A 57,671-nucleotide genomic window follows, 5' to 3' on the forward strand; every position below is an offset into this window, starting at 1 on the left:
TCGCTGACCGGCGGAGCCGGGTCGGCGAGAACGGGCATCGAGCTGAGGCTGAGGGCGAGAGGCAGGGCGAGTATGACCGCGGCGCGGCCGACTCTCCTGCCGGTGAGGGGGCTCCTCATGAAAGATTCCTCCAGTTGGCGCACGTCTCAGGTAGGGGGGCACCTGGAAATAAGTGCGCTATCGGCAAGAATCTTCGCTAGATGGCCGATATCCGTCAAGGAGTAAAATAGCGGCGTAACCTATCCGAATTACGCAAGCAAGACCGAGGGAAAACCACAGCCGTACGACGCGGGTCCGGCCGGCGCGCCCTCGCGGCGCCGCGGACCGGGAGCGGCAGCCCCCACCTCGGACGAAAGTCGCCGAGCGCCCTCGGGATCCGGCCCTGGAAGGTTGGCCCCCGCCGCTCGAAATTCGGACTAAAAGCTACAAACGGCACAATATACACCAAAAGGGCAATACGCCTTTGGACCCGCCGGGACACTCATCGATCGCTACTCTTCGCAAGGAAAAGTCAACGGTGAGTAAAGAGGGCGTTCATGGGGCGAAGACTGATGGTGATGGCGGTCGCGGGGGCGGGGGTGGCCGTCGTCGCCGGGGCGGCACTGTTCGTCCCCGGCGAGCAGGGGTCGCAGGCCGCGAGGTCCACCCTGCGGGTGCCCGCGCGAGAGGACCCGCTGACCGGCCAGGAGGTCGCCCAGGCCACCACGATCGCGTCGGCGGGGTCCAGATCGCACATGGCCGCCGGGCGGATCAAGCTGCTCTACGTGGAGCGCGACGACGACAAGGACTCCTCCCCCGACCACCGCCGCGCCGACGCGTACCTCTACGACTACGGCAGCGACAGGCTCATCGTTCGGACCGTCGACCTCGGCCGGGGCGAGGTCGTGCGGGAGACCGTGGCGCGGGGGGTGCAGCCACCGCCCTCGAAGGAGGAGGAGACGACGGCCGCCGCGCTCCTGCTGTCCCACCCTGGGTACGGCAAGACCGTGCGCGACGCGTACGCCAAGGCCGGGGGCGGGCGGCTGGGGTCGGCGGCGGAGCTGGGGTTGCGCGGGTTGATCTTCACCCCGTCCGGCGAGAGCGGGCCCGCCGGGGAGTGCGAGGTCCACCGGTGCCTGCGGCTGTTCGTCCGGCTGCCCGACGGCACCTGGCTGGACACCAGCCGGCTGGTCGTCGACCTGTCCGCCAAGAAGATCCACACCCTGGAGTGGTAGCCCGTGTTCCTCCGCCTCACCCTCTCCTGCGCCCTGCTCGCCGGAGGGCTCGCCGCACCGCCCTCCGCACCCGGCGCGCCCATACCGCCACTGCCGCCGCTCACATCGTCCAGCGCGCCGCCACCGTCCGGCGCCCCGGCGGAGGCGACGGCGCCGGGGACCGGCGCGCGGCCTCCGGCGGCTCCCTGCAACGCGCCGTACCGCGTCGACAAGACCCTGCCCAACGGGGCGCGCTGGCAGCTCTGCTGGGAGATGCGCAACGTCGAGGGCCTCACCCTGACCAGGATCGTCTACACGCCGAGGGGCCAGCGGCCGATCACCGTGCTGCGCAGCACCTCGCTCGCCCAGATCCACGTGCCGTACGACAAGGGCCAGCCCCGCTACCACGACATCGGGTCGCTGGGCTACACCGCCATCCCGCTGCGGGCCGCCGACTGCCCGCTCGGCGAGCGCCGCGAGCAGTTCGTCTGCGTGACGACCAGGGCGCGCGGCCACGCGCACCTGAAGTCGGTCCCCGACCAGCTGAACATGACGGCGCAGGGTCGTGACCTGGTGGTGTTCGCCGCCTTCCAGGTCGGCTGGTACACCTACCTGGCCGAATGGGCCTTCTCCGACGACGGCGCGATCACCCCGCGCGTGGGGGCCACCGGGTCGCTGGCCGGGTTCGCCACCACGCCCGAGCACGGCTGGCCCATCGGGGTGGGCGACAGCGGGTTCGAGGCGAGCCACACCCACAACATCTTCTGGCGCCTGGACTTCGACGTGGCGGGCCGGGCGGACGACGTCGTGGAGCAGTACGACTTCAGCGGCTCCGGCACCGCGAGCCGGAAGATCGAGCGGACGGCGTTCGCGGCGGAGGCGAGGGCCGTCAGCAGGCCGATGCGCTGGTGGCGGGTGGTCGACAGGAAGGTGCGCAACGCCGACGGGCACCGCGTCTCCTGGGAGATCAACAACTCCGACAGCGCCCAGTACCGGGGGCCCGCCGACGAGGCCTTCACCCGGGCCGATCTCTACGTCACCGACTACCGCTCCTGCGAGCGCCTGGCGACGGTCAACCCGGCTCCCCGGTGCGCCCGGTCCGTCGACCGCTACGCCAACGGGGAGCGGCTCGCCGACCCGGTCCTGTGGGTCAACGTCGGCTACCACCACGTCCCCCGCGACGAGGACGCCGACCCCATGCCGAGCCACTGGCAGGGGTTCCGCATCACCCCCCGCGACGTCACCGCCAGGAACCCGTACTGACCGGTCGTTCCCGGCGGGCCGGGCGACGCGGTCAGCGGCACCGGCCGGAACCCGCGCACGACGCCGCCCATGATCGGATACGGTCGGCGAACGGCGTTGTGATGGGGCCCTACATAACCGACAATCGTGACTTTTCTCTCGCTCAGATCCGCACGTTTTCCCAACACGCATGGTGATAGCGGACAGGGGCATGGGTTCGGTCACCCGAGTAGGGCAAGGTAGGGGCATCGATCTACGGGAGTAAGCCATGAACGCGCACTTGGACCTGGACCGGCTCGCGGGCGGAGCGCACCACGATCCGCACTCGATCCTCGGGTCGCACCTGGGTTCCGAGGGCGTGACGATCCGGACGCTGCGACCGCTGGCGCAGAAGGTCCAGGCGCTCGTGGACGGCAGGACCCACGACATGAGACACGTGGCCCACGGTGTGTTCGCGGTGACCCTGCCCGGATTGGACAAGATCCCCGACTACCGGCTCCGGATCACCTACGCCGGCGCCGAGCCGTACGAGACCGGCGACCCCTACCGGCACTGGCCCACGCTGGGCGAGGTGGACCTGCACCTCATCGGCGAGGGGCGCCACGAGCGGCTCTGGGAGGTCCTCGGCGCGCGGGTCATGCGGCACGAGGACGTGGACGGCACGGCCTTCGCCGTGTGGGCGCCCAACGCCCGCGGCGTCCGGGTCATCGGCGACTTCAACCACTGGGACGGCGGCGCGTACCCCATGCGCTCGCTCGGCAGGTCGGGCGTGTGGGAGCTCTTCGTCCCCGGTCTCGGCCCCGGCGACCGCTACAAGTTCAGCGTCCTCGGCGCCGACGGGGTCTGGCGGGCCAAGGCCGACCCGATGGCCCGGCGCACCGAGCTGCCGCCCGCGACCGCGTCGGTGATCGAGAAGTCGGAGTACGCCTGGCGGGACGACGAGTGGATGCGGCGCCGCGCGGCCGGGGACGCCCTGCGGGAGGCGATGAGCGTCTACGAGGTGCACCTCGGCTCGTGGCGGCCAGGCCTGTCGTACCGGGAACTCGCCGTCGAGCTGGTCGACTACGTGGTGGACCTGGGGTTCACGCACGTGGAGCTGATGCCGGTGGCCGAGCACCCGTTCGGCGGCTCCTGGGGTTACCAGGTGACGTCCTACTACGCCCCGACATCCCGCTTCGGCTCCCCCGACGACTTCCGCCACCTGGTCGACAGCCTGCACGAGGCGGGCATCGGGGTGCTGGTCGACTGGGTGCCCGCGCACTTCCCGATGGACGACTGGGCACTGGCCAGGTTCGACGGCACCCCGCTGTACGAGCACGCCGACCCCGCGCGGGGCGAGCACCCCGAGTGGGGCACCTACATCTTCGACTTCGGCCGCAGGGAGGTGCGCAACTTCCTGGTCGCCAACGCGGTGTACTGGCTGCGCGAGTTCCACGTCGACGGGCTGCGCGTCGACGCGGTCGCCTCGATGCTCTACCTCGACTACTCGCGGCGCGAGGGCGAGTGGACGCCCAACGAGTACGGCGGCCGGGAGAACCTCGACGCGGTCGCGTTCCTCAAGGAGATGAACGCGGTCGCCTACCGGGAGGCGCCGGGCATCGTCACCGTCGCCGAGGAGTCGACCGCGTGGCCGGGCGTCTCCCGTCCGGTGCATCTGGGCGGGCTCGGCTTCGGGTTCAAGTGGAACATGGGCTGGATGCACGACACGCTCGCGTACCTCAAGCACGAGCCGGTCTTCCGCCAGTACCACCACCACCAGATGACGTTCTCGCTGATGTACGCGTACTCGGAGAACTTCGTGCTGCCGCTCTCGCACGACGAGGTGGTGCACGGCAAGGGGTCGCTGCTCGGCAAGATGCCCGGCGACGAGTGGCAGCGGTTCGCGAACCTGCGGGCGCTGTTCGCCTTCATGTGGGCCCATCCCGGCAAGCAGCTGCTGTTCATGGGCGGCGAGTTCGGCCAGGGCTCGGAGTGGTCGGAGGAGCGCGGGCTCGACTGGTGGGTGCTCGACTTCGACGGGCACAAGGGGGTGCAGCGGCTGGTCCGCGACCTCAACCGGGTCTACAAGGAGTCTCCGGCCCTGTGGAGCGTGGACGCCTCCCCCGACGGCTTCCGCTGGATCGACGCCGACGACGCGCTGGGCAACGTGTTCTCCTTCCTGCGCCACGCCGAGGACGGCTCGGTGGTGGCGTGCGTGGCCAACTTCTCCGGCGCGCCGCACGAGGACTACCGCCTCGGCCTGCCCTTCCCCGGCGCGTGGGAGGAGGTGCTCAACACCGACGCCTACGACTACGCGGGCAGCGGTGTGGGCAACCTCGGCACCATCGAGGCCTCCGAGGAGCCTCGGCACGGTCTCCCGTACTCCGCCACCATGCGCGTCCCGCCCCTGGGCACCCTCTGGCTGCGCCACCCGGGCGCGCTCGAACCCGCCGCGGACGAGCGCACGGCGAGGATCGTCCAGGCCACGGAGCAGGAGGTCGTACGGGAAGCGCCCGCGGCCGGCGGGCCGGAGGAGCGCAGGGAGGCCGAACCGGCCTGATCACAGTTCAACAAGATCCGCGAGTTCTCCTCCGACGGCGAGAGATCATTCCTGCCGCCCGGCGTTCCGGGCGGCCAGGCCCTGCCGCCACTGCTCCATGGCCTGCCGGAGGGACTCGCTCACGAGGAGAAGGAGTTCGGCGGAGGACTCGAAGCGGGCGCCCGCCGGGGTCGCGCCCCCGAGGATCTCGCTTCCGCGCCGCGATGCGGCCACCAGGGCCTCGTTCATCTCCACCGCCGCGAGGATGGAGCGGAGCCAGATCCCGTCGTCGATGACATAGCGCTCGCGGCGCCCGCCGGGGGCTCGTTCCCGCCGGAGCAGTCCCTGCTGTTCGAGGAAGGTGACGGCGTGCGAGACCGACGCGGGGCTGACGCGAAGCCGCTGGACCAGCTCGGCGGCGGTGAGGGTGCCGGAGTCGGTGACGTACAGGCAGGCCATCACCCTGGCCACCATCCGGGGCATTCCCTGCTGGACGAGGAGATCGGTGAAGGACTCCGTGAAGTCCTGGACCGCCTGGGGATCGCGCCCATGGCCGCCGTCGGGGATCGGTGACGCGGGAGGCTGTGCCTGCCTTTGCCGGCGCGCACGGTGCCGGGTGGCCTCGTGCGCCCGGTCCGCCCCGTAGTCGTCGGGCCCGCCGTTCCGGGCGACCTCGCGCATGACGGTCGAAGCGGGCCGCCCCAGGCGCCGGCCGATCTCCGCGTACCCGAGCCCCTCGGCCAGCCACGCGGCGATGTGCTGTCGATCCTGGCCGGTCAGTCTGCCTCCGGGCATCGGCGCCTGGCTCCCATCCGTCGACGTGCGCGAGGCTCGGCGCCCCGGCACACTCCGCTGCACAGTATGCATTCACCCGCATCCCATTGCAATCCTTGCCCCGATCGCCCATTGCGTTCAGCGTCACACTCATTGCAATGCAAGGCTCAATTTTCCGATTCAACAGGACAGATGCATCATCTTTGCATGTTGAAGGATTCATGAATGCAATGTACTGTCGCAGGCGTTCAGAGATTCCCGAACGTTTGTGGGTGCCGGTGGCGCCGCAGGCGGAGGGAGTCCTGTGACCGAGCTCCGGCTCGCCGAGATCATGGGCGTCACGCCGGGACGGGTCTCGCGGATCGAACACCGTACGCAAGGAGATTCATGATGGGAACTGGCAACGGCGGCTTCTCCGAAGCGGGGCTGCGCAGACTGCGCGAGGTGCTGGCGCGGCATGTCGGGTCGGAGAGGATTCCCGGGCTGGTCGCCCTGGTCGGCCGGGGTGACGAGACGCATGTCGAGGCGATCGGGACGATGCGTCATGACGGTGGCGCGCCGATGCGGCGGGACACGATCTTCCGGATGGCGTCGACGTCCAAGCCGGTGGCGGTCGCGGCGGCGATGGTCCTGCTGGACGAGTGCAGGCTGCGGCTGGACGACCTGGTGGAGCCGTGGCTGCCGGAACTCGCCGACCGACGGGTGCTGAAGCGGATCGACGGCCCGCTGGAGGACACCGTGCCGGCGCGGCGGCCGATCACCGTACGGGACCTGCTGACCTCCACGTTCGGGCTCGGCATGGATATGACGGCGCTGGGCACTCCGATCATGGGCGCGATCTTCGAGCGGGGGCTCACGCCCGACCTGCCGGAGCCGATGCCCGAGCCGGACGAGTGGATGCGCCGCCTCGGCACGCTCCCGCTGATGTACCAGCCCGGCGAGCGCTGGCAGTACCACATCAGCAACGATCTCCTCGGCGTGCTCGTCGCCAGGGTCACCGGCCAGTCGTTCGAGACGTTCCTGTGCGAACGCGTCTTCGCCCCTTTGGGCATGAAGGACACCGGTTTCCACGTGCCCGCCGGCGAGATCGACCGGCTGCCGACCCTCTACGCCCCCGACCCGCAAAGCGGAGAGTTCGTCGTGTGGGACGAGGCCGTGGGCGGGCGGTGGAGCCGGCCTCCGGCGTTCCAGGGCGGCGGCGGCGGGCTGGTCTCCACCGTCGACGACTACCACGCCTACTTCCGGATGCTGCTGAACGGCGGAACGCACGGGAGCGAGCGGATCCTGTCCCAGCCCGCCGTCGAGCTGATGACCACCAACCGCCTCACGCCCGAGCAGCAGGCCGCCCGACACGCCATGGCCGTCAACAACGTCCACGTGTCGTTCGGTCAGGGGCAGCACGGCGGCTGGGGTTTCGGGATGGCGGTGCGCACCTACCGCGGCGACTACGCGCCCGTCGGCCAGTTCGGCTGGGACGGCGGAAGCGGCACCTCGACCTACGCCGACCCGGACAACCGGCTCGTCGGCATCCTGCTCACCCAGGTCGGGATGTCCACCCCGGATTCGGCGCGGCTCGTCCACGACTTCTGGACCACGCTCTACCAGGCACTCGACGACTGACCTCGAGCCCGCCGAGCCCGGCCCGGCCGGTCCACAGGCGCGGACGCCGACCGACCTGCCTCGGAACCTCTCGTCCAGGCGCGGGGCCCACAACATGATCACGACAGGTTCGGGGTCACCAGGGGATGACGCCGTCGTCCTCGAAGAACGAACCGGTCGGGCCGTAGGCGGCGCCGGTCACCCCGGAACCTCTCGTCCGGTGACAGCCGCGCCACCACCTCGGCAAAGGCCTCGCCCGCACGCCGAGCGGCCCCGGGCGTCAGCTGGATGATCGGCTGAGTGGCGGCTCGCCGTAGCCGTAAAACCTCCGGGCCGTCCCGCGTTCCATGCTTCCGGCACTCGCGCCGCCACTCGCCCAGCCGAAAACCTTAAATCGGCCTTATATCCACGAACAAGGCATTGACCGTCGGCGTACAAGAACCTACGCTCTGGAAACTAATAGGAAACTTTCCTATGAATACGGGGACTTGGCACTCTCTGACCTGGAGCGACCCTTGCGACGAATTACCATCGGCTCCTTCATTGCGGCAGCGGCGCTGCTGGTTCCCCTGGGGATCGGCACAGCGACGGCCGCCACACCCGCCACCGCGACCTACTCGACGACTTCGAACTGGGGTTCCGGCTTCGAGGGCAAGGTCGTCGTGAAAGCCGGGACGAGCGCGCTGACCAGTTGGAAGGTCGAGTTCGATCTCCCCGCCGGCACCTCGATCAGCTCGTCCTGGGACGCCGACCTGACGAAGAGCGGCAACCACTACACCTTCGTCAACAAGGCGTGGAACGGCGCGCTCGCGGCGGGTGCCTCGACGAGCTTCGGTTTCAACGGCGCGCCCGGTGGCATTACCGGCGTGCTGAACTGCAAGCTCAACGGCGCCGCCTGCAACGGCAGCGGCACCCCGGACCCGACCCCCACCCCGACGCCCACGGTCACTCCCACGGTCACCCCCACGCCGACCCCGACCCCGACCCCGACGGTCACCCCCACCGTCCAGCCCCCCGGTGGCAAGAAGATCGTCGGATACTTCACCCAGTGGGGCGTCTACGCCCGCAACTTCCACGTGAAGAACCTGGTCACGAACGGCTCCGCGTCGAAGCTGACGCACATCCTGTACGCCTTCGGCAACACCACCGGCGGCCGGTGCACCATCGGTGACTCCTACGCCGACTACGAGAAGGCCTACACCGCGGACCAGAGCGTCGACGGCGTGGCCGACACCTGGGACCAGCCGCTGCGCGGCAACTTCAACCAGCTCCGCGAGCTGAAGAGGGCCTACCCGAACATCAAGGTCATCTGGTCCTTCGGCGGCTGGACCTGGTCCGGCGGCTTCACCCAGGCCGCGCAGAACCCGGCCGCGTTCGCCGACTCCTGCTACAACCTGGTCGAGGACCCGCGCTGGGCCGACGTGTTCGACGGCATCGACATCGACTGGGAGTACCCCAACGCCTGTGGCCTGACCTGTGACAGCAGCGGCCCGAACGCCTTCAAGAACGTCATCTCCGCGCTGCGCACCAAGTTCGGCCCCAACGCCCTCGTCACCGCGGCGACCACGGCCGACGGCTCCAACGGCGGCAAGATCGACGTCGCCGACTACGCCGGCGCCATCAACAACCTGAACTGGCTCATGCCGATGACGTACGACTACTTCGGCGCGTTCAACGCTCAGGGCCCGACGGCTCCGCACTCGCCCCTCACCTCCTACCCGGGCATCCCGACGGCGGGCTTCAACTCCGACGCGGCGATCCAGAAGTTCAAGTCCAAGGGCATCCCGGCCAGCAAGCTGCTGCTGGGCATCGGCTTCTACGGCCGCGGCTGGACCGGCGTGACCCAGGCTGCTCCCGGCGGTTCCGCCACCGGCGCGGCCCAGGGCACCTACGAGGCCGGAAACGAGGACTACAAGGTCCTCAAGACCAAGTGCCCGCCCACCGGCACCGTCGGCGGCACCGCCTACGCCTTCTGCAACGGCAACTGGTGGAGCTACGACACCCCGGCCACCATCACCGGGAAGATGACCTACGCCAAGAACCAGGGTCTGGGCGGGGCGTTCTTCTGGGAGACCAGCGGCGACACCACCAACGGTGAGCTGATCACCGCGATCTCCAACGGCCTCAAGTAATATTTCGACCACTCGACCCTCCGTGTGCGCTACGCCGCGGGGGGTCGAGCTTTTCTCCGAAGATCCTCCAAATATGGGGCAAAGTATTCACGTGGCGCATATGGCTGCTTAGACTCCGAAACGCCTGTTTGAGCCCCCCGGAGGACGTGTGCGACTTCGAGCTGTCGTGGCCATGGCGTTGGTTCTCACCATCGCGCCCGCGGTACCCGCCCTCGCCGAGAACCCACCGGCGCCTCCAGCGATCTCCGCGAGCGAGAGCCCACCGGCGACCCCGGGCGACGGAACCGGGGGAACGGGCGATCAGGAGACGCCCGCCACACCGGCTCCACCCCCCGCCGACGCGACACCCCCCGCCCCGCTGCCGAAGCTGGAGGCGGGACTCGCCGACGACGACGGGGCCCGGGTCATCGTCGAGCTGGCGGCCCCCGCCGAGGCGGCGCCGGTGGCCGGGGAGGCACGGCAGCTGCCCGACGCCGAGGTCGTCCTCGAACCCGCGGACACCTCGTTCATCGTGGTCGAGGGCACCGGTGAGTCGCTCGCCAAGCTGGCCGAGGACCCCCGCGTCCTCTCCATTCGCCGCGACCGCACCTACTCCCCCACCACGCTGAACTCGGGTTCCTCCGGCTCGCTGGCCACGAGCCTCCAGGTGATCGGCGCGGACAAGGTACACGCCGCCGGGACCAAGGGCCAAGGCCAGACGATCGCGATCATCGACACCGGGATCGACGCCGCCCACCCCGACTTCGGGGGCAAGGTCGTGGAGCAGGCCTGCTTCTCCGCGACGGACGAGGGCGCGCAGTCCCTGTGCCCCAACGGGCAGACGAGCGACCCGGGATCCGCCGACGCGAAGACCCCCGCCTGCGTCCACGAGGGGGTCAACCTGTGTGACCACGGCACCCACGTGGCGGGGATCGCCCACGCCGTGGCGCCCGACGCGGACATCGTGGCGATCCAGGTCTTCAGCAGGATCAACGACTGCGCCGACGAGGGCGGGGCCTGCCTGACCGCGTTCGAGTCCACGATCCTGCTCGCCCTGGAACACGTCGCGAAGCTCAAGGAGGGCGGCAGGAACATCGCCGCGGTGAACCTCAGCCTCGGCGGCGGCCTCTACGAGGGAACGTGTGACGCCGAACCCGAACTGGCGGCGATGAAGAGCCGGATCGACGACCTCCGCGCCAAGGGTGTGGCCGTCGTGGCCGCCGCGGGGAACGAGGGCGTAATCGGCGCCGGGGCGCCCGGCTGCTTCTCAGGCCCGGTGACGGTCGGCGCGACGGGCGACGACGACAGCGTCCCCTACTGGTCCAACCACGGCTCCGTGCTCGACCTCTTCGCCCCCGGCCTTGAGATCGACTCCGCGGTGCCCGGCGGCGGCCACCAGGTCTACAGCGGGACCTCGATGTCCACCCCGTTCGTCACCGGCGCCCTGGCGCTGGTGGCCCAGAAGGCCCCGAGCACCCCGGACGCGATGGCCGAGCAGCTCAAGAAGGCGGGCCGCCCGATCACCTACGGCGAGGTGACCACCCCGCGTCTCGACCTGAACGCCGCGATCGCCGGGGGCACCCCCGGTCCTCCCGTCACCCAGACTCCCCCCGTCGGCGAGGAGCCCCCCTCCGGCTCCGACGACCCGACCGAGGAACCGACCGAGGACCCCTCGGAGGAGCCCTCCGAGGAGCCCAGCCCCGAGCCCAGCTCGGGCCCCTCCCCATCGGCCACGCCGAGCGACCCGGTGCCGACGCCGGTCCCGCTGCCGACGGTGACGATCACCGTGACCGTGACCGTCCCCCCGACGGCGGCGCCCGCGGTGTGCACGCGTGGCAAGTCCACGAAGACGCTGAGCGCAGCGCAGTGGGCGGTGGAGGTCACCCGGGGCAAGGGGAAGATCACGGACGCGACGCTCGGCTGCTACCTCGGCCTGGTGACCAAGGCCAGCAAGGTCTTCGCCGAGGTCACGCCCGCCGCCACCCTGGGCGGCGCGTACCGGGTGCTCAAGCCCGCCAAGAAGACGGCGAAGGCCAAGCTGGAGAGCGAACTGCTGGCCGCCTGGCTGAACTGGGCGAACGGCGGCGTGAACTTCACCGCGAAGATCACGGAGAAGACCACGCTGAAGACGGTCCTCACCTCGGTGGAGAAGGCACGCCTGAAGGGCGACTCCCCCGCCGTGTCCACCTCGATGCTCAAGAAGCAGGTGAACGCCCGCCGGACCGCGTAGGCGCCGCGTAGCCCCCGGGGGTCGCGCGGCCCCCGGGAGCCGGGAGGCAGGGTCCCGCACGGTCATGCCGCCGGCCACGGTACGGCCGGGGGTCACGCGGGCCCCTGGGAGGCCGGAAGGCAGTGGTCGCTCACGGTCGTGCCGCCAGCCGTGGTACGGCCGAGGGTTGCGCGAACCCCTGGGAGGCCGGAAGGCAGGGTCCCGCACGGTCATGCCGCCGGCCGCGGTACGGCCGGAGGTCACGCGGGCCCCGAGGGGGAAAGCAGGTGAACCCCGCCGAACCGCATAAGCCCGGTATGTGTCGCTTAGGGTGAAGGGCATGGACGCGACCAAGGTGATCATCGACAGTGTCGACCGGTTCAAGCAGCGGCGTACCGCTCCCCTGGTTCTTGAGCTCGACCTCACCGAGGGCCTGACCGACGGCAGTCCTCCGGCGGATCCGCTGAGCGCCCTCATGGCGATGCGCAAGACGAGCCTGACCGACGTGCTGGCCGGGCTCAAGCGCGCCAGGAAGGACGACCGGGTCAAGGCGTTGATCGTCAAGATCGGCACCCAGCCGCTGGGGCTCGCGGTCGTCCAGGAGCTCCGCCAGGCCGTCATCCACTTCCGGGCGTCGGGCAGGCTGACCGTCGCGTTCGCCGAGACCTTCGGCGAGTTCGGCGCGGGCACCGTCCCCTACTACCTGGGCAGCGCCTTCGAGCGGGTCTACCTCCAGCCGTCCGGCGACGTCGGGCTGACCGGCGTCGCGATGGAGCAGCGCTTCCTGCGGGGCGCGCTGGGCAAGCTCGGCGTCGAGTACCAGATCGGCCAGCGGCACGAGTACAAGACGGCCGCCAACACCTTCACCCAGGACCACATGACCGAGGCCCACCGCGAGTCGATGGGCCGCATCACCGAGTCGGTCACCGAACAGGTCGTGGCTGGAATCGCCGAGGGGCGCGGGCTCGAACCCGCCAGGGTGCGCGAGCTCATCGATCAGGGCCCGTTCATCGGCGCCGAGGCCGTCGAGGCCGGGCTCGTCGACCGGCTGGCCTACCGCGACGAGGTCTACGACGAGGTCAAGGAGTCCGTCGGCGACAGCGCGATGCTGCTGTACGTCGGCCGCTACGCCAAGGCGCTGTCCGCGCGGAAGCTTCCGCACCCCGGCGAGCAGACCGTCGCGCTGGTCCGCGGCAACGGCGCGATCCGGCTCGGCCGCAGCGGCCGCAGCCCGCTGGGCGGCGGTGGCGCCATGGGCTCCGACACCATCTGCGCCGCCCTGCGCGCGGCCCGCCGCGACGACAACGTCAAGGCCGTCGTCTTCCGGGTCGACAGCCCCGGTGGCTCGTACGTGGCCTCCGACGCCATCTGGCGCGAGGTCGTGCTCACCCGCAGGGCGGGCAAGCCCATCGTGATCTCGATGGGCGACCTGGCCGCCTCCGGTGGCTACATGGTCTCGATGGCCGCCGACGCGATCGTGGCCCAGCCTGGCACGCTCACCGGCTCCATCGGCGTGTTCGGCGGCAAGGCGGTCATCGGCGGGCTGCTGGAGAAGATCGGCGTCTCCTCCGAGACCGTCGGCGAGGGCGCCAACGCCGGGATGTTCTCCCCCACCAACGCCTTCTCCGAGGCGCAGTGGGCGCGGGTCAACGCCTGGCTCGACCGGGTCTACGACGACTTCGTGAACAAGGTCGCCGAGGGTCGCGGCCTGTCCCGCGAGCGCGCCCACGAGCTGGCCAAGGGCCGGGTCTGGACCGGGGCGGACGCCCTGGAGGGCGGCCTCGTCGACGAGCTCGGCGGTCTGGAGGACGCCCTCGCCCTGGCCCGCAAGAAGGCCGGGCTGCCCGTCGACGCCCCCGTGCGCGCCTACCCCAAACTCAACCCCCTGGAGCGGCTGCGCCCCGCGGAGTCCAGCGAGGACAGGACCGCCGCCACGGCCCAGGTCCGCCTGGAGGCGTGGGGCCCGATCGCCCACCTCGCGGGCGAGCTGGGCCTGCCGTCGTACGGGCCGCTGATGCTCCCGGGCTCGTGGACGATCCGCTGACCCTGCCTTCCCGCGCTCTTCGGTAAGGCCGCCGCGTCCGGACGGAGGGGTGGGCGGCGTCCCGTCGGACGGATCAGCGGTAGCGGCTCCGGTAGCGGGCCAGCGGCAGAACGGACGTGTCGACGTAGTCGACCCCCAGGACCTTGGCGATGAAGAGCGTGTGGTCCCCTGCCGGGACGACCTTGACCGTCTCGGCCTCCAGCGCGGTCACACCGCCGTCCACAACGAGGGCCTCGCTCAGCGCGCCCCGGTGGTGCGGCGTACCCGCGAGCAGCAACCTGGCACCGGGACGGCCCGCGCTGGCGAAGCGGCTGGCGATCGCCTTCTGCCCCGCCGACAGCACGCTGGCGGCCCAGCGGTCCTGACGGAGCAGCAACTCGTTGAGATATCCGACGTTGTCCAGGCTCACCATCACCAGCGGCGGGTCCAGCGACAGCGAGGTGAAGGTCGCGACCGTCACCCCCACGTCGTCGCGCCCGTCCTTCACCGTGACGACCGTCACACCGGTCGTCACCTGGGCCATGGACTCGACGAACTCGTTCATGTGGCCATCATCCCGGAACCGGGCGGGCGTTCAGCCCAGCGCAGTGTGCTCCGAATCACATCGGCCCACAACCTCGCCGTTGCCACTTTTCACCTGCCACAGGCCACCTTCCGCGCCTTCACCGCCATCGGCACCGACTTCGGGCCGTCCCAAAACCGCGCGGCCGGTCTCCTTCATTCCACCGCGTCCGTTGCAAACACTGCCGCGTCTCACCGAGCGTGAGCTGCGATTTCGAAAAAGCTCGGGGGGCGAGACGCACGAGACGAACGGTGGGCTACCACCCTCTTTCCTTGTGTGATCATTCCGGTCCACCCTCTCGAAAACCCAGCGTCACAAGGGGAACGCGAGCCCGACATATCGCATTTTTAAACCCAAAACCCACGTCCCATTTATTACCTATTACACATATTGCGCCAGTAAAGGTTCTATGTGTAATTTCTGATCGTTTGCTTGTTGCGCGCTCCGAACCGTTGACCCCTGCCCCGTTGTGGGCCTGGTGGCGGGCTGGGGTAACGCGGGAGCGGTTGGCTCTCGCGCTGACTTGTTCGGAGGGTGACGGCGTATGCGCCGCAGTTTGTCATGGTCGTTTTCAACAGCCATGCGAGCCCGAACGGCGGTGGCCGTCATGGTGGCGGCGCTGCCCGGCCTGTTGCTGTTCCAGGCGGTTCCCGTGTCCGCCGCGGTGCGACCGGCCGCGCTCCTCCACGGCACCCCCGACACCCCCGACCAGTTGACCGGGTCGGCGGCGGGATTCCCCTCCTTGGTGGATTCTGCGGCCACCACCACGACGGTGAGCCTGCCCAAGGGACCCGAGCAGGACATCCGAAGCGGCAAGGACGCGTTGCCGGTCGAGAAGCGATTCACCGATGAAGGTCCCCGGGCTTCGGCGGCCAAGGGTGGCGGTTTGGCTTCCCAGGATGGTCGGCGGGCCGAGCGCCGAGGAGCGGCTGAGGCCACCGGCAGCGCCGCCTCTTCGGCGGCAGCTGATTTTTGCGACACGTACACGGCATGGAGTTCCAGCCAGAGCTACACCTCCGGGGCCGTGGTCGCCTACGGCACGGACGTATGGAAAGTCAGGGGTTTCAGCGCTCCGGTCGGGACACCCCCGCCGTCGGCTCCCAACTCGTGGGTGCATCAGGGAACGTGCTCGTTCCACCAGTATCCGTCGGTAGATGTCGTCTACCCCTACGACGGGACGCTGGTGGAGGCGCGGACACCGACACTGCGGGCCACCGGCCGCGGCAACGACTCCTCTTCTCCGGTGTTGATCCGTTTCACCTTCAAGGTGTGTGACAACGCGGCGATGACCGGGACATGCCCCGCGTCCGGTGCGGTGACGAACTACTACTCGGGAGGATGGAAGGTTCCCCCGGGGAAGCTGACCTGGAGCAAGCAGTACTGGTGGAACGTCACCGCCACCGACACGAGCAACAACCTGAGCACGACCTCCTCGACATGGTCGTTCACCACCGGGGTGCGCCAGCCGGTGATCGGCTCGCAGCTGGCCGCGCGCGGGGTCAACGGCCAGGAGTTCCACCAGATGCCGGGCAACTACACCACCGAGGCCACGGACTTGTCGGTGTCCACGCCCGGCCCGTCGCTGTCGGTGACGCGCTCCTACAACAGCATGGACGCCCGCGTCGACGGGATCTTCGGTGCGGGCTGGTCGACGCGCTGGGACATGAAGCTGGTGCGTGAGGTGCGCGGTGACCTGACCAGCGCGCTGGTGACCTACCCCGACGGGCGCCGGGTGCGGTTCGCCGCCAACGGCGATGGGAGTTTCCAGCCGCCGCCGGGCATGCACGCCACCTTGGCCGACGTCACCGGTGGCGGGTGGAAACTGATGGACAAATCCTCCACCGTGTATCTGTTCGACGCCCAGGGCCGGTTGACGACGGTGACCGACGCCCACGGCCGGGCGCAAAACCTCCTCTACGCTGCGGGTGGCAAGCTGGAGAAGGTGACCGCGGCCGGTGACAGGTCGCTGAGTTTCACCTGGAGCGGCACGCACGTGGCGAGCGTGTCCAGCGACCCGGTGAACGGATCGCCGGTGACGTGGACCTACCACTACGAGGGCGACAAGCTGACGGCGGTGTGCGCGCCGGTGGCCGCCCCCAACTGCACCCGCTACACCTATGACAGCGGCTCGCAATACCGCGGCATCGTCCAGGACACCGAACCCTACGGTTACTGGCGGCTGGGTGAGGCATCAGGGTGGCAGGCAGCCGACCTGGGTTCGGGGGCGGGCAGCGCCGAATACAGCGCCGTGACCTACGGCAAGCCCGGCGCGCTGGCGGGAACCCCCGACACGGCGGTGGAGTTCAACAACTCGCGGGTGACCTTGCCGCAGCACGCGCTGGCATACCTGGGTGATCAAGTCTCGGCGGAGATGTGGTTCAAGACCACCACCTCCGGCGTGCTGATGGCCTCCTCGGTGAACTACGGCGCTGTACCGGAAGGGCCGATGCTGTATGTCGGCACCGACGGCAAGCTCCGCGGCGCGTTCAAGATGGTCACCTCCCCGATGGGGTCGGCGGCCGTGGTCAACGACGACCAGTGGCATCACGTGGCGCTGACGATCTCCGGAGCCGATCAGGTGCTGTATCTGGACGGCGCACAGATCGGCACGATGACCGCCCAGGCAGACCCTTGGCGCCCGTATGCCGCGATCGGCACCGGTATCGTCACCCGAGGATCGGCGCCCGGCCTGCCGACCGGGACCGGCTCGCAGGAGTTTCCCTTCCGTGGCCTGATCGACGAGGTCGCGATCTACGGCAAGCCGCTGACCGCGGCCGAAGTGGCGCTACATTACGCCGCACGCGCCGAAGCACCCCACAAGCTCACGAAGATCACCCTGCCGTCTGAGCGGGTGTGGGCGGCCAACACCTACGACGCGGGCACCGAGCGGATCAGCACCCACACTGACCAGCACGGCGGCACCTGGAAGATCGGCAAGCCCGTGTACGCCCAGGCGACCGGCCTGTCAACGGTCACGGTGACCGATCCCAACAACAACACTCTTGGCTACGCCTACGACGCCTGGCGCGGCTACCGCCTGGTCAACCGCACCGACCAGTTGGGAAAGATCACCAGGTACGAGTACGACACCGGCGGTTTCCCCGCCAAGGTCACCGACCCGAACGGTGTGGTCACCGAGCAGGTCAACGACGCCCGCGGCAACGTCACCGCCACCAAGACCTGTCAGGCGGCGGGAAACTGCCAAACCACCCGCCAGGCGTTCTACCGCAACAGCACCGATGAGTTCGACCCGCGCAATGACCGTCCCGTAACACATAGGGATGCCCGCTCAACGAGCGCCACCGACAACACCTACGCCACCACCACCGAATACACCATCAAGGGTGAAGTGGCAAAGAAGACCACCCCGGCCACCCCGGACTTCCCCAGCGGTCGATCGACGACATATGCCTACACCGACGGCACCGAGCCCGCCATCGGTGGCGGCACCACCCCGGCCGGCCTGCGCAAGTCGGCTAAGGATGCCAGGGGCAGCGAGACGACGTACCGCTACACCGCCGCCGGTGACCAGGCCGAGCAGACCAGTCCGTCAGGGTTGAAAATCCAGTTCGCCCATGACGCGCTCGGCCGCGTGATCTCACGGACGGAGGTCTCTCAGGCCCACCCCGATGGAGTGGTCACGACCTCCACCTATGACGGGCTGGGGCGTGTGCTCACCCACACCGGCGCCGGGGTGAAGAACGAGGTCACCAACGTCACCCACACCGCCAAGACCACGTTCGCCTACGACGCGGACGGCAACAAGCTCAGCGAGACGGTCACGGATCTGACCGGTGGTGATCCTGAGCGAAAGATCACCTATGCCTACGGCTCCAGCGGCCGGGTGGAAACGGTCACCGGCCCAGAAGGCGGCGTGGCCCGTGTCACGTGGAACGCCGTGGGAGCCAAAGCCAGCCTCACCGATGAGAAGGGAACGGTTTCCACCTACGCCTACACGAAGCGTGGTGAGCTGGCCTCTACAACACTCAAGGGGTGGACCGGCAGCCCGGTCAATCCGCAAGCCCCTCAGGACGTGGTGTTGGAGTCTTTCTCCTACGACCCTGGTGGGCGGCTGGCCGGCGAGGTGGACGCGATGGGTCGCAAGACCGCCTATACCTACTTCACCGACAACCGCCTGTCGCAGCTGATCGGTGACGACGTCCGGCTGAACGGTTCGGCCACGGCGGCGGATGTGGTGTTGGAGGCCAACACCTACGACGCGGCCGGGAACATCACCAAGCAGGTGACCGGTGGCGGTAAGACCACCGAGGAGTACGTCTACGACGCCGCCGGTCGGGTGACCTCCACCACGTTCGATCCGGCCACGCTCAAGCGCAAGAGCGCCTATGAGTACGACGCGGCCGGCAACCTCACCAAGGAGGCTTTCACCGGCGCGGGCAGCCCCCGGATCGAATCCACGTCCTACGCCTACAACGCGGTGAACCTGATGACCAGGCAGACCGTGGAGAACGGCGCGGACGATCTGGTCTCCACGTGGAGCTATGACGACCGCGGCCTGGTCACCGAGGTGACCGACCCGCGGGGCAACGCAGCCGGAGCCATCGCCGCGGACTTCACCACCACGATGCGCTACGACCTCGCCGGACAACTCGTGGAGTCGAAGTCGCCGCAGGTGAAGATCGACAAGAACGGTTCCGCCGCCGACGGGCGCCCCACCGTGCGATACGGCTATGACAGCGCTGGGGTGCTGACCCACAGCGTCGACGCCGAAGGTCGGACCGTCACCTCGGCGTTCGACAAGGCCGGCCGTCTGGCCTCCACCACGCTGCCGTCCTACACCCCGCCCGGCGGGACCGCATTGATTCCTAAGATCAGCTACGAATACGACGTGGCCGGTCAGCTGACCAGCGTCACCGACCCGCGGGGTCATGTCACCTCCGTCGAATACGACGCGCTGGGCCGCCAGGTCCGGGTAACCGATCCGGGCCCGTCCGGGCCAGGCGGTAAATGGGTGTCGGAGTACGACCTGCTGGGCGAGCAGCTCGCCATGGTCGACCCCACCGGTGCCCGCGTCGAGGCCACCTACGACGATCTGGGTCGAATGATCACCCAGACGCAGATCGAGCGCCGGCCCACCACCGCAGCACACATCACCACACTGACCTATGACAGCGCCGGCAACCTCACCAAGAGCGTCACCCCCGGTAACAAGAGCACCAGCTATACGGTCAACGCCGCCGGGCAGGTCACCGCCATCACCGACCCGAACACCAACACCTCCGCCATCGGGTATGACTTCCTGGGCCGCTCGGCCAAGGTGACCGACCCGGAGGGCAACGCCACCGAAGCCGAGTACGACCTAGCCGGACGGCAGATCGCCGCCAAGGACCTCGACGCCACCGGCGCGACGGTGCGCACCTTCGGCTTCGGCCGCGACCCGGTCGGCAACCTGATCAGCAGCACCTCCGGAGAGGGACACCTCACCCGCCGCACCTTCGATGCGCTGGGTCAAATGACCGCGCTCATCGAGCCGGTCTCCGACAGCAAGTCGATCACCTCGACCTTCGGTTATGACGCCAGCGGTGCACGCACCCGCACCACCGAGGGCCGCGGCAACGCGGTATGGACCGATTACAACACCCTCGGCCTGCCCGAATCGGTCATCGAACCCCCGACTCCCGCCCATCCCAGCGCGGCCGATCGAACGTGGACCACCGTCTACGACGCCGCCGGCAACGCCACCGCCACCCTGCAACCGGGTGGAGTGCGCATCGACCGGACCTTCGACGCCCTGGGCCAGATGGTGAAGGAGACCGGCAGCGGCGCCTCGGTGGCCACTCCCGAGCGCAACGTCACCTACGACACCGCGGGCCGGGTCACCGCGATCGGCGACCACACCTTGGAGTACAACGACCGCAGCCTGCTGACCAAGGTCTCCAAGGCCACCAACCAGGTCGCCGCCTACGGCTACGACGCGCGGGGCAACCTCAGCCAGCGCATCGACACCACCGGCACCGCGAACTACACCTGGGACGACGCCGACCGGCTCAAGACCGCCTCCGACCCGGTCACCGGTCGTACCTTCACTTACGGCTACGACAAGGCCAACCGGCTCACCACCCAGACCTCGGCCAATCCGGCGGGCACCCAGACCTACACCTACGACGCCGTCGACCGGCCCACCTCCCAGACGCTGAAGAACAGCAGTAACACACAGCTGGCGAAGATCGTCTACGGGTGGGACAAGGATGACAACCTCACCACCAAGACCACCACCGGCACCGCGGGGGCGGGCACCAACACCTACGGCTACGACCACGCCGGACGCCTGACTTCCTGGACCGCCCCGGGCGGCGCCACCACCGCCTACGAATGGGACGACTCGGGCAACCGCACCAAGGCCGGGAACGAGACCTTCGTCTACGACGAGCGCAACCGGCTGACCTCCGGCGGCGGCACCGACTACACCTACACCCCCCGCGGCACCGTGGCGACGGAGACCAAGGCGGGCGTCACCCGCAACCTCACCTTCGACGCCTTCGACCGGCTGATCTCTGACGGAGAGGCCTCCTACGGCTACGACGCGCTGGACCGGATGACCTCACGCACCAAGGGCGCCGACCAGCAGCGCTTCACCTACTCCGGGCTGGAAAACGACATCGCCACCGTCTCCGACGGCGCCAACACCATCATGGCCAAGTACGGCCGCGACCCCTTCGGCGGCCTGCTCAGCCTCCAGGAAGGCGGCACCGCCGCACTCGGCGTGATGTCCGACCTGCACGGCGACGTGGTCGGCACCTTCTCCGGAACCGCCCTGGTCGACTCGGTCGCCTACGACCCTTTCGGGAAGGTCACCCACCGCTCAGGCACCGCGCGCACGCTGGGCTACCAGGGCGAGTACACCGACCCCGACACCGGCAAGGTCAACATGCACGCCCGCTGGTACCAGCCCGGCACCGGCACCTTCTCCTCCCGCGACGACTGGACCCTCAACCCCAACCCGTCGATCCAAGGCAACCGCTACACCTACGCCAACGGCACCCCCCTTGCTACCACGGATCCAACCGGCCACTGGCCCTGGAACCCGGAGTGTTGGGGGCGCGGCAATCCTTTTTTCTCCGTAGTCTGTGACGTCTTTACAGATGCTCGACCCAATGCTGCGAAGCAAAGCGATTCTCAATGCATGCCTAATGACTCCAGGCCTGTATGTCCCCAGAAGCGTCCGCCGCGTCCACCACTCCAGCCTGTTAATTCTCAGGGGAAAAACAACATACAAGGCAAAACTGGCAGTGCTCCGACGAACAATCCCTGCCAAAACTGTGGCGGCTCTGGGCCGACGAAGCCTAAGCCCACGAAGCCTAAGCCAAAGAAGCCGGACCCGCCGTACAAGCCCGACTTCGATCCGAACAGCGAAGACTTCATAAACGACCCGAACAACGCGACCGAAGACCGAGACCCTCCCACCGCCGACGAGCTCCACTGCAACTACGGCCGGGACCGCCCGGAGAACTTCGGCGGATGCACAAATGGAATCGACATCATCGGCGGCGGCGGAGGCGGCGGAAGTAGCGGGGTAAGTCTCTGCGAGGCTGGAACAACCCACGTGTCCGGAGACAGATTCAAGTACTCCTGTCCGAGCTCTGTAAAGCCGGTGGATTCCACGCCTGATTCGCCCGCAGGCCCAACCCACCCAGAACAACCTCCAACCATCATCGGCGGTCTCGCGGAGAGTTGTTCGGGAAATTTTGTATGCGACATTTTCGTCGGGGACTTCATGAATTGCGCGGCCAACCCGTCCTTGGGCGACTGCGCGATGACGGTGATCGGATTCATCCCTGGCGCGAAGATCGCCACAACATTGGCCAAGACGGGCAGTAAGTTCGCCAAGGGTGCCGCCAAGGCCTGCAAACCCAACAGCTTCGTGGCCGGCACCCTCGTCCTGATGGCCGACGGAACCCAAAAGCCGATCGAAGACGTCGAGATCGGCGAATATGTGCTCGCCACCGACCCCGAAACCGGCCGCACCGAGGCCATGGCCGTCACCGTCCTGATCCCAGGCGAAGGCACCAAGAACCTCGTCAGGATCACCGTGGACACCGACGGCGACAGAGGTAACGTCACCGCCCCGATCACCGCGACCGACGAGCACCCCTTCTGGGTACCCTCCCTGCGCGAGTGGACCGACGCCGGCGAGCTCCAGCCCGGCATGTGGCTGCAAACCTCAGCCGGCACCCACGTCCAGGTCAGTGCGATCAAGAAGTGGACCACCACCCGGCGCGTCCACAACCTCACCGTCGACAACATCCACACCTACCATGTGGTAGCCGGCGACCAAGCCATCCTTGTCCACAACACCAATTCGTCTAGTCCATGCCGATTCGAAGTAGACTCGCGAGGCGTAACCAAGGACCTGGATGCGGACATGAATCGTGCAGGCAAGAAATTCAGCCCGGCCGAAAAGCGGAAAACCATCGATAAATGCCGAAGCAACAATGGCGGCCGTACCGTATGCGATGATTGTGGAATAGAAACCATTCCCGCAAAACAATGTCGAACTGGTGGGACTGTAGACCCTAGAGAAACGCGAGTTGATCACATGTGGCCTCAATCTTTAGGCGGACCAGGATCCGTATGGAATGGGCGAGTTACTTGTTTTGTCTGTAACGGAAATTGGAGCAACACCCCCAAGGGCCCTCTTTAGTATCAAATCGGTTTAAACCAAAGATAAATCATCAACCAATCCAGAGCGGAACACGAGGATCTAATGTCAAATTCGGATATTAGTACTGTTCGCGTGGTGTTCTCACTCGAACAGGACCAGGACGGCTATCCCCCGTACAGAGAAGAGGGTATCTGGGTAAGATCACTTGCTGACAGCGTGGGCGAAGTTCTCAGCATCCCCTTCTTCGTAACCGGCATCAGCAAAGGAGATTTTATTTCCTACGACACAACAGGAAACGAGGCGCAGTTCTCTGAACTACTTTCAGCCAAAGGACATTCGACTCTTCGCCTGATTTTATCTCAAGAAGACGCTGGGGATCGAATCAGAAACGAACTGGAAAGCCTCGGATGTGGAGTTGAAATGGGACCAATCCAGTCACTTCTTGCTGTCGATATTCCGCCCAGAACTAATTACACTGCAATCATCCGGATAATCACCAAAGACTTCACAAAAGTCGTATCAGACTACGAGGAAGCATGCATCTCACGCGAACACAGGTGAGCTCATTGATCGGTTTCAATGTTTCACAATCTTCGGATGGACAGCCAGCCACTTCGACTGAGGGGTGATTTCACGCTTTGGTCAGCGTGGCGCCCCGGCTGCAGCATCAGATGGGCGGGGCACTGGGACCCATGCGTGTTCTTTCATGGTCGTTGGGGCGAATTACTGCTGGTCAAATCAGCGTTGACAGAGCATACAACCGGGCAAAAGCAAACGATCTGCATTACCTAGGACTGTTATACGGCGGTACGGAGTACAGGAGATCAGGTGTCCGGTGATAGCAAATAAGCGCAGCCACAAGCAGCATCCTCAACCGCCGCGAGTTTCGTAGAGGCTCTAATATGCCCCAGGTTTTATGGAGTCGGGTCGGTTCAGATCACATCTACCGTCGATTGATAAAGGTCCTCGAACCTTCGGACCGCAGCGGTGTCCGCGAAGGGACGGAGGCGGGATCGGATGATCCCTATGCGGTCGGTGACGCGAGCTGAGTTGACCTTGGCCGCCAGCCTCAACGACTTCGAGGCGGCCTCCGTGGCCTGCTCGATCTCGCGGGCCTGGGTGTAGGCGTCGGCGAGCCAGCTCAGGTAGAGCGAAACCTCCCGCGCGTGCGTGGCGTCGTAGGTGTCAATGCCCTGGGTGAGTAACGGTTCGGCCTTGAGCGGGCGGCCGAGTTCGGTGAAGCACCGGCCAGCCATCACATCAACCTCGTCTCGACCCAGCCAGTAGACCCATTTCGGATCTTCATCACCCTCTCGGTGCAGCCCGAATACCTGATCAACCTCGCCGAGCGCCCGTTCGGTGATCGCCGAATCTCCCGCTTTCGCGTGTGCCCAGGCCACTCGTTCCAGCAGCAGGGCGCGGGTGAGCGGGGTGCTTGATCGCTCAGCGCCCTTGACCGCCGTACGGGCCATCATGGCTGCCTCCCTGGGATCTCCCACGTTGGCCATCTGATAACTCAACGAGGACAGGAGATTGGCCGCCGTCGGCTCATCGCCAGCGACATGCGCGGCTTGGATGCCTTTGATGTAGTAGGTACGAGCGCGACCGTACAGTCCCGCGTCAGAAGTCACCCATCCCGCGAGTTGGCAGAGCTCTCCCACGGTTTTCAGGAGTCGGCGGCCCACGTCCTCGCTGTAGGCGGCCTCCCTGGCGACCGTGGCGGTGGCCTCCAGTTCCTGGGAGACGAGCGCGTGCAGGTCCGTGCCGCCCACGTAGTCATCGAGGTGCCGTAAATGGTCGACCCGGGTCTCGATCTTGTCGATCAGTGAGTGACCGATACGACGTCCGGCCCGGATCTCATGGAGCTGTGGCGACTCCACGATCAGCCACTCGTGTGCGACGCGAAGCGCGGACTCCTCCGACATGGCCTCGCTCTCGGCGATCAGGCCGGCAGCCATCGCCTCGTTGCTCTCTCGTGTCCAGCCGTCGCTGAACAGTGTCAGGCGATCGCCGTTCGTGCTCGGCGGGGCGGCGCCCAGTCGCTTGGCCCGAGACAGGACGACTGCCTGGTCGAGCACCGCCAGCGGGAGATCGAGCGCGATGCTCAACCAAGGCAGCCAGGCCAGAGGCAGCCGCTTGCCGCGCTCCCAGCGAGAGACCTCGTTGCGAGTGATCGTGGCCTGCCCGGACACTCGGGCGAGCCGGTCGGCGAGGCTCGCCTGCGTGAGGCCCTTGACCTGTCGGGACCGCTTGACCAGTTCTTCAATCGCCAGGCCCTCTACCTCCACCACAACTCAACTCCTTTCGCTCTCTGTCTGTAGGCCAGAAAGCGGCCCCCTCGTGACTGACCTGGCCTCCGGGGTGGCCCCTCGATGCGGGCCCCTACGGGGCTCCTTTCATGGTCACCCACCTGCGGTTCTCTTGGAAGGGAATTACACAGAGTTACTCGATCTCACCTGGAGAAGCTATGCCGGGCGACGCCCCACCAGTGATCACCATGAATCCCTGCCAGGCCACAGAGCCTCCGCGAGAAGAAGAGGGAACCGCCTGCGACGGGTACGACCGGGTGCCGCGTGCGCCGGCGCTGCGGTTCACCGGCTGGTGCCTCTGGTACGGCAAGGCCACCGGACATTGGTGGGCGCTCTCCCCCACCTGGTGCCGAGAGCGCATCGGCCTGATCGAGGCCGACACGCCCGCCGAGCTGGCCGCACAGATACGGCACATCGAGGACTTCCACCTCCACCTCACCTCCGACCAGCCCAAACGGCCACCACGCCCCCTCCCCAGGGCAGACGCCCAGGCCCCGCAGCCCGAAGGCCCCGATGGGGAGAACGGCCCGGACATCAGAGTCGCTGGAACCATCCGGCTCAACAGGATCGAGGGCAAGGGAGGTGACCGAGATGGCAGCGCGACTCCTGTCCGCACTCGTCGGCGTACTCGCTGACCGCTTCCGGACCATGAAGCAGGCCACAGGGCCAACTCACTCGGCCACCGCGTGGTCACCGCACCTGGGACGAATCCCTGGATGGTCAGCGCTCCAGGACCACCCACCGGTGAGATCCCCCGTGATCTCCCAGCGTTTCCCGGCTACTCCCGACCAGGTCAGACCCGCGCGTACCTTTGTCACCGAAGTCCTCGGCAACGACCACCCGCTCCACGACGACGCCGTACTCCTCACCAGCGAACTCGCTGCCAACGCCGTCGAGCATTCCGGCGGACCGCACGACGCCGGACCGGCGGACCCGCCACGAGAGTTCGTCGTCACGGTGGCCTTCCTCCCCCATGGCGTACTGATCACCGTCCAGGACTCTGGTATTTCGGAGATTCCCTGCACGAGGAACTCCGGCCCGGACGCCACAGGTGGCCGAGGGCTCATGCTCGTCAACAGCCTCGCTGCCCGCTGGGGATTTCAGCGCGACTCCGCCGGAACCCTGATCTGGTTCGAACTCGAATCGGCCGGCGCGGCGCTGAGCGGGCGCGAGGGGAAGAACAGCATCGCCGCCGATGAAAGCTTCGGAAAAGCACACATGTGCGAGAGGGCGCTGAGACCTCGTCAGCCAATCCGGCCCTTCTTACCTATTCGCCCCCTCAACATCTGTATTTGGTGTTGACTTACTCTCCATGTCGTCTGATCTTGGTGCTTCTCGATGGGGTTTCCGTGAATGGGGCGTACTCGGGTTCGCGGTACTGCTGCTCGCGGTGAGCTTCTGGGAGTGGTTCGGTATCACCTGGGGAGTCTCGGATCAGCACGGGGAACGCACCGAGCAGTCGACGGCGAACGCCTGGCAGGCCTCCACAGCCTGGTCGCTCGCGGTGCTGCTGGGAGTGGCCGCGGCGCTGCTGTGGAGCCTGCGCGGCGTTGCCACCACGTCACGGCGGAGTCGGCCTGCCGCGCTCGCCCTCGTCGTCTTCGGAATCGTCCTTACGGCGTGGCAGTGGGGGATCCTTTACTCGATCGGAGGGACATTCTCCAACGAGGTCGAGGTGACATCCGAGTTGCTCTCGCTCGATGATGCCGTCAAACCCGAAGAGCAGATCGGATACATTCCCCGGGACAACTTGTTCAGCTCGCATCTACCCGGTTACAACGCGGACGTACGCCCCGGGCTCTATATCGCGCTGTTTCTGCTTGTGCTGGAACTTGCCCTCATGGTCAGCGCGTTCCTTCCCCGCGTCCCGCTACGGCGAAACAGCGCCGGGCAGGACGCGATCGACCTTGCGAACCAGAACGACCTGTCAGCGAAAAAGGATTTCCCGTAGCGTGAGGTGATGTTCTTCGATCCCGTGCCAACGGAGCAGGAACCCTCCCCCAGCCGTCCCGAGCTCCCGCCCTGGTCGGCTCCCCCCTCTCTGGAGGCCGGGGCCGTGCTCGCGGTCGAGCGGGTGGTGGCCCGGAGCGCGAACGTCGTGGTGCTGCTGCCGACGATCCGGGTCTTCGGCACCGGCTGCATGCTTGAGGTGGAGATCGTGTCCCGGCAGGGCGACCTGTCCTCCGGAGACTGGTGGTACATGCAGATGGCCGGGGCCCCGTTCGGCCAAGCGGTCGGGCGGGGCAGTACGCCGGACTCGCTGTTGCGGCTGGGCGTGCGGTTCGCCGACGGCTCGAAGGCCACCACCATCGAGCCGGCGCGCGGCAGAGCGGGCTCCCTCGATGAGCCTCCGGCCGGACCCGTGCTGTCGTGGTCGCCGACCGGCAGCGGCATGCGCGGCGGCGAGTTCGGTTTCCGCCATTTCGGGCTGTGGCTGTGGCCGCTGCCCCCGGCGGAGAGCTTCGAGTTCGCCGTGGAGTGGCCGCTGGGCGGCATCGAGCTGACGATCGCCGAACTCGACGGCGCGGCCATCGCATCGGCCGCCGCTCGCTCGGCGCACTACTGGCCGGAACCCCCGTAGCGCGACGGAGCAGCCGACGCGGAATGGCCGCTCCCGGTCAGGCCGTCTCACGCAGCGCGTTCGCGATCTCGTCGGGGGTGAGGCGGCGGGAGGCGACGTAGTACAGGACGGCCCCCGTCGGCAGCCAGGTCTGCCAGCCGGGATTGACCAGCAGCGTGTCACCGGTCCGGGCGGCGAGCATCGTGGCTCCGTGGCGTCGGCCGAGGGAGGTCTGGCAGCGGTCGACCAGCACCGGCCCCAGGGACTTCGGCAGCCGCACCGAATAGGTGTCGGCGCCGCCGTGGGTCATCAGCTGCGTGTAGATCTCGGTGATGCCGGGATCCTTGAGCTCCTCGGTGATCATGTGAGGGCTGTGCCACTGGACGCAGCGTACGGCCTCGTCGACGTAGCGCAGGTGCCGAACCCTGCCGAGGTCGCGCAGCGCGACGACGAGATGGGCGCCCTCGGCGACGTGGTCGGCGGTGACCGCGACCGCGAGCGCCTCGTTGTCGTCGCGGGCGTCGACCAGCACGCTGTGCGCCCGTTGCACGCCGGCCCGGCGCAACACGCCGTCGTCGGTCAGATCACCGCGTACGAACGTGACGTCGCGGTCGGACATCGGGTGGGCCGGCACGTCGTCCCAGGCGCAGAGCACGATGCGGCTCGAACCGTCGGCGATCAGCTCGTCCACCATCTGCTCGGTCCGCCCCGGCGTGTAGCCGAGCAGCACGATGTGGCCCGACGTCTCCACCGTGATGGCACCCTGCATCCTTCGTCCCTTCGCCTTCTCCAGCGCGGTCGACAGCCTGGTGAACACCGTCGTCAACGTCGCGATGCCGCCGACGATGACGTACGCGCCGACGACGTGGCCCGCCGCCGACTCCGGGTACAGGTCGCCGTAGCCGACGGTCGCGGCGGTGACCACGAAGTACCACCAGTAGTTTGCGGGCTGGACGATCACGCTGTCCGCGGGTTCCGCGAGCGTCATCAGGGGCCAGCTCGTCAGGAACACGACGCTGAGGACGAGAACCGGCGTCCACCAGGTCCCCAGCACCGTGATTCGGGCCAGCAGGCGAGCTAACAGGATCGGCACGCTGCCTCCCGCGCAACACACTTCGGTGCGGCCACACTAACCGGACAAACGGCACTAAAGAAGCTTTAAGACATACGGATTTACCAGACAGAGCGTGGCCGGGCCGGTAACCGTCCGAGAAGGCTCGCCGTCGGTTCTCCGCCTCGCGTTCTCGCGGGCGTTTCCCAGCGCGTCGACGACACCACGCGCCCGCGGTCCCCGTCCCCGTCTCCGTCTCCGCGAACGCGAACCGGCCCCGGACGAGGGCGGTTTCAAGGGGTCGTCGCAACTCCTCAGATCGAGATGTTGCGACGACCACGTGAACCCAAGGAGACGTCCGGGGCCGGTCGAGTGGATCATTGGAGCCGGGTGAATCGTTGAAGCCCGGCTGGACGAACCGTCAGAGCAGGGCGTTCTGGGTGAGCCAGTCCTTGGCGACCGCCTCGGCGTCGTCCTTGTCGACCGCGACGCGCTTCATCAGCGCGACCAGGCCGGCGGTGTCGAGCTTGGCGGAGACCGCGTCGAGGGTGGTCTTCACGGTGTCGTTCACACCGGCCTTGTTGACCAGGGGGGCGATGTTCTCGGCCGCGAAGGCGCTCTTGTTGTCCTGGAGGGAGACCAGGTCATTGACGATGATCTTCGGGTCGGTGGTGAAGACGTTGCCGACCTGGACGGTGCCGTCCTTGATGGCGTCGGCGGTGGCGTCGCCGGTCTTCTTCCACTCCTTGAACTCCAGGCCGTACGTGTCCTTGAAGTTCTTCTCCTGGCGGGTCTGGAACTCCGGCGGGCCGCCCACCGAGTAGTTCTTGGCGACCTTGACCAGGTCCTCGATCGTGGTGAGGCCGTCCTTGGTGGCGGTCTCCTTGGTGACGGTCAGCGAGTTGTTGTCCTCGGCCGGGGCGGGGGTGAGGACCTCCAGCTCGGCGGGGAGCTTCTCCTTGAGACCGGCGATGACGTCGTCCTTCGACTTCGCCGTGGTCGTGTTGTCGACGAAGGCGAGGAGGGAGCCGATGTACTCCGGCAGGATGGTCAGGCCGCCACTCTTGACCTGGTCGTACAGGACCTCGCGGCTGCCGATGTTGAACTTCTCCTCGACCTGGACGCCCTTGGCCGCCAGGGCCTGGGAGTAGATCTCGCCGAGCAGGACGTTCTCCGGGAAGTTGGCCGACCCGATGATGACCTTCCCCCCGGCCGCCGGAGCGGAGGCGGACCCGGAACCGGCGGGAGCCGGGGAGGCGCTGGTGAGCGGATCTCCGCCGCCGCACGCGGTAAGTGTGAGCGCCGCGGACAGGAGGACCGCCGCGGTGCTGATCAGGCGCTTCATGGTGCTATTCCCTTCCAAAACGGGGGGTAAAGAAGACTATCTGATGGTCTGGCGCTCGCTCACCCCCGGGGAGACCGTTACGCGCTGCACCAGAGTGAACCCGAGCTGGACGAGAAGCGCCAGCAGTGCTACGAGGACCGCCCCGCCGATCGTGCTCGGGAAGTTCTTGGTCGCGAGACCGTCGATGATGAAGCGGCCGAGGCCGCCCAGACCCACGTACGCGGCCACGGTCGCGGTCGCCACCACCTGGATCGCGGCCAGGCGCAGGCCCAGCAGGATCAGCGGCAGCGCGACCGGCACCAGCACCCGGCCCAGGACCTGCCCGCCCCGCAGGCCCATGCCGTACGCGGCGTCGCGCAGGTCGGGGTCGACCCCGCGGATGCCCTCGTACGTGTTGACCAGGATGGGCGGTACGGCCAGCGCCACCAGCGGGATGAGCACCGGCAGGATGGTGCCGACGCCCATGAACAGGACGATGAGGACCAGCAGGCCGAGCGTCGGCAGGGCGCGGGCCGCGTTCGCGGTGAGGATGACGAGCAGCGCGCCCCTGCCGGTGTGGCCGATCAGCAGCCCCAGCGGGATCGCGATCAGCATGGCGAGGAGCAGCGAGAGCCCGGCGAACTCCAGGTGTTCGAGCAGCCGGTTGGGAATCCCGTCGGGTCCCGACCAGTTGGCCGGGTCGCCGAAGAAGTCGATCAGCCAGTTCACGCGCTCTCCTTTACCCGCGACCCGATCAGCCGATCCGCACGGACCACGCCGGGCCCGATCAGCCGGTTCACACGGACCACGCGAGGCCCGATCAGCCGATCCACACGAACCGCCCGCGACCCGATCAGCCGCTCCACGCGAGGCCCGATCAGCCGGTTCACACGGCCCACCCGCGACCCGATCGGCCGGTTCACGCGGACCCCCTTGCCCGCGACCACGGGGTGAGCAGGCGTTGCGCCAGGATCAGCAGCAGGTCGGCGACCCCCGCGAGCACCACGACCAGCACGATGCCGACGACGATCGGGGTGTAGAACTGCCGCTGCCAGCCGTCGATGAACAGGTAGCCGAGCCCGCCCCTGCCGACCAGCGCGCCGACGCTGACCAGGCTGACGCTGGCGACCGTGGCCACCCTGAGCCCGGCCAGTACGACCGGTACCGCGATCGGCAGCTCGACCTGGAGCAGCCTGCGCAGCGGGGTGAAGCCCATGGCCACCGCGGACTGGCGCACGTGGTCGGGGACCGAGCTCAGCCCGTCGACGACCGCGGGGATCAGCACCGCCATGGCGTAGAAGGTGAGCGGGACCATGACGGTCGTCCGCGTGGCGAGGCCGGTGATCGGGATGAGCACGATGAAGACGGCCAGCGAGGGGAGCGAGTAGATCACGTTCATGACGCCGACGGTCGGCTGGTAGAGCCAGCGCCAGCGGACCCCGGCCAGCCCTAGCGGGAGCGCGATGATCAACCCGATGAGGATCGGCACCAGCGCCATCACGATGTGGTCCTCCAGCAAACCCTGGATCGTGGGCCAGTTGCGCCCGATCCAGTCCCAGCGGACCAGCGGTTCCTCATCCATCGACACCTCCCGCGAGTCCGTCGGTGCCTCGCGCCGGACCGTCGGCACCGCGCACGGGACCGTCGGCACCGCGCACCGGAGCGTCGGCGTTTTCCGTGACCCCGGTGGTGCCGCCCGCGGGATCGTCGCCGCCCCCGGTGGAACCGCCGACACCTTCCGCCGGGACGTCGGCGCCTCGCGCCGGTCCGCCGACGCCTCCCGCGACCTTGGTCAGCGCCTCGTGCAGCGCCTCGCGGGTGGCGGCGCCCACGGCCCTGCCCGTCCCGTCCACCGCGACGGCGTTGCCCGACGGGGACAGCAGCGTCGCGTCCAGCGCGGCGCGCAGCGAGTCGCGTCCGCTGACGAAGGTCCCGTACGGCGCGAGCTCCACGTCGGCGAGGGTGCCCGACTCGGGCAGGTCCTTGACGGCGGCCCAGCCCAGCGGCCGTTTCTCCTCGTCCACCACGGCCAGCCACGGCTCTCCGGTGGCGCGTGCCGAGGCGGTGTCGGCGGAGACGGGCACGAGCAGGTCGGTACGGAGCCGCACTCCCTCGTCCGAGACGAACGACAGCCGCCGGATGCCCCGGTCGCGGCCCAGGAACTCGCGGACGAAGTCGTCGGCGGGCCTGGCCAGCAGCGTCGCGGGGTCGTCGAGCTGGGCCAGGTGGCCCCCGACGCGGAGCACGGCCACCCGGTCGCCGAGTTTGACGGCCTCGTCGATGTCGTGGGTGACGAACACGATGGTCTTGTTCAGCTCGGCCTGGAGCCGCAGGAGCTCCTCCTGCAGGCTCGTACGGACGATCGGGTCGACCGCGCTGAACGGCTCGTCCATCAGCAGCACGGGCGGGTCGGCGGCGAGCGCGCGGGCCACGCCGACGCGCTGCTGCTGCCCGCCGGAGAGCTGGAAGGGGTAGCGGTCGGCCATCTTGAGGTCGAGCCCGACCCGTTCGAGCAGCTCCATCGCCCGGTCGCGCGCCTTCTTCTTGTCCCAGCCGAGAAGGAGGGGCACCGTCGCCACGTTGTCGACGATTTTGCGGTGCGGGAAGAGCCCCGCCTGCTGGATGACGTAGCCGATGCCCCGGCGCAGTGTCGGCGGATCGATGGTCTTGACGTCGACGCCGTCCAGGAGGATCTGGCCCTCCGAGGCGTCGATCATTCTGTTGATCATGCGGAGGGACGTCGTCTTACCGCATCCCGAGGGACCGACGAAGACGGTTATCTCCCCGGTCGGCACCTCAAGGCTTAGATTGTCCACGGCGACGGTCCCGTCGGCGTAGCGCTTGGTGACACCGTTGAATGTGATCATGCGCAACCTCTTGTTTTCGCAGGGTTACGGCCCCCTTGCCCCAACCGTCCCCATGATCCCGCGCGGACCAGCCTATGCCCCTCTTCTCCGATCTGTCTTCCAGGCTTTCCCGAACCAGCTCCGTAGGAGGAACCAGCTCAGCAGGAGATCCACAAGTGTATTTCTCAATAAAAGGGCATTGAGTAGTGCGGGAGGTGCCCATGACTTGACATGATTACCCACACTGCCGGAGTCGATCCCTCCGGCACCGTACGTCACAGGCTTCACAGCCACTCAGCCACTCCGCCCCTCCACCACGCTCGCCGAACCACCAGAGGAACCGGTCCCGTGACCCAACCGCTCCTCGGTCAACGCTCGCGCGTCGAACTGATCGCCGAGCTCTACGACCGCCACGCAGCAGGGCTGTTCGCCTACTCCCACGACCAGCTGGGCGACGCGGACTCGGCCTCCGACGTCCTGGTGGCCGTCCTCTCCGGTGTCTTGGACACCGAACCGCCGCGCGCCGCGCTGTACGCGCTCGCCCGCCGCGAGATCTTCCTGCGCGACATCGTCTACTCGCCCCCCGTCGGCCCCGACCCGGCCGCCGCCCTCGTCGAGCGCGTCCTGGGTGACCTGCGCACGCACCAGCGCGAGGTGCTGTACCTGTCGGGCGTGTGCGAGATGAACGCCGCCGAGCTGTCCTGGGTGCTCGACGTGGCCGTCGACACCGCCGACGAGCTGACGGTGAGCGCCTGCCGCCGCTTCGCCCAGTCGCTGGGCTGCGCCCTGGCCTCGGCCAAGGTCCCCGAGCACATGACGGAGGTGTTCGGCGCCCTCGCCGTCGCCCCGGTCCGCGACGTCCTCAACCTCGCCCCCTGGGCCACTCCCCCGGCGAGACTGCGCGCCGCCGTGCTCGGGCCGAAGGCGCCGCCCGTCGTTCTCGCCGCCAGGCGATCGACGTCACCGCTGTTCAGACAGCTGTGGCCGACGACGCCCGCGTGGCCGCTGCCGCTCGCGGAGACCGGCGTCCCGGCCGGTCCCCCGATCGGCGCCTCCGCCTTCCCCGTGCCGGACCACATGGCGGACGACCGCTTCCCCGATCCCTTCGCGCCACGGGATCCCGACGCCGTCTCCGAGCACGAGGCCACCACGCAGCCGATGCCCAAGCTCGGCGATTCGGTGCTCACCGCCCTGGACACCGCGGCCCTGCGGCCTCGCCGCCGCCTCCAGCGTCCCCGGCCGCGCCGGGCTATGCCGCTGGCGGCGCCGATTCCCGGGGACGTGCTGGACGACGCCCCCGGACGGGAGGACTTCTTCCGCCCGCTCACCCCGGAGGCGCGGGCGGCCCGCGTCCACACCGACAGGCTCGTCGCCGCCGCCCCCCGCACCGAGACCCCGCCCGCCGAGACGCCCCAGGCTCCGTCCTCCGAGATGTCCCGGGCTCCGGCTCCGCCCGCCGAGACCTCCCGGCCTCCGTTCGCCCAGGTCTTCCCGCTCTTCCCCGCCGGGACCTCCCCCGCGCCGTTCACCGAGGCCGCCGAGGCGTCTCCGGCGTCCTTCGCGGAAACCCTCGGGGCGCTCTCCGCCGAGACCCTCCGGACCCCGTTCGCCGCGCCTCCTCGGGAGCCGTCCGCCGAGGCCCCTCGCACACCGCTCGCCGCCGTCCCGTCCGCCGGGAACCTCGGCGACGTGCTGGACGACGGGCTCGGGGACGTGCTGGGGGACGTGCTGGACGACGCGCGTCCCCTGCCCGGCTGGCCCCTGCAGACCGACCAGCTCGACGCCCTCGCCGACCACGAGCGCCACCAGCCCCCCACTCCCGCTCCCGCTCCCGTGAGAGAAGCCGGGCGGCACACGCCCGCCGGCGACGACCGCCCCCGGCTCTCGCTCCCCGTCTGGGCCACCCGGGCCGAGAGCCCCGCGCCCCCGGCGGAACGCGTTCAGCCCCCACTCCCCGACCGAACCACCCAGGACGCCGATCCCGGCCGGCCCTCCGCCGTCGACTGGTTCGCGGATGCCGCTCCCTCCGGCGCCCAGACCCCTGAGGCTCCGACCGCCCTTCCCACCTGGTCCCCCAGGACCGACCACCTTCGCACCCCCGCCGGCCGCGCCCAGCTGCGCCTGCCCCGCTGGGTCATGCGCGAGGATCAGCCCGGCGACGCCCCCCGGCCCGCGCCTCCGAACCACACCCTGACGCCGTACGACGCGCCGCGGGACGACGCGGCGACCATGCCCGGGAACGGGTTCCCGGCGATATCCCCGATACCCCCGGTGCCCCCGGCACTCGCGGAGACCGGTGCGGACGAAACGGCCCCCTCCCCTTCCGGCCGGACCGCGTCCCGCGGGCGCGGAAGTGCCCGGCCGCCGCGCAGTCACAAGGCGACGAAGAACGCGGTCCACCACGACTGGGCCTGGGAGGTGATCGGCTTCGTCATCGCGGTGACGATCGCCATGATCGTCTTCTTCGCGGTACCGATGATGACCACTCCGTAAGCCTCCTTGCCGCCCCCACCGGCCCGTGCCGGCACGGGGGCGCTCAGAGCCAGTGTTCGGTGGCGGCGCGCCAGGCCAGCTGCATGCGGGTCTGGGCGCCGGCGAGTTCCATGATGTTCGAGACGCGCCGCTGCACGGTCCGCTGGCTGATTCCCAGCTGGGTGGCGATCGACCTGTCCGGTACGCCCGCGACCAGCAGCGAGACCAGGTAGAGGTCGTCGGAGCCGAGCGGGCAGGGTGTCGTCCCCTCGGCGAGGGCGCCGTCCTCGGCGATCCGCAGCGGCGTCGCCCGCTCCCAGTAGCCCTCGAAGAGGGCGACCAGCGCCTCCAGCAGCTGGCCGCCACGGACCAGCGCCGCCGTCGGCTCGGAGATCCCGGCCTCCTGGAGCAGCGGCAGCACGGCGGTCTCCCGGTCGACGACCGTCAGCCGCACCGGCAGCCAGGGCATGGCTCTGGCCTGCTCGCCCAGCTTGACCCCGTACGCGATGTTGGCCGGCATTCCCTCCTCCGCCAGCAGGGCCTTCTCGTAGATCACCCGGTACTCGACCCCGCGGCGCAGCGCGGCGAGCTCGGCGTGGTTCTCCTCCGCGGGCATCGCGGTCGCATGCCCCTGACAGAGGTAGAGGACCTCGTGGCGGGCGGCCTCCTGCAGGTGGTCGAGGTGCTCCTGGAGTACGACGCGGTTCGGCAGGACCTCGACCAGCCGACCGGCGTCGCGGCGGCGGGCGCTGTCCCGGTACTCCTCCGCGAGCTGGTCCACCTCGCGCCGCGCCCAGTCGAGCGCCTGCTGGTGGCGGAGGAGCTGCGAGCCCAGCACGATGTCGGGGGCCACGGCGGTGAACCGCCGCCTGCCGGGACCGACCGTCCTGATCAGCCCTCTGACCCGCATGGATATCAGCACCGTTTCGGCTGTCTCGGGGTCGATGCCCAGATTTCTTATGAGGTCGGTGACCTCTGCCTCCGCGGTGGTCACCAGGAACCGGTAGACACGCTCCTCCACGGGATCGAGCCCGAGGGATTCCAACATGACGCACATGATGACATCCGAAACGCCGGTAAAAGTTACATCCATCGTCTAACCGGACGTATAACGCCAATGTGAATTAACCAGGCGTGGGCCATATCGGACTTGGAACGCGTTTGCCCACGATGGCGGGAATCGAGCGCGGCCGGGGTTGTGACAACGATCTGTCAAGGCTAGTATCACGGCAACTCTTAGGAAACTTTCTTAAGAGAAAGTTAAGGCGGGTGCCTTCGCGGCCCCCGGGCAACCGTTCGATCCAACCAAGAGCTGCGCGAATCTCGATGGCGAGGATCGTCATCACTCGGGAGTCCGACCGTCCGGACGTCCCACCCCCTCCGGTTTCCCCCCACGGAAGCGATCATGCGGCGCACCCCTTCCTTACTCGCCCTGACTGGGCCTGCAAGCCTCTCGCGCGCGCCGCTCGCGCCCCGGTCGCGCAGCACCTCGAACCTCTGCGGCCCCCACCGCACGAAGGAGTGATCAAGTGTTGAGACAGCGCATCATGGCCGCCCTCGCCGCCCTGGCGGTCACGGGCGTGCTCGCGGTCGCCCTGCCGATGGCCTCCGCGTCCTCCGCCACCGCGGCGGCCTGCGTGACCGCGTGGAACTCCTCGACGGTCTACGTCGGCGGCACCACCGCCTCCCACAACGGCCGCAACTGGTCGGCGAAGTGGTGGACCCAGAACGAGACCCCGGGCACCGCCGCCGTGTGGGCGGACCAGGGCGCCTGCGGTGGCGGCACGACGCCTCCCCCCTCGGGCAACTGCAACCACCCGAACTGGGCGGCGGGCACCTGGTACGCCGCCGGGAGCATCGTCAAGTACACCAACGGCCAGTTCTACCGCGCCAAGAACGAGAACCCCGGCTACGACCCGGTGATCAGCACCTGGTACTGGGAGCCGTACACCTGCGGCGGCACGACACCTCCTCCCACGAACCCGCCCACCGGGGGCTTTGTCGTGAGCGAGGCCCAGTTCAACCAGATGTTCCCGAGCCGGAACTCGTTCTACACCTACAGCGGCCTGACCGCGGCGCTGAGCGCCTACCCGGGTTTCGCCAAGACCGGCAGTGACACCATCAGGAGGCAGGAGGCGGCCGCCTTCCTCGCCAACGTCAACCACGAGACCGGCGGCCTGGTCCACGTCGTGGAGCAGAACACCGCGAACTACCCGCACTACTGCGACGCGAGCCAGTCGTACGGCTGCCCCGCGGGACAGGCCGCCTACTACGGGCGCGGCCCGATCCAGCTGAGCTGGAACTTCAACTACAAGGCGGCGGGCGACGCGCTCGGCATCAACCTGCTCGGCAACCCGTACCTGGTGCAGAACGACGCGGCGGTGGCCTGGAAGACCGCCCTGTGGTACTGGAACACCCAGAACGGCCCCGGCACGATGACGCCGCACAACGCGATGATCAACAGCCGCGGCTTCGGCGAGACGATCCGCAGCATCAACGGCAGCCTGGAGTGCAACGGCAGAAACCCGGCGCAGGTGCAGAGCCGGATCAACGCCTACCAGCGCTTCGTGCAGATCCTCGGCACCACCCCCGGTGGCAACCTGAGCTGCTGAACGACCGGACGGCCGGTCACCTGACGGCCGCTTGACGGTCACCGCGAAAACGTCCCGCCGAGCGCGCGAACCCGCGAGGCGGTGGCTCCACGCGTACGATCCGCACGCGTGGCACGAAGGGCGCGGCCCACCGGCCGCGCCCTTCTCGCGTCGTCCCTCTCCCGCTTCCGGAAGCGGTGACCTTCCGAAGGCACCTCGCCGTCCCCGGCGACCGGTCCGTCGATGTCGCCGAGTTCCAGCAGGCCGGGTGAGCGGTAGGCGTCTCGGACCATCGCCCTCATCGTCTTCACGTCACTTTCGGTGCGTCGTTGTCCGGGTACTGGAAGACCTCGTCGAGCGGGACGCCGAACACGCGGGCGATCCTGAAGGCCATCTCCAGCGAGGGCGAGTAACGCCCCTGCTCGATGGCGATGACGGTCTGGCGGGTCACACCGACGCGTTCCGCCAGCTCCGCCTGCGTCATCTCCTGGTGCGCGAACCGCAGGGAGCGGATCGCGTTGGTGACCTTGGTGGGCTTGACCACGGCTAGAAACCCCGCCGGTACGCGACGATCTTCACGATCGACGACGAGAGGGCCGACAGGACGAACGCCAGGTAGAGCGCGTTGGCGATCCAGAAGTGCTCGAACTCCGCCATCGTCAGGCCGAGGGCCGCCGCTCCTCCGACGGCGAGGACGTGGAACTCGGCGCGCATACCGTGCCGGTAGATCTCGCCGTCCCGCTCGTCCTTCCCCATCTCCTTGGGCGAGACCATCCCGGCCACCATGTTGGCGACCATGTTCACGACCATCGCGACGCCGATGGCCGTGATCATCGGCCACACGTAGGCGACCTCCGCGACGCCCGCCTCCCGGACCCTCCCGAGGATGGTCACGACGTAGACCACGGGCACACCGATCGCTATCGCGGCGTAGATCCACACGCGCTTCTCTTCAAATGACATGCCCGTCCCCACATGTAAAACAAAGCAGACATAGAGAAACGTAAAGCAAGGCGGACATCATGTCAAGAATTATTGACTTATCCCTGGTCGCGGGGTTACCTGGACGCCGCTGAGCGCCGGATACCTCTCCGAAACCAGGAGGCCAGGAGGCCTGGAAATCGCGAAACCGGGATCGACACGCGTCAGCCCCCTCCGCGGCCGGCGGCGGACGCCGCCGAGGGGCGGCGGGTCACTCCGACGACAGGACGAGCCCGCTGGTCGGCACGCCCGTACCGGCGGTGACCAGCACGTTCCGCACCCCGGCGACCTGGTTGGCCGAGGTGCCCCTGATCTGCCTGACGGCCTCGGCGATGCCGTTCATGCCGTGGATGTACGCCTCGCCGAGCTGGCCGCCGTGCGGGTTGACCGGGAGACGGCCGTCGATCTCGATGCCGCCCCCGGCCACGTAGTCGCGGGCCTCGCCGCGCCCGCAGAAGCCCAGCTCCTCCAGCTGGGTGAGGACGAACGGGGTGAAGTGGTCGTACAGGATGGCCGTCTGCACGTCCGAGGGCCCGAGCCCCGACTGCTTCCAGAGCTGGCGGCCGACCACCCCCATCTCCGGCAGACCGGTCATGTCGTCGCGGTAGTAGCTGGTCATCATCATCTGGTCGGCGCCCGAGCCCTGGGCCGCGGCGGTGATCACGGCGGGTGACCTGCGCAGGTCCCTGGCCCGCTCGGCGGAGGTGACCACCAGCGCCACCGCGCCGTCGCTCTCCTGGCAGCAGTCGAGCAGGTGCAGCGGCTCCACGATCCACTTGGACGCCTGGTGCTCCTCCAGGGTGATCGGGCGCCCGTGGAACCACGCGGCCGGGTTGGTGGCGGCGTGCCTGCGCATGGCGACCGCCACCCGGCCGAAGTCCTCGGAGGTGACGCCGTACGCGTGCATGTAACGCCGGGCGAACATGGCGACCCAGGCGGCGGGGGTCATCAGCCCGTACGGCACGTGCCAGCTCATCTCCAGGCCCTGGGACGAGGGCTCACCGCCGATGCGGGCGTCGGGCTGGCCGAACCGGTTCCCCGAGCGCTCGTTGAACGCCCGGTAGCAGACCACGGTCTCGGCGACCCCGGTGGCGACGGCCATCGCCGCGTGCAACACGGTGCCGCACGCCGCGCCGCCGCCGTAGTGGACGCGGGAGAAGAACGACAGGTCGCCGATGCCCACCTCGCGGGCCACGGCGATCTCCTGGTTGGCGTCCTGGGTGTAGGTGACGAGGCCGTCCACGTCCGAGGGCGCGAGGCCCGCGTCGTCGAGCGCCGCGAACACCGCCTCGGCGGCGAGCTGGAGCTCGGACCTGCCGGACCGCTTGGAGAACTCGGTCGCGCCGATCCCGGCGACGGCCGTACTCCCGGAGAAGGAGACCACGGTGGTGAGGGCCTTTCTGTGTTTCCGCGTTACCGCGTTACCGCGTTACCGCGTTACCGCGTCACCGCGTTACCGCGTCACCCGTTCCCGCCGGCCGCTTTTCGCGGCCGGCGGGGCGCGGTCAGCGGGCGGGGAGGGCGAACCTGACGGTGCCCGAGACGTGGTCGCCGAGGCTGACCCCGCCGCGGACCTCGACGGTGAACTCTCCGTCCTCGTGAGCGACCACGCTGCCGGTGAAGGCCAGCCTGTCGCCCGCGTACGCGGGGACGCCGAGCTTGACGTTGATGCCACGGATGATCGCCTCGGGTCCGGCCCAGTCGGTGACGTAGCGCTCGACGAGACCCATGGTGGTCAGGATGTTGAGGAAGATGTCCTTCGACCCCTGCGCCCTCGCGCCCTCGACGTCGTGGTGGACGGGGGTGAAGTCCATCGTCGCGAGCGCGGTCGACACGACCACGGTGGGGCTCAGGTCGATCGCGAGCTCGGGAAGCGGAGCTCCGACCCGCACCTCGTCGTCGGTAAGTGTCCGCATCACGCCTCCAGGGGGACCCACATGGGGAGGATCAGCTCGTCGTCCATCTGGCGGTACGTCAGACGCACCGGCATACCGATACCCACCCGCGAAGCGGCGCAGTCCACCACGTTGCCCACGATCCGCACACCTTCCGGCAGTTCCACCACGGCGACCACGAAAGGTGTCCGGAGTCCCGGAACCTGCGGGTTGTGGTGGACGACGTAGCTGTAGACCTCCCCCTCGCCGCTCGCCGTCGCGAACGTGCGGGCGGCCGAGCGGCACGAGGGGCAGACCGGCCCCGGAGGGTGACGGAGCTCGCCGCAGTCGGCGCACTTCTGGATCCGCAGCTCGCCCGCGGCGACGCCCTCCCAGAAGAAGGCGGTGTCGGCGTTGATCGCGGGCCTCAGCGGGTACGGCGTGCGGGGGGACGCGTCTCCTGGCGTCGCGGACGGGTCCTGAGCGGACGGGTCCTGAGCGGACGGGTCCTGAGCGGACGGGTCCTGAGCGGACGGGTCCTGAGCGGACGGGTCCTGAGCGGACGGGTCCTGAGCGGACGGGTTTTTCGGAGGGACGTTCTCCGTGGGCGTGAGCCCGTTCCCGCTCGTCGCGGCTCCGCCCTCACCGGTCGCGGTCGTTTCCTTACCCGGTTCCCCCTCCCGCTCCCTGGGCCGGAACTTCAGCACCCGGAACAGCATGTCGGCCACGGCCTCGCCGTCGGCGTACCAGGTGACGTTCCAGGTGACGAAGTAGCCCTCGCCGAGCGCGGTCCGCTTCGGGCCGGTGACGCCGGCCAGCCGGGTGGCCGGGACCAGGGACTCGCCGAGTCTCACGTAGCGGTGGTAGGTCTGCTCGCAGTTGGTGGCGACCACTCCGGTATAGCCGTCGCCGTCCAGCATCGCGAGGACGGCGTCGACCGGCGTGCCGGCCCGCTTCCTCCTGTTCCCGTCCACACCGGGCATCGTCCAGACCTGGATCATCGCCGGTGGGGCCACGATCCCCCCGTGCACCCCGGCGGCGGCGGCCTCGGGGTCGGTGTAGAGCGGGTTGGCGTCGCCCATGGCGTCGGTCCAGTGCCGGATCATCGGGATGTTCACCGGGTCCGCCTCCGCGACACCGAGCACCTCGCCCTCGGCGATCCGCCGCTCCACCAGGGCGGTGAGCCGCTCGTGCGGGGAGGCGGACGCCGCCGTGGCGGACGCCGGGGCCACCGGAGCCGCCGGGGGCGCCGAATTCGTCGCGGGTGCGGGAGCGGCCTCGGGGGCCGGGGTCCTCGGGGGCGTCTCGGTCATCGGGACGACCTCGGGTGCCGGGGCCCCGGGGGCCTCAAGGACATCGGGGGCAGCGGGGGCGTCTCGGTCATCGTGGTCATCGGGGCGGCCTCGGCAGGCTCAGGCCGAGCATGGCGATGAGCTCGCGCTGGACCTCGTTGACGCCGCCGCCGAAGGTGAGCACGAGCGCGCCCTTGGCTCCGCGGTCCACGCGCTCCATCAGGTCCGCGGTGTCCGGGTCCGACGGGTCGCCGAAACGGGCCAGGACCTCACCGACGATCCTGCCGACGTCCTGCAGCCGCTCGGAGCCGTACACCTTGGTGGCCGAGGCGTCGGGGGCGCCCAGCCAGCCGAGGTCCATGTTGGCCGCGACCTGCCAGTTCAGCAGCTCGTTCGTCCGGAAGTAGGCGTAGACCTGGCCGAGCGCCCTGCGGACCGCGGGTTCCTCGATCGTGCCGGTGCGGCGGGCCCAGGCCAGGAACCGGTCGTAGGTGTGGGCGATGTTGCCCGCCGGGCCGAGCGTGACCCGTTCGTGGTTGAGCTGGTTGACGATCAGGTCCCAGCCCTTGTTCTCCTCCCCCACGACCATGTCCACCGGCACCCGTACGTCGGAGTAGTAGGTCGAGTTGGTGTGGTGGTTCCCGTCCATCGTGATGATCGGGGTCCACGAGTAGCCGGGGTCGGAGCAGTCGGCGATCATCATCGTGATCCCGCGGTGCTTCTTCGCGTCCGGGTCGGTGCGGGCGGCGAGCCAGATGTAGTGGGCGTAGTGGCCGCCCGAGGTGAAGATCTTCTGCCCGTTGACGACGTAGTGGTCGCCGTCGCGGACCGCGGTGGTGCGCAGGGAGGCCAGGTCGGTGCCCGCCCCCGGCTCGCTGTAGCCGATCGCGAAGTGGCACTCCCCGGCCAGGATGCGCGGCAGGAAGAACTCCTTCTGCGCCGCCGTCCCGTACTGCATGAGGGTGGGCCCGACGGTCTGGACGGTGATGATCGGGTACGGCACCTCGGCGCGGGCGATCTCGTTGGCGAAGATCTGCTGCTCCAGCGGGCCGTACCCGCCGCCGCCGTACTCCTTGGGCCAGCCGAGCCCGAGCTTGCCGTCGCGGCCGAGAGCGCGGCAGTGCTCCATGTAGGCGTGGCCGAACGGGTCGGCGGAGATCCGCGCGCGTCCTTCCGCGGTGAGGCACGACCGGAAGTACTCGCGAAGCTCGTCGCGGAGCCTCTTCTGGTCGGAAGTCAGGTCGATCAGCATCAGACGAGCGCTCCGATCGTGTCGAGCCGGGCTTCCACCCCGCCCAGCAGGTGGGCGTGGTGCTTGCCCCAGGCGAAGTAGCGGTGCAGCGGGTAGGTCACGTCCACGCCGACCCCGCCGTGCAGGTGCTGGCAGGTGTAGAGCGCCCGCAGCGCCTGGTCGGCCGCGGTCAGGGCGCCGACGGCGAGGTCCGCCTCGGCCTCCTCGTCCGCCCCCTCGGCCAGCCGCCACGCTCCGGACCACACGGCCACGTCCAGGGCCCGCCCGGCGATGTAGACGTCGGCGATCTGCACGGTGACCGCCTGGAACTCGGCCAGCGCCCGGCCGAACTGCCTGCGCGTCCTGATGTACTCGGTGGTGAGCGCCAGCGCCCCGGCCAGCACGCCGGAGGTGACGGCGATGTTCCCGGCCAGCGCCAGTCTCCGCAAGCCGCCGGACGCCGTACCGTCCTGGGGCCCGACGAGCTCGCCGGGGGTCCCTTCCAGGGTGAGCGCGGCGGCGGGCTCGCCGGTGGAGGTCGGCACCGGCCGCAGGCCCGCCTCCGCAGGGTTCACCAGGAACAGGCCGACCCCGGCGGGGGTGGCGGCGGGGACCAGGATCCTCGCGGCCTGGGCGGCGTAGGGCGTCGTGCCCCTGGCACCGTCCAGCACCCATCCGGCGCCGTCCTCGCGGGCGGTCGTGACCGGCGGGGCACCGAGGTCGCGGCCCGGCTCTGAGGGGGCGACGGCCAGCGAGATCTCACCGTCGGCCAGCGGGGCCAGCGCCTCGCGCTGCTCCCGGGAGCCGTACCTGGTGATCACCTGCGCCGCCACCAGGCTCTGCTCGGCGGGGACCGGGGCCACGTGGGCGCCGATCTCCCGCAGGACGACCGCCATCTCCACCGGCCCGCGCCCCGCGCCTCCGGCCTCCTCGGGCAGGCAGACGCCGAGCAGCCCCGCCTGGGCCAGGGATCGCCACAGTGCGGCGTCGTAGGACGCGCCCCCCTTCTCGTGGGCTTCGAGCCTGGCCGGGGTCACCTCCCTGCCGAGGAGGTCGACCGCGAGGTCGCGCAGGTCGGTCTGTGTCTCGTCGAGATTGAAGTCCACTGGCGCTCCAGGGTTTCTGTCGGCCGCGTCACCCCTCCGGAAAGTAGAACAGATTCTATTCTGTGTCCAGAGCCAGCCAATCGCAATAAGTCATCGCATAACCGCCGCAGCGCATATGCCATGTAAGCACGGGGCATCTTTGTGACTGGCGAGTAACCCATCGGAGTATCCGGAAATCAGATAACGTGTTCTCATGCGCACCCCGCATGTGACCACCGATACGCCGGTCGCCCCGCACCGGACCGGCAGGCACGCTCCGAGCGACGCCGATCCGGCCACGACCGAGGGGGCATCCGGCATGCAGAGCGAGTCGGCGTCCACGGGCGTCCGCACCAGAAGCCAGCACCAGCGGCGCAAGCGCATCGTCCAGGCCGCCGCGGCCCTCGCCTCGCGGGGCGGCGTCGAGGCGATGCAGATGCGGACCGTCGCCGAGCGTGCCGGGGTCGCGCTCGGCACGCTCTACCGATACTTCCCCTCCAAGATGGATCTCGTCGTCGCCGTCGTCGGCGAGGAGATCGATCTCCTGGAAACCAGCATCGAGCGCCGCCCGCCCAACGCCGCCACGGCCTCGGGGCGGGCCGTCGACGTCCTGATGCGCGCCACCCGGGGCCTGATGCGCGAGCCCGAGCTCGCCGACGCGCTCATCCGCTCGCTGATCATGGCCGATGTCGACATCCCGTTCGGCGACCGCATGGCGGGGCTGCTGCTCCGCGTCGCCGGAGCCGACCTCACCGTCGAGACCGCCACCGAGGAGCAGTTCGCCCTCGCGGGCTCGCTGTCCAGCGTCTGGGTGCACGAGCTCATGGAGATGCTCAGGGGCCGCCGCACGTACGAGCAGATCCAGCGCCGCATCGAGATCGCCGCCGAACGCCTGCTCGTCGACTTCCAGCCCTCCGCCTGAGGTCCCGTCACGCGGGAACCCCGCCGCTCCTTCCACCTGAAACTAGAACCCGTTACAGTCACTACCGAAGGCGACTAGAGCGACGTTCTGGAGCGACGCGCGAGCGGGCGGATCGGCGAGGACGGCCGCCCGGTGGCCGCGAGCTCCAAGCCGGATGGCGAGGAGATCGTTATGGGTGCGGTGATCGTCGAGGCAGTGCGAACCCCGATCGGCAGGCGCAACGGATGGCTCGCCGGGCTGAAACCGCAGGCGGTCCTCGCCGCGGCGCTCAACGGCCTGATCGGCAGGGCGGGCATCGATCCCGCCGCGGTGGAACAGGTTTTCGCCGGGTGCGTCACCCAGGCCGGAGAGCAGGGCGGCCACGTCGGGCGGCACGCCTGGCTCTACGCCGGGCTGCCGTACCAGACGGGCGTGACCACGGTCGACGCGCAGTGCGGCTCCTCGCAGCAGGCGGTGCACCTGGTCGCGGCGCTCATCCAGGCCGGGGTCATCGACGTCGGCGTGGCCTGCGGCGTCGAGGTGATGAGCCGGGCACCGCTCGGTTCCAACGTGCTGCCCGCCAACCCCCGGCCCGACGACTGGGCCATCGACCTGCCCGACCAGTTCACCGCCGCCGAGCGGATCGCGCGGCGGCGCGGGCTGACCCGCGAGCGGCTCGACCGGTTCGGCGCCAGGTCCCAGCGCCTCGCCGCGGAGGCGTGGGCCGAGGGCCGCTTCGACCGGGAGGTGGTCGCGGTGACCGCGCCGGTCCTCGGCCCGGACGGGGAGCCCACCGGCGAGACCCGCGTGGTCGACAGGGATCAGGGGCTGCGCGAGACCACCGTCGAGGGGCTGGCCGGACTCAGGCCCGTCATGGGCGAGGACGGCATGCACACGGCGGGCACCTCCTCGCAGATCTCCGACGGCGCCGCGGCGGTGCTGCTCATGAGCGAGGAGGCCGCCGCCCGGCACGGCCTGCGGCCCCGGGCCCGCGTCCTCGCCCAGGCGCTCGTCGGCTCCGAGCCGTACTACCACCTGGACGGGCCGGTGGACGCGACCGCCAGAGTTCTGTCCGCGACCGGGATGGGCGCGGCTGACATCGATAGGTTCGAGGTGAACGAGGCCTTCGCCTCGGTTGTCTTATCCTGGTCATCGGCGCACAAGCCAGACATGGAACGGGTCAACGTCAACGGCGGCGCCATAGCGCTCGGCCATCCGGTCGGAGCGACCGGTTCCCGACTGATCACCACCGCCCTGCACGAGCTTGAGCGGTCCGACTCCTCGACCGCGCTGGTGGCGATGTGCGCGGGCGGGGCGCTCGCGACCGCGACCATCCTGGAGCGCCTCTGAGCGGCGCCGATCCCCCGGTCGCCCTGAGCGGCACCGATCCCCCGAAGCGTCTTGAGCGGCGCCGGTAAGGAGCACCACCGTTGAGATCCCCCAGGCCGCACAAGGAGCACCAGCGTTGAAATCCCGTCGCAGGCCGTACAGCGAGCAGCGCCCGTTCGACACCGGCGGCGGGGTGTGGAGCGTGCCCGTCCCGATCCCCGGCAACCCGCTCGGCTACACGCTGGTCTACGCGATCGAGTCCCCCGCCGGTCCCGTGCTGGTCGACGCGGGCTGGAACGCCCCCGAGGCGTGGCTGGCGCTGCGCGACGGGCTGGGGGCGGTCGGCATGGACGTCCGCGACGTGCGCGGGGTGGTCGTGACCCACTTCCATCCCGACCACGCCGGGCTGGCCGGTCAGGTCAGGGAGGAGTCCGGCGCCTGGATCGCCATGCACGAGGCCGACGCCGCGCTGATCGGCTTCATGCGGGACTTCCAGGGCGACGCGCACCGTGACTTCCAGGCCGACATGCTGCGCCGGGCGGGAGCGGGCGCCGTCGAGGTGGAGGAGGTGACGGGGAACCGGCCGCAGCCGCCCGCGGTACCCGACCGTGTGCTCACCGACGGCGACCTCATCGACCTGCCGGGGCGCACGCTCCGGACGATCTGGACGCCCGGCCACACGCCCGGCCACGTCTGCCTGCACCTGGAGGACGCCGACCGGATCTTCACCGGGGACCACGTGCTGCCGGCCATCACGCCGCACATCGGGATCTACCCGTTCGACCGCGCGGACGTGGATCCGCTCAGCGACTTCCTGGAGTCACTGGAGAAGGTGAAGGGGCTGGGACACCTTGAAGCCCTACCCGCCCATGAATGGATATTTCAGGACACGGCGGCTCGGGCGACGGAGATCCACGTCCACCACGAGGAGAAGCTCCGACGGCTGGCCGACCTGCTCGCCGAGGCGGGGGAACCGCTGACCATCTGGGAGGTCGCCGGGCGCATGACCTGGAACCGCCCCTGGAAGGACTTCCCCGCCGTGCTGCGCGGGATGGCCGCGGGGGAGGCCGCGGCCCACCTGCGCACGCTGGAGGTTCGCGGAATCATCCGCCGTGTGATGGGAGTGGATCCGGTCCGATTCGCCATACACTCATAGACATCGGATGTCTGGCGCAACCTGAGGACGGTGCAGAGTGGCGGTCACCGACGCCGCTATCGACAAGATCAAGCAGATGATCCTGTCTGGCGAGCTCGCCCCGGGCAGCAGGCTGCCCAAGGAGGCCGACCTGGCCGATCGGCTCGGCCTGTCGCGCAACTCCCTGCGCGAGGCCGTCAGAGCCCTGGCCCTGATCAACGTGCTGGACGTGCGCCAGGGCGACGGCACGTACGTGACCAGCCTGGAGCCGAGGCTCCTGCTCGACGCGATGTCGTTCGTGGTCGACTTCCACCAGGACGACACCGTGCTGCAGTTCTTCCAGGTCCGGCGGATCCTGGAGCCCGCGGCGACCGCGATGGCGGCGACGTACATGTCCGAGTCCGAGGTCACCGAGCTGCGCAAGATCCTCGACGAGCTGCCTCCCGATCCGAGCGTCGAGCAGCTGGTGGCCAACGACCTGGAGTTCCACCAGCGCATCGCGGCGGGTTCGGGCAACGCGGTGCTGTGCTCCCTCATCGACAGCCTCTCGGGACCCACCACCAGGGCCAGGATCTGGCGGGGCCTCACCCAGGAGAACGCCCTGGAGAAGACCCGCGAGCAGCACACCGCGATCTGCGACGCCATCGGCGCCCGGCAGCCGGAGGTGGCGCGGGCCTGGGCCACGGTCCACATCGCCGGCGTCGAGGAGTGGCTCCGCAGCGCCCTCGCCTGACGGTCGTCCGGGCGCCGGGCGCCGCTTCCGGCTGCTCCCCCGCGCGAAACGCGCAGGTCGCACGAGCACCGGTACGAGCGCGCCGAGGAACGGCAGGCGGGTGGTGCGGGGAGGATCGCGAGCCGGGAGCCCGGCCAGATCCTCGGGCCCGAGGTCGCCTCCCGCCGGGGAGCCCGGAGGAACAAGCCGTCGTCGCGGCCGGCCGCGGACCGCCGGCCCGCTTCGCGCGCTTAGGACCCGCCGTCCTCGGGTAGGCACTTCGAGCACCGTGAACCTTGACGACCTCAGGAACCGCGGATTCCGGAGCAGACCGCATGAGCACCCCCCTACGGCTCGGGCTGCGCGCCAACCTCTCCCAGTTCACCCTGCTGGTCGCGGTCAACGCACTGGTCGGCGGCATGCTCGGCCAGGAGCGCACCGTGCTGCCCCTGCTGGCCGAGCGGACCTTCCACCTGGCCGCCTACAGCGGCGTGCTCACCTTCATCCTCGCCTTCGGCGTGGTGAAGGCGGTCACCAACCTCTTCGCGGGGACGCTTTCCGACCGCTACGGCCGCAAGCCCGTCCTGGTCGCCGGATGGCTCGTCGCGCTTCCCGTGCCCGCGATGCTGGCCTGGGGCCCCTCCTGGGGCTGGATCGTGGCGGCCAACGTACTGCTCGGCGTCAACCAGGGACTGACCTGGTCCACGACCATCATCATGAAGATCGACCTGACCGGCCCCGAGCGGCGGGGCCTGGCCATGGGACTCAACGAGGCCGCCGGTTACGTCGCGGTCGCGGCGACCGCCCTGGCCACCGGGTATCTCGCGGGCGCCTACGGGCTGCGCCCGGTGCCGTTCCTGCTCGGTGCCGCCTACGCCGCCCTCGGCCTCGGCCTGTCGGTGCTGGCCGTACGGGAGACCCGTGACCACGCCCGCCTTGAGGCGGCCGGACACGAGCGGTCCGACCTGACCGTCCGGCAGATCTTCCGGCATACCACCCTCACCGACCGCGCCCTGTCGGCGGCCAGCCAGGCGGGCATGGTCAACAACCTCAACGACGCCGTCGCCTGGGGCGTCTTTCCGCTGATCTTCGCCGCCCGGGGCCTGTCCGTCGCCGAGATCGGCGTGCTGGCCGCCCTGTATCCGGCCGTCTGGGGGTTCGGCCAGATGCTCACCGGCTGGTGGTCCGACCGGGTCGGCCGCAAACACCTGATCACCGCGGGCATGCTGGTCCAGGCCGTGGCCATCGCCGCGGTGGCCTTGGGCTCCACCTTCCCGGTATGGGCCGCCGCCCAGGTGCTCCTCGGGGTGGGCACCGCGCTGGTCTACCCGACGCTTCTCACCGTCATCGGTGACGTCGCCCACCCGTCGTGGAGGGCCCGATCCATCGGCGTCTACCGGCTGTGGCGTGACGGCGGCTTCGCCGTCGGCGCGCTGCTGGCCGGGGTGGTCGCCGACCTGTGGGGCCTGACCTCCGTCGCCTGGACCGTCACCGCGCTCACCGCCGCCTCCGGCCTGCTGGTCGCGGCCCGCATGTACGAGACCCTTCCGGGGAAGGCGGCGGCCCGGCCGTGACGGCACGACGCCCCGGGGCGTCCTCGTGCTCCTCCCGTCACGGTGAGACGTCCGGATCGCCGATCTCCTCGGCGATGGCCAGGGCGTGCCGGAAGCAGTCGTCGGCCTGCTCCCGGCGACCGGTCCGCAGATGGACGTGGCCCAGGCCGGTCAGCGCGTTGAGCTCGCCGGCGCTGTAGCCGATCGCGCGGGCGATGCCCAGGGCCTGCCGGAGGCAGATCTCCGCCTGCCCGTGGCGGTCGGCCCACAGGTGGGCGTGCCCCAGGCTGACCAGCGCCTCGGCCCGGCCGTACCCGTCCTCGGCCTGGCGGGCGGCACGCAGGGCCAGGCCGTGGAGCGCGCCGGCGTAGCGGGTGTGGGCCCGCAGGTGACGGTGGAGGCTCGTGGACAGGTGCAGGGCGTGGGCGGGCAGATCGTGGGTGGCCGCGTGGTCGGCCGCGGCGAGCAGGTTGGCCAGTTCGGCCCCCATCCACCGCGCCGCCTCCCTCTGCGTCCCGAAGGCCGGGGCGGGGGTGGGCGACGACCGGACGTGAGGCCGTCGCGGCGCCTCAAGGGGATGCAGGACCTTCGTCGCCTCCGAGGCGGTGTGGACGTAGTGGTCGAGCAGGCGGACCAGGGCGGCCTGCCGCTCGCCCGCGGGCTCCTCGGCATCGGCTTTGGCCGCCGCGTAGACGCGGAGCAGGTCGTGGAACCGGTAGCGTCCCGGGGCCGGTTCGGAGAGCAGGTTGGCCTCCAGGAGGTCGCCGAGCAGCCGGTCGGCGTGCTGGAGGGTGGAATCCGCCAGCGCCGCCGCGGCGTAGGCATCCAGGCCCACCTCGGGATCGACGGCGGAACCCGCCGCGGAGACGCCCAGGCCCGCTCCCGGATCGGCCACCGGTCCCGCGGCGGAACCCGCCGCGGAGGCGTCCAGGCCCGCCTCTGGACCGGCCGCGAAACCCGCCCCGGGACCGGCGGTGGAACCCGTCGCGGCACGGGCGGCGGAACCCGCCCCGAGGCGCAGGCCGAGCAGCCGGAACAGGCGCTGCTGGGCGGACGTCATCTGGTGGTAGGACAGGTCGACGGCCGCCGTCACGCTGCGCTGCCCGACCTCGAGCTCGGCCAGCCGGCGGCGCTCGTCGCGCAACCGGTCGATCAGGTGCGCCAGGGTCCAGGCGGGCCGAGCCCGCAGGCGGGCGGTGGCGATGCGCAGCGCCAGCGGCAGCCTCCCGCACAGCTCGACCACCTCGGCGACCCGTCCCGGAGGGTGGTCCGCCCCGGCGAACCGGGAGAACATCGCGATCGCGTCATGGGACGGCAGCACGTCCAGCCGGATCCTGTGCGCGTCGTCCAGGCCGATCAACCGGCGCCGGCTGGTGATCAGGACCAGGCAGCCGGGGCTGCCCGGCAGCAGCGGCAGGACCTGGGTCTCGGTGGCGGCGTTGTCGAGCAGGATCAGCATGCGCCGCCCGGCCAGGGTGGTCCGCAGCAGGGAGGCGCGGTCGTCCAGCTGGTGAGGGATCCTCTCGCCGGGAACACCCAGGGCGCGCAGCAGCCCGTTCAGCGCGTCGGTCGGCGTGGTCGGCGCCATGCCGTACGTGAAACCGTGCAGGTCGACGAAGAGCTGCCCGTCGGGGAACCGGTCGGCCAGGTGGTGTGCGGCGTGCACCGCCAGCGCGGTCTTGCCGATGCCGGCCGTCCCGTCGATCGCGCCGATCACCACGGTCGCCGAGGACCTCGTCTCGTCGCCGGCCATGCCGAGCAGGCGGCCCAGCTCCGCGGCGCGGCCGGTGAACGTGGGCAGGTCGGCGGGCAACTGCCTCGGAACCGGTGGCGCCTCGCCCGCCGGAGCCTGGTGCCGGTCGGGAAGGGGATCGTTGCGCACGATGGTCAGGTGGAGTTCCCGCAGCTCGGCCGGAGGATCCAGGCCGAGTTCCTCACCCAGCCTCTGCCGGGCGTGCTCGTAGATCTCCAGCGCCTCGGCGGTGCGTCCGGCGCGGTGCAGCGCCTGCATGAGCCCACCGGTCAGGCGCGGGCGGCGCGGGTGCTCGGCGGCCAGCGCCAGCAGCTCCTCAAGCAGGCTCTCGTGCCGGCCGAGACGCAGCCTGGCCTCGACGAGGTCCTCGACCGCGGTGAGCCGTGCCTCGTCCAGACCCCGGCAGACGTTCTCCCTGACCTCCTCGGAGGCGGCCCCGGCCAGCGCGGGTCCGCGCCACAGCGCCAGCGCCCGGCTCAGCAGCTCCACCCGCCGCTCGTCGTCGCTGTTCCTGGCGCCGGCGAGCAGGGCGCGGAACCGGTGGACGTCGACGCGCTCGGGGTCGCAGCACAGGGTGTAGCCGGCCGCTCCCCTGTCGACCCGGACCCCGGCCGGCTTCCCGCCGAAACCCGCCATGGCGGCTCGCAACCCGCTGATGTACGTGTGGATCATCCCCCGCGCGGTCACCGGCGGGTCCTGCGGCCACGTCAATTCGACCAGCCGCTCGATGGTCACCTGTTTGTTCACTTCCAGTGCGAGAAGTGCCAGCACGAACCGTTGCTTGCGCACTCCCAAATTCACCGGACGGCCCGCTTCGCTCGCCTGCACGGGGCCCAGTAGAAAGAACTCCAGCAGAACCTCCCAGCGACAAGTCTCGTAAATTTCATAGTAAACACCAGGTCCTATCAAATCAGAACCCCCGCGACCGAAAGAAAATATAAAGATCAACTTAGGGTCGTGACTGTAATTATTGGCCCTACAAGACCTCCGGCCACGTGGAGGGAGATAGGGCAGGACCTTTTCCCCTTAATAGCCGTCGCCGTTGTGACGGCCACGGCCTGCTCTCGCAGGTGTCCACGCTGCATTTCGGCGTATTCACCATGTCGCCGATCGTATTCATAAGAGGATGCGCTCTCCGTGGAACTCACAGTTACCGAACTCGCCGTCGAACGCGCCGCGAGTAAGAGTGCCGAACGGCGATCCCGCGGCACACCCAGCCCACGAACCCAAGGACGGAAACCTTGAGCGGTCCCAGCCGTCCCGTGGTGTACGGACTCAACGACATAATCCTGTGTCACACGCAGATCTCACACGTGGACGGTCACCTGGGCCGATATCGCTACCGTGACCACGACGCCATCGACCTGGCCGACGCCTGCACCCTGGAAGAAGTCTGGTGCCTGCTGCTGGACGGGCACCTGCCCACGGCCGCGCAGCGGGATGACTTCCTGCGGGAGGTCGAGGCCCTGCGCGAGATCCCGGGGGCGGTCACCGAGCTGCTTCCCGGCCTGGCGCGCCTGGGAGAGAGGACCGACGGCATCGCCTGGCTGCAGTCGGCCGTCTCCCTGCTGGCCAGGGCCCTCGACTGGGCACCGGTCCTCGATCTGGACCGCGCCGTCCTGCGCCGCCAGGTGCTCCACGCCACGGTGTCCGCGCCGATCCTGCTGGCGGCCCTGCACCGGCTGCGGAACGGCCTGCGGCCGGTGGCCCCCGACCCGGCCCTGGGCCACGCGGGCAACGCCCTCTACATGATGACCGGCGAGCCTCCCTCCGAGGAGCACGCCCGCGCCCTGGAGCAGTATCTGATCATCGCCGCGGAACACGGCATGGCCGCCTCCACCTTCGCCGCGCGGGTCATCCTCTCCACCGGCGCCGACCTCGGATCGGCGCTGTCGGGTGCCCTCGGCGCACTGAGCGGGCCGTTGCACGGCGGAGCCCCGATCCTCGCCCTGGAGATGCTGGACGAGATCGGCGCCCCGGACCGCGTGGAGCCCTGGCTGCGCGAACGTCTGTCCAGGGACGAGCGGATCATGGGTTTCGGCCACCGCATCTACCGGACCGTCGATCCGCGGGCCAACACCCTGCGCGAGGTCGCCGCACGCCTGGGGTGCGAGCGCCTCGACCTCACCCAGCGGGTGGAGAAGCACGCGGCCGTCATCCTCGACGAGGTCAAACCCGGCCGGTCGCTGCGCGCCAACGTGGAGCTGTACGCGGCCCTCGTCATGGAGGCGGTCGGGCTGCCCAGGTCCATGTTCTCGGCCACCTTCGCCATGGCCAGGCTGGTCGGCTGGGGTGCCCACCTGCTCGAACAGCACGCGGGAAACCGATTGATCCGGCCGGTCACCGCCTTCGCCGGTGGGCCCACCCGGCCCGTCCCTTCCCTTTCACAGAGAGGTCGCCTCCATGGCTGACGAGCCCATGACCCGCCGGATAGCCAGGTACGCCACGTCGGCCAGGTTCGAGGACGTCCCGGCCGACGTACGCGACACCCTGAAGATCCGGCTGCTGGACGCGCTGGGCTGCGCCGTCGGAGCCCTGGACGGGCCGCCGATCGCGATCCTGCGGGAGGACCTGGCCGAGTTCGGCGGCCCGCCCCTCGTCTCCCTCATCGGCGGCGGACGCACCTCCCCGTACGAGGCGGCCCTGTACAACGGCGCCCTGGTCCGCTATCTCGACTTCAACGACTCGTACATCGCCCCCGGCGAGACCTTCCACCCGAGCGACAACATCGGCGCGGTGCTCGCCGCGGCGGAGTACCGCGACCTGCCGGGCAGCGAGCTGCTCACGGCCATCGGCGTGGCCTACCAGGTGCAGTGCCGGCTGGGGGACGAGGGCGCGGTCCGGTGGCGGCACTTCGACCACACCACCCACGCCGGTTACGCCACCGGCGCCGGTGTCTCGCGCGCGCTGCGCCTGGACACCGACCAGGCGTCGCACGCCCTGGCCATGGCGGGTACGGCGCTCAACGCGCTGCGCGTCACCCGCACCGCGCTGTCCCACTGGAAGGGACTCGCCTACCCGTACGCGGCGGCGGCGACGACCCACCTGACCTTCCTCGCCGCGCGCGGGCTCACCGGCCCCCTCGGCGCCCTGGACGGCCGCAAGGGCCTCATGGACGCCATCTCCGGCCGGTTCGAGGTGGACTGGGAGAACGAGGGCTTCGACCGGATTCCCAAAACGTTCGTCAAGCGGTTCAACGCCGAGGTGCACTCCCAGTCGGCGCTGGAGGCCGCCCTGGAGCTGCGCGCGGAGCACGGGCTCGACCGCGCGGACATCGCCTCGGTGGAACTGGACACCTTCGACGTGGCGTACGACATCATCGGCGGCGGCAGCGACGGCGACAAGACGCGGATCAGCACCAAGGAGGAGGCCGACCACTCCCTCATGTACCTGCTCGCCGTGGGCCTGCTGGACGGGCAGGTGCTTCCCGCCCAGTACGCGCCGGAACGCATCGTGGCCGCCGACGTCCAGGACCTGCTCGGCCGGGTCCAGATCCGGGCCGAGCAGGGCTACACCGAGAGGTTCCCCGACGAGCTGGGCTGCCGCCTGCGGATCCGGCTGCACGACGGCACCGTCCTGGAACGGGAGAAGCGCGACTACGCCGGGCACTGGCGCCGTCCCGCCGACTGGACCTCGGCGCTGGCGAAGTTCACCTCGCTGACGGAGCGCTTCCTCACCCCCCAGCTGCGCGACGAGATCGCCGACTGCGTGGGGAGCCTGGACGAGCGGCCGACGAGCGCGCTGACCGACCTCCTCCGGCAGGTGCCGGGGGACACGAAGGCCGACGACCGGAGTTCGTGACCGGCCCCGGCCCCGGCACCGACGTGACCGGTACCGGAAGCGATGTGACCGGTACCGGGACCGACGTGACCGGTCTCGGAACCGACGTGACCGGTACCGGAAGCGATATGACCGGCCCCGGGACCAACGTGACCGGTCTCGGAACCGGCGACCGGCGACCGGCGACCGGCGAGACCGTGCCGGCGGCCCGGGGCGCGTCCCGGGCCGCCGGCACGGCCGGGTCCGGCAGGCACCATCCCGTTCAGGACGAGGAGCTCACACCATGCGGAAGATCCAGGTAAGGGGCGCGGTCGCGGAGCTCGACGGTGACGAGATGACCCGGGTGATCTGGCGGCTCATCAAGGAACAGCTCGTCCTTCCCTATCTGGACATCACCCTGGACTACCACGACCTGTCGATCCAGAACCGGAACGCCACCGGCGACGAGGTGACGTCGGAGGCCGCGCGGGCGATCGGGAAACACGGCGTGGGCGTCAAGTGCGCCACGATCAACCCGGACGAGGCGCGGGTCGAGGAGTTCGGCCTGGAGCGGATGTGGACCTCGCCGAACGCCAGGATCCGCAACCTGCTCGGCGGCGTCATCTTCCGCGAGCCCATCGTGATGTCGAACATCCCCCGGCTGGTGCCCCGATGGACCCGGCCGATCGTCATCGGCCGGCACGCGCACGCCGACCAGTACAAGGCGGCCGACTTCGCCGTGTCACGGCCCGGGGTCGCGAAGCTCGTGTACGTCCCCGACGACGGCGGGGAGCCGGCCGAGACGGAGATCGCGCGGTTCGCCGGCGGCGGCGTCGTGATGGGGATGTACAACCTCGACGCGTCGATCCGCGACTTCGCGCGCGCCACGATGCACTACGCGCTGACCCGCGGCCTCCCGCTGTACCTCTCGACGAAGAACACGGTGCTCAAGGCGTACGACGGCCGCTTCAAGGACCTGTTCGCCGAGACGTTCGAGTCCGAGTTCAAGGACGGATTCGAGGAGGCGGGGATCACCTACGATCACCGGCTGATCGACGACATGGTCGCCCTGGCCGTCAGGTCCGAGGGTGGCTTCGTCTGGGCGTGCAAGAACTACGACGGGGACGTGCAGTCCGACTTCGTCGCGCAGGGCTTCGGCTCGCTCGGCCTGATGACCTCGGTGCTGATGACGGCCGACGGCCGCGTCGCCGTGGCCGAGGCCGCGCACGGCACGGTCACCCGCCACTACCGGCGCCACCAGCGGGGTGCGCCGACGTCGACCAACCCGATCGCGTCCATCTTCGCCTGGACCCGCGCCCTCGCCCACCGCGGGAGGCTGGACGGCACCCCCGAGGTCGCCGCCTTCGCCTCCGCGCTGGAGCGGGCCTGCGTGGAGACCGTGCAGGCGGGCCGGATGACCAGGGACCTGGCGTTACTCGTCGGCGACGGCACCCCGTGGCTGAGCACGCAGGAGTTCGTCGGCGCGGTGCAGGAGACCCTGGGGCGGGAGATGAGGGAGCGTCCTCAGGATCTTCCGTAGGCGACGAGCATGGCGGACGCGACGACGCTGGAGACGGCGACCACGAGCATCACGAAGGGGTAGCCCATGCCCTGGCTGAGGAAGGCCGCCGCCAGGGGGCCGAGCGCCTTGGAGAGCATGATCGGGAGGGCCTGGGCTCCGGCGATGGTCGCGTAACCGGTGACGCCGTACCTCTCGGCGAGGAGCACGGGGCGGGCCAGGGTGCCGACCCCGAACCCGATCCCGAAGGTGATCACGCAGGCGACGGCGCCGACCCCGCTCCTCCCGAGCACCGGCAGGAGCGCCGCGGCCACGGCCTGCAGGAAGAAGACGGCGGCGGTGACCCCGGCGGCCGAGAAGCGCCGGTGGAGACCGGTGGTGACGAGCCTGCCGGTGACCGACAGAATGCCGAGCAGCCCGGTGACGGACGCGGCGAACGTGGGGGAATGGCCGAGTTCGGTGAGATAGGCGAGCAGGTGGACGGCGACGATCGCGATGGCCCCGGTGTGCGCGACGAAC

41 protein-coding genes and 1 pseudogene (2 of these 42 cut by a window edge) are annotated in these 57,671 nt (G+C 69.3%); 23 read left to right on the forward strand and 19 right to left on the reverse strand.

The genetic code is table 11. The features are described 5' to 3' along the window. Window positions 1–119: the 5' portion of a M14 family zinc carboxypeptidase gene (locus OG587_RS46115; RefSeq protein WP_329085391.1), read on the reverse strand. The gene continues 2,329 nt to the left of window position 1, outside the view; only the first 119 of its 2,448 coding nucleotides appear in the window; it begins with the start codon at window positions 117–119; its stop codon lies off the left edge, out of view. Window positions 120–536: 417 nt separating this feature from the next. Here OG587_RS46115 and OG587_RS46120 point away from each other — a divergent pair, with 417 nt between their 5' ends. The 3 genes from OG587_RS46120 (at window position 537) to glgB (ending at window position 4,974) form a co-directional block, all read left to right on the forward strand. Next, the gene (locus tag OG587_RS46120) at window positions 537–1,214 is read left to right on the forward strand and encodes a hypothetical protein (protein ID WP_329085393.1); all 678 of its coding nucleotides are present in this window, start codon (window positions 537–539) and stop codon (window positions 1,212–1,214) included. 3 nt (window positions 1,215–1,217) lie between these two features. Further along, window positions 1,218–2,456 (forward strand): copper amine oxidase, encoded by a 1,239-nt coding sequence (locus tag OG587_RS46125; protein WP_329085394.1) that lies wholly within the window; start codon window positions 1,218–1,220, stop codon window positions 2,454–2,456. Between the two features lie 247 nt (window positions 2,457–2,703). Continuing rightward, a complete protein-coding gene (gene glgB, locus OG587_RS46130; protein ID WP_329085395.1) occupies window positions 2,704–4,974 on the forward strand; it encodes a 1,4-alpha-glucan branching protein GlgB in 2,271 nt (756 codons plus the stop codon). 45 nt (window positions 4,975–5,019) lie between these two features. Here the strand turns inward: glgB and OG587_RS46135 are convergent, their stop codons facing one another. Then, window positions 5,020–5,748, reverse strand: a complete 729-nt coding sequence (locus OG587_RS46135) for a GbsR/MarR family transcriptional regulator (protein ID WP_329085397.1) — start codon at window positions 5,746–5,748, stop codon at window positions 5,020–5,022. Between the two features lie 369 nt (window positions 5,749–6,117). On the opposite strand from OG587_RS46135, the gene OG587_RS46140 reads away from it, so the two are divergent. From OG587_RS46140 to sppA, 4 genes are all read left to right on the forward strand, one after another. Then, window positions 6,118–7,347, forward strand: coding sequence for a serine hydrolase domain-containing protein (locus OG587_RS46140; protein ID WP_329094222.1), 1,230 nt, complete (start codon window positions 6,118–6,120; stop codon window positions 7,345–7,347). Between the two features lie 494 nt (window positions 7,348–7,841). After that, a complete protein-coding gene (locus tag OG587_RS46145) occupies window positions 7,842–9,458 on the forward strand; it encodes a glycosyl hydrolase family 18 protein (protein ID WP_329085398.1) in 1,617 nt (538 codons plus the stop codon). Between the two features lie 148 nt (window positions 9,459–9,606). Then, the gene (locus OG587_RS46150) at window positions 9,607–11,667 is read left to right on the forward strand and encodes a S8 family peptidase (protein WP_329085399.1); all 2,061 of its coding nucleotides are present in this window, start codon (window positions 9,607–9,609) and stop codon (window positions 11,665–11,667) included. 319 nt (window positions 11,668–11,986) lie between these two features. Next, a complete protein-coding gene (sppA, locus tag OG587_RS46155; RefSeq protein ID WP_329085401.1) occupies window positions 11,987–13,690 on the forward strand; it encodes a signal peptide peptidase SppA in 1,704 nt (567 codons plus the stop codon). 73 nt (window positions 13,691–13,763) lie between these two features. Here sppA and OG587_RS46160 read toward each other — a convergent pair whose 3' ends face one another. Next, on the reverse strand, window positions 13,764–14,234 hold the full coding sequence (locus OG587_RS46160) for a flavin reductase family protein (RefSeq protein ID WP_329085404.1): 471 nt from the start codon (window positions 14,232–14,234) through the stop codon (window positions 13,764–13,766). A gap of 625 nt (window positions 14,235–14,859) precedes the next feature. Between OG587_RS46160 and OG587_RS46165 the strand changes: the two genes are divergently transcribed. Together OG587_RS46165 and OG587_RS46170 are read left to right on the forward strand one after the other, a co-directional pair. Continuing rightward, a complete protein-coding gene (locus OG587_RS46165) occupies window positions 14,860–22,914 on the forward strand; it encodes a LamG-like jellyroll fold domain-containing protein (RefSeq protein ID WP_329085406.1) in 8,055 nt (2,684 codons plus the stop codon). A gap of 96 nt (window positions 22,915–23,010) precedes the next feature. After that, complete coding sequence (locus OG587_RS46170) at window positions 23,011–23,436, forward strand: DUF4265 domain-containing protein (RefSeq protein ID WP_329085408.1); 426 nt, start codon at window positions 23,011–23,013, stop codon at window positions 23,434–23,436. 371 nt (window positions 23,437–23,807) lie between these two features. Here OG587_RS46170 and OG587_RS46175 read toward each other — a convergent pair whose 3' ends face one another. Next, window positions 23,808–25,166, reverse strand: coding sequence for a helix-turn-helix domain-containing protein (locus OG587_RS46175; RefSeq protein WP_329085409.1), 1,359 nt, complete (start codon window positions 25,164–25,166; stop codon window positions 23,808–23,810). Between the two features lie 275 nt (window positions 25,167–25,441). Here OG587_RS46175 and OG587_RS46180 point away from each other — a divergent pair, with 275 nt between their 5' ends. The 4 genes from OG587_RS46180 to OG587_RS46195 all read left to right on the forward strand — a co-directional run bounded on the left by OG587_RS46180 (window position 25,442) and on the right by OG587_RS46195 (window position 27,765). Beyond that, complete coding sequence (locus OG587_RS46180; protein ID WP_329085410.1) at window positions 25,442–25,819, forward strand: hypothetical protein; 378 nt, start codon at window positions 25,442–25,444, stop codon at window positions 25,817–25,819. A 121-nt stretch (window positions 25,820–25,940) separates the two neighbouring features. After that, a complete protein-coding gene (locus OG587_RS46185) occupies window positions 25,941–26,486 on the forward strand; it encodes an ATP-binding protein (protein ID WP_329085411.1) in 546 nt (181 codons plus the stop codon). A 10-nt stretch (window positions 26,487–26,496) separates the two neighbouring features. After that, complete coding sequence (locus OG587_RS46190) at window positions 26,497–27,135, forward strand: hypothetical protein (RefSeq protein WP_329085412.1); 639 nt, start codon at window positions 26,497–26,499, stop codon at window positions 27,133–27,135. 9 nt (window positions 27,136–27,144) lie between these two features. Beyond that, a complete protein-coding gene (locus OG587_RS46195) occupies window positions 27,145–27,765 on the forward strand; it encodes a hypothetical protein (RefSeq protein WP_329085414.1) in 621 nt (206 codons plus the stop codon). 37 nt (window positions 27,766–27,802) lie between these two features. Here the strand turns inward: OG587_RS46195 and OG587_RS46200 are convergent, their stop codons facing one another. The 5 genes and pseudogenes from OG587_RS46200 to OG587_RS46220 form a co-directional block, all read right to left on the reverse strand. Next, window positions 27,803–28,837, reverse strand: coding sequence for an ion channel (locus OG587_RS46200; RefSeq protein WP_329085416.1), 1,035 nt, complete (start codon window positions 28,835–28,837; stop codon window positions 27,803–27,805). Window positions 28,838–29,216: 379 nt separating this feature from the next. Then, on the reverse strand, window positions 29,217–30,140 hold the full coding sequence (locus OG587_RS46205) for an ABC transporter substrate-binding protein (protein ID WP_329085418.1): 924 nt from the start codon (window positions 30,138–30,140) through the stop codon (window positions 29,217–29,219). Window positions 30,141–30,176: 36 nt separating this feature from the next. Continuing rightward, window positions 30,177–30,848, reverse strand: a complete 672-nt coding sequence (locus OG587_RS46210; protein WP_329085420.1) for an ABC transporter permease — start codon at window positions 30,846–30,848, stop codon at window positions 30,177–30,179. 190 nt (window positions 30,849–31,038) lie between these two features. Further along, a complete protein-coding gene (locus OG587_RS46215) occupies window positions 31,039–31,701 on the reverse strand; it encodes an ABC transporter permease (protein WP_329085422.1) in 663 nt (220 codons plus the stop codon). A gap of 199 nt (window positions 31,702–31,900) precedes the next feature. Next, window positions 31,901–32,986 (reverse strand): annotated as a pseudogene (locus tag OG587_RS46220) (ABC transporter ATP-binding protein); the annotation flags it as partial. A gap of 327 nt (window positions 32,987–33,313) precedes the next feature. Between OG587_RS46220 and OG587_RS46225 the strand changes: the two are divergent. Next, on the forward strand, window positions 33,314–35,458 hold the full coding sequence (locus OG587_RS46225; protein WP_329085424.1) for a hypothetical protein: 2,145 nt from the start codon (window positions 33,314–33,316) through the stop codon (window positions 35,456–35,458). Between the two features lie 43 nt (window positions 35,459–35,501). Here the strand turns inward: OG587_RS46225 and OG587_RS46230 are convergent, their stop codons facing one another. Further along, window positions 35,502–36,485, reverse strand: a complete 984-nt coding sequence (locus OG587_RS46230; RefSeq protein ID WP_329085426.1) for a helix-turn-helix domain-containing protein — start codon at window positions 36,483–36,485, stop codon at window positions 35,502–35,504. A 481-nt stretch (window positions 36,486–36,966) separates the two neighbouring features. Here OG587_RS46230 and OG587_RS46235 point away from each other — a divergent pair, with 481 nt between their 5' ends. Further along, entirely contained in the window at window positions 36,967–38,049 is a 1,083-nt protein-coding gene (locus OG587_RS46235) for a glycoside hydrolase family 19 protein (protein ID WP_329085428.1), read from the forward strand. A gap of 286 nt (window positions 38,050–38,335) precedes the next feature. Here the strand turns inward: OG587_RS46235 and OG587_RS46240 are convergent, their stop codons facing one another. The 7 genes from OG587_RS46240 to OG587_RS46270 all read right to left on the reverse strand — a co-directional run bounded on the left by OG587_RS46240 (window position 38,336) and on the right by OG587_RS46270 (window position 44,512). Beyond that, window positions 38,336–38,572, reverse strand: coding sequence for a helix-turn-helix transcriptional regulator (locus OG587_RS46240; protein ID WP_443075370.1), 237 nt, complete (start codon window positions 38,570–38,572; stop codon window positions 38,336–38,338). A 2-nt stretch (window positions 38,573–38,574) separates the two neighbouring features. Then, window positions 38,575–38,991: a hypothetical protein gene (locus tag OG587_RS46245; RefSeq protein WP_329085430.1), complete on the reverse strand. Its 417-nt coding sequence runs from the start codon at window positions 38,989–38,991 to the stop codon at window positions 38,575–38,577. Window positions 38,992–39,220: 229 nt separating this feature from the next. Continuing rightward, window positions 39,221–40,393: a lipid-transfer protein gene (locus tag OG587_RS46250; RefSeq protein WP_329085432.1), complete on the reverse strand. Its 1,173-nt coding sequence runs from the start codon at window positions 40,391–40,393 to the stop codon at window positions 39,221–39,223. 121 nt (window positions 40,394–40,514) lie between these two features. Continuing rightward, complete coding sequence (locus OG587_RS46255; protein WP_329085433.1) at window positions 40,515–40,925, reverse strand: MaoC/PaaZ C-terminal domain-containing protein; 411 nt, start codon at window positions 40,923–40,925, stop codon at window positions 40,515–40,517. After that, the gene (locus OG587_RS46260) at window positions 40,925–42,196 is read right to left on the reverse strand and encodes a bifunctional MaoC family dehydratase N-terminal/OB-fold nucleic acid binding domain-containing protein (RefSeq protein ID WP_329085434.1); all 1,272 of its coding nucleotides are present in this window, start codon (window positions 42,194–42,196) and stop codon (window positions 40,925–40,927) included. The genes OG587_RS46255 and OG587_RS46260 overlap by 1 nt, the downstream gene beginning before the upstream one ends. 76 nt (window positions 42,197–42,272) lie before the next feature. Further along, window positions 42,273–43,427: an acyl-CoA dehydrogenase family protein gene (locus OG587_RS46265; RefSeq protein WP_329085436.1), complete on the reverse strand. Its 1,155-nt coding sequence runs from the start codon at window positions 43,425–43,427 to the stop codon at window positions 42,273–42,275. After that, window positions 43,427–44,512, reverse strand: coding sequence for an acyl-CoA dehydrogenase family protein (locus tag OG587_RS46270; protein ID WP_329085438.1), 1,086 nt, complete (start codon window positions 44,510–44,512; stop codon window positions 43,427–43,429). The genes OG587_RS46265 and OG587_RS46270 overlap by 1 nt, the downstream gene beginning before the upstream one ends. Before the next feature lie 298 nt (window positions 44,513–44,810). Here OG587_RS46270 and OG587_RS46275 point away from each other — a divergent pair, with 298 nt between their 5' ends. The 5 genes from OG587_RS46275 to OG587_RS46295 all read left to right on the forward strand — a co-directional run bounded on the left by OG587_RS46275 (window position 44,811) and on the right by OG587_RS46295 (window position 50,142). Further along, entirely contained in the window at window positions 44,811–45,413 is a 603-nt protein-coding gene (locus tag OG587_RS46275; protein WP_329094225.1) for a TetR family transcriptional regulator, read from the forward strand. A gap of 171 nt (window positions 45,414–45,584) precedes the next feature. Then, on the forward strand, window positions 45,585–46,742 hold the full coding sequence (locus OG587_RS46280) for a steroid 3-ketoacyl-CoA thiolase (protein WP_329085439.1): 1,158 nt from the start codon (window positions 45,585–45,587) through the stop codon (window positions 46,740–46,742). A 115-nt stretch (window positions 46,743–46,857) separates the two neighbouring features. Next, entirely contained in the window at window positions 46,858–47,877 is a 1,020-nt protein-coding gene (locus OG587_RS46285; RefSeq protein WP_329085440.1) for an MBL fold metallo-hydrolase, read from the forward strand. A 37-nt stretch (window positions 47,878–47,914) separates the two neighbouring features. Beyond that, entirely contained in the window at window positions 47,915–48,589 is a 675-nt protein-coding gene (locus tag OG587_RS46290; protein ID WP_329085442.1) for a FadR/GntR family transcriptional regulator, read from the forward strand. A 314-nt stretch (window positions 48,590–48,903) separates the two neighbouring features. Next, the gene (locus OG587_RS46295; protein ID WP_329085444.1) at window positions 48,904–50,142 is read left to right on the forward strand and encodes an MFS transporter; all 1,239 of its coding nucleotides are present in this window, start codon (window positions 48,904–48,906) and stop codon (window positions 50,140–50,142) included. 37 nt (window positions 50,143–50,179) lie between these two features. On the opposite strand, the gene OG587_RS46300 is transcribed toward OG587_RS46295, so the two are convergent. After that, on the reverse strand, window positions 50,180–52,702 hold the full coding sequence (locus OG587_RS46300) for an AfsR/SARP family transcriptional regulator (RefSeq protein ID WP_329085445.1): 2,523 nt from the start codon (window positions 52,700–52,702) through the stop codon (window positions 50,180–50,182). A 413-nt stretch (window positions 52,703–53,115) separates the two neighbouring features. Here OG587_RS46300 and OG587_RS46305 point away from each other — a divergent pair, with 413 nt between their 5' ends. The 3 genes from OG587_RS46305 to OG587_RS46315 all read left to right on the forward strand — a co-directional run bounded on the left by OG587_RS46305 (window position 53,116) and on the right by OG587_RS46315 (window position 57,173). Beyond that, window positions 53,116–54,285, forward strand: coding sequence for a citrate synthase (locus OG587_RS46305; protein ID WP_329085447.1), 1,170 nt, complete (start codon window positions 53,116–53,118; stop codon window positions 54,283–54,285). Further along, complete coding sequence (locus tag OG587_RS46310; RefSeq protein WP_329085449.1) at window positions 54,278–55,675, forward strand: MmgE/PrpD family protein; 1,398 nt, start codon at window positions 54,278–54,280, stop codon at window positions 55,673–55,675. Before OG587_RS46305 ends, OG587_RS46310 begins: the two co-directional genes overlap by 8 nt. A 262-nt stretch (window positions 55,676–55,937) precedes the next feature. Continuing rightward, the gene (locus OG587_RS46315) at window positions 55,938–57,173 is read left to right on the forward strand and encodes an NADP-dependent isocitrate dehydrogenase (RefSeq protein ID WP_329085450.1); all 1,236 of its coding nucleotides are present in this window, start codon (window positions 55,938–55,940) and stop codon (window positions 57,171–57,173) included. Here OG587_RS46315 and OG587_RS46320 read toward each other — a convergent pair. After that, window positions 57,158–57,671: the end of an MFS transporter gene (locus OG587_RS46320; protein ID WP_329085452.1), read on the reverse strand. 707 nt of this gene lie beyond the right edge of the window; 514 of the gene's 1,221 nt are visible here — the last part of the coding sequence; the start codon falls outside the window, past its right edge — the gene reads right to left on this strand; the stop codon is at window positions 57,158–57,160. The two genes, OG587_RS46315 and OG587_RS46320, sit on opposite strands and share 16 nt — an antisense overlap.

Source organism: Streptosporangium sp. NBC_01469, from assembly GCF_036227305.1.
Classification (GTDB): Bacteria; Actinomycetota; Actinomycetes; order Streptosporangiales; family Streptosporangiaceae; genus Streptosporangium.

Coding starts and splice junctions, on each gene's coding strand:
- OG587_RS46120 (WP_329085393.1), top strand. CDS start 537: ATGGGGCGAAGACTGATGGTGATGGCGGTCGCGGGGGCGGGGGTGGCC.
- glgB (WP_329085395.1), top strand. CDS start 2,704: ATGAACGCGCACTTGGACCTGGACCGGCTCGCGGGCGGAGCGCACCAC.
- OG587_RS46135 (WP_329085397.1), bottom strand. CDS start 5,748: ATGCCCGGAGGCAGACTGACCGGCCAGGATCGACAGCACATCGCCGCG.
- OG587_RS46140 (WP_329094222.1), top strand. CDS start 6,118: ATGGGAACTGGCAACGGCGGCTTCTCCGAAGCGGGGCTGCGCAGACTG.
- sppA (WP_329085401.1), top strand. CDS start 11,987: ATGGACGCGACCAAGGTGATCATCGACAGTGTCGACCGGTTCAAGCAG.
- OG587_RS46160 (WP_329085404.1), bottom strand. CDS start 14,234: ATGAACGAGTTCGTCGAGTCCATGGCCCAGGTGACGACCGGTGTGACG.
- OG587_RS46165 (WP_329085406.1), top strand. CDS start 14,860: ATGGTGGCGGCGCTGCCCGGCCTGTTGCTGTTCCAGGCGGTTCCCGTG.
- OG587_RS46190 (WP_329085412.1), top strand. CDS start 26,497: ATGTCGTCTGATCTTGGTGCTTCTCGATGGGGTTTCCGTGAATGGGGC.
- OG587_RS46195 (WP_329085414.1), top strand. CDS start 27,145: ATGTTCTTCGATCCCGTGCCAACGGAGCAGGAACCCTCCCCCAGCCGT.
- OG587_RS46205 (WP_329085418.1), bottom strand. CDS start 30,140: ATGAAGCGCCTGATCAGCACCGCGGCGGTCCTCCTGTCCGCGGCGCTC.
- OG587_RS46215 (WP_329085422.1), bottom strand. CDS start 31,701: ATGGATGAGGAACCGCTGGTCCGCTGGGACTGGATCGGGCGCAACTGG.
- OG587_RS46230 (WP_329085426.1), bottom strand. CDS start 36,485: ATGTTGGAATCCCTCGGGCTCGATCCCGTGGAGGAGCGTGTCTACCGG.
- OG587_RS46245 (WP_329085430.1), bottom strand. CDS start 38,991: ATGTCATTTGAAGAGAAGCGCGTGTGGATCTACGCCGCGATAGCGATC.
- OG587_RS46255 (WP_329085433.1), bottom strand. CDS start 40,925: ATGCGGACACTTACCGACGACGAGGTGCGGGTCGGAGCTCCGCTTCCC.
- OG587_RS46260 (WP_329085434.1), bottom strand. CDS start 42,196: ATGACCGAGACGCCCCCGAGGACCCCGGCCCCCGAGGCCGCTCCCGCA.
- OG587_RS46265 (WP_329085436.1), bottom strand. CDS start 43,427: ATGCTGATCGACCTGACTTCCGACCAGAAGAGGCTCCGCGACGAGCTT.
- OG587_RS46275 (WP_329094225.1), top strand. CDS start 44,811: ATGCAGAGCGAGTCGGCGTCCACGGGCGTCCGCACCAGAAGCCAGCAC.
- OG587_RS46280 (WP_329085439.1), top strand. CDS start 45,585: ATGGGTGCGGTGATCGTCGAGGCAGTGCGAACCCCGATCGGCAGGCGC.
- OG587_RS46295 (WP_329085444.1), top strand. CDS start 48,904: ATGAGCACCCCCCTACGGCTCGGGCTGCGCGCCAACCTCTCCCAGTTC.
- OG587_RS46310 (WP_329085449.1), top strand. CDS start 54,278: ATGGCTGACGAGCCCATGACCCGCCGGATAGCCAGGTACGCCACGTCG.
- OG587_RS46315 (WP_329085450.1), top strand. CDS start 55,938: ATGCGGAAGATCCAGGTAAGGGGCGCGGTCGCGGAGCTCGACGGTGAC.